Here is a 57,671-nt window from a genome sequence, read left to right as displayed (position 1 = left end):
TATTTAAACGGTATATTAGATAACTTTATTATTGCTAATAAAGATGCTATTACTAATAAGTATGGCCAAAATTTATTAATTATAAATAGTGATAGCATAAATATAAATGTACCTACAAGCTTTACTCTTGAATCTAATTTATGTATAAGAGACTGTGTAGGGTAATGCTGACCAATAGTTATATCCTTTAACATTTTCCTCGTCCTCTCATAACTCTCAATATTTCTTGTTTAGCTTCTTCTATCGTCAGTATATCTTGACGTATATCAAATCCTTTTTCTCTAAGCTTAATAGCTAATTCTATAGTTTGAGGTATATCTAATCCTATCTCTTTTAATCTATTAGCATGAGAATTAAATACTTCTCTCGGAGTTCCCATAAACTCTATTTTCCCACCATTCATAACTATTATAGTTTTTGCTAACTTAGCCATATCATCCATGCTATGTGATGATAGTATTATAGTCATATTATGATCTTTATGAAGAGTTCTGATAAGTTCAAAAATTTCATCTCTTCCTCCGGGATCAAGACCAGCTGTAGGTTCATCTAAAATTAAAACTTCTGGATTCATAGCTATTACTCCAGCTATTGCAACTCTGCGCTTTTGCCCTCCTGATAACTCAAAAGGTGATTTATCTTTATACTCTTCATAATTAAGCCCTACAGATTTCATTGATAGTTTTACCCTATTATTTATTTCCTCGCTATCTAAACCTAAATTAGAAGGTCCAAAAGCTATATCTTTTTCAACAGTTTCTTCAAAAAGTTGATATTCCGGATATTGGAATACTACCCCTACCCTTTTCCTAATTTCAGTTAAATTTAAGTCCGGATCAGTTATATTAAAATCATTTATATATATTTCTCCATAGGAAGGTTTTAAAATCCCATTTAAATGTTGTATTAACGTAGATTTACCAGAGCCAGTATGACCTATAATTCCTACAAAGTCTTTATCTTCTATTTCAAAACTAATATTATCTAACGCTTTACTTGCGAATGGCATATCCTCGTTATATACATAAGTTAAATTTTTTACTACAATTGACATAATTTCATCACCATCTCATCCACTGTTAATATATCAGAGTCTATATTAAGTCCCTCTTTACTTAACTCCATAGATAACTCTGTCATATAAGGTACATCTAATCCTATACATTTTAGCATATCCACCTTTGAAAAAACGTCTCTAGGAGTACCTTCTAAAACTTTTCTACCTTTTTCCATAACTATAACTCTATCAGCATCAACTGCCTCTTCCATAAAGTGGGTTATATGTATAATACTTATATTTTCTTCTTTATTTAATCTCTTTATCGTATTCATAACTTCTTTTCTACCAGAAGGATCAAGCATAGCGGTTGCTTCATCGAAAATTATACACTTAGGCTTCATAGCTATTATTCCAGCTATTGCAACTCTTTGTTTTTGACCTCCTGATAATAAATGTGGCTGTCTATCTCTTAATTCATATATACCTACACTTTTAAGAGATTCATCAACTCTTTTTCTTATTTCTTTAGGCTCTATTCCTAAGTTTTCTGGACCAAAAGCCACGTCTTCTTCTACCACCGTTGCAACTATTTGATTATCTGGATTTTGAAATACCATCCCGGCAGTTTGCCTTATATCCCAAAGATTTTCTTCTGCTCTAGTATCCATACCATCAATAAGTATACTTCCCTCAGTAGGCATTAAAATAGCATTTAAATTTTTAGATAATGTAGATTTTCCAGATCCATTATGTCCTATAACAACTAAAAATTCACCTTCTTTTATATCTAAACTTAAATTATCTATCGCTTTAAATCTATCATCTTCTGCTATATATTCAAATGAAATATTGTTTACTTCTACTATATTATTCATTTAATCTACTCCTCTTCATTAAGTAGTTGTATAAAAAACCAATTTAAGTAGTATTATATCATAACCATAAAAAAAAAGATAATTCTTATATATACAAAATTAAATTCATTTAATATCTGTATATACATCCTTATCATTTAAATATTTATGTATATTAAAAAAAGTATAAAAAAAGATTAAGCAAAAGCTTAATCTTTTTTTATACTATACTAATTCTATAAAAGCCATTTCAGCAGCGTCGCCTCTTCTTGGTCCTTTTTTGATTATTCTAGTGTATCCACCATTTCTCTCAGCATACTTTGGAGCTATATCAGTGAATAAGTTGTTAACTACAGTTTCATCCATAACGTAAGCTAAAACTTGTCTTCTAGCGTGAAGATCTCCTCTTTTAGCAAGAGTTATCATCTTTTCAGCCATTCTACGAGTTTCTTTTGCTCTTGTTACTGTAGTTTCTATTCTACCACATCTTAGTAAATCAGTTACTAAGTTTCTTAACATAAGGTTTCTGTGTGAAGTCACACGTCCTAATTTACGGTAATTAGCCATGCCAATCCCTCCTTTGCTCACTATTCTTCGCTTGGTTTAAGACCTAGTCCAAGTTCTTCTAATTTTTGGATAACTTCCTCAAGTGACTTCTTACCAAGGTTTCTTACCTTCATCATATCGTCCTCAGACTTATTAGCTAATTCTTCAACTGTATTTATTCCCGCTCTCTTTAAACAGTTATAAGATCTAACTGATAAATCTAATTCTTCTATAGTCATTTCAAGAACTTTTTCTTTTTGATCTTCTTCTTTTTCTACCATTATTTCAACATTGCTTACATGCTCTGTTAAATCAATGAATAGATTTAAATGTTCAACTAGTACTTTAGCAGCTAAAGATATTCCTTCTTGAGGATTTATGCTACCGTTAGTTTGAACTTCAAGTACTAATTTATCATAATCTGTTTTTTGACCTACTCTTGTATTTTCTACATGGTAGCTCACTTTTTCAACAGGAGTATATATTGAATCTACAGGTAAAACACCTATAGGCATATTCTCTGTTTTATTTTCTTCAGCAGAAACATATCCTCTACCTTTATCTATAGATATTTCCATATTAAATTTAGCATTATCATCTAGCGTAGCTATTAATAAGTCTTTACTTAATATTTCAACATCAGGAGGACATATTATATCTGATCCTTTGATAGAGCATGGTCCTTGTGCTTCTATTTTAAGAGTTCTACTTCCTTCTCCATCAATAGTAGCTGAAAGCTCTTTAAGAGATAATATTATTTCTGTAACATCTTCCTTAACACCTGGTATTGTTGAGAATTCGTGAAGAACTCCATCTATTTTTATAGAATTTACAGCAACACCTGGTAAAGATGATAATAATACTCTTCTTAAAGCATTTCCTATAGTTATACCATATCCTCTTTCTAGAGGCTCTATAACGAATTTACCATATCTATAGTCTTCGCTAAGTTCTATTATATCTACTTTAGGTTTTTCTATTTCTATCATGGACAAAACCCTCCTTCAAATTTATTAATCCACTGAGGGTAAACAATTTTAAAAATTAATTTTAAAACTTGCTTATTACTTAGAGTAAAGCTCTACTATTAAGTGTTCAGCTATTTCAAGATCTATATCTTCTCTTGATGGCATAGCAACAACTTTAGCAGTCATTCCTTCTAAGTTTGCATCTAACCACTTAGGAGCTACTTTTGATGCATTAGCTTCTACTAAAGCTTTGAACTTAGCAGAAGTTTTAGAGTTTTCTTTAACTGCTATTACATCATCAGCTTTAACAGTTATAGAAGGTATATCTACCTTGTTTCCATTTAAAGTGAAGTGACCGTGAGTTACTAATTGTCTAGCTTCTTTTCTAGAAGATGCTAATCCCATTCTGTAAACTACGTTGTCTAATCTTCTTTCTAATAAACTTAATAAGTTTTCCCCTGTTATACCAGGCATTTTATCAGCACGTTCGTATAAGTTTCTGAATTGAGTTTCTAAAACTCCGTATATTCTCTTAACTTTTTGTTTTTCTCTTAATTGTAAACCATAGTTAGAAACTTTCTTTCTTCCTTGTCCATGTTGACCAGGAGCGTAGTTTCTTTTTTCTATAGCACACTTATCTGTATGACATCTTTCGCCTTTAAGGAATAATTTCATTCCTTCTCTACGACATTGTCTACAAGATGCACCTGTATATCTTGCCATATCTTTACACCTCCTAATTTATTCTGTATAAAATTACACTCTTCTTCTTTTTGGTGGTCTACATCCGTTGTGTGGGATTGGAGTAACGTCTTTTATCATAGTTACTTCTAGTCCAGTAGCTTGTAAAGCTCTTATAGCAGCTTCTCTTCCTGAACCAGGACCTTTTACGAATACTTCAACAGTTTTTAAACCGTGTTCCATTGCAGCTTTAGCAGCAGTTTCTGCAGCCATTTGAGATGCGAAAGGAGTAGATTTTCTTGATCCTTTGAATCCTAATTGTCCTGAAGATGCCCAAGATATAGCATTTCCATGAACATCAGTTAAAGTTATTATAGTATTGTTAAAAGTAGATTGTATATGAGCATGTCCACGTTCTATGTTTTTACGCTCTCTTCTTCTAACACGTGTAGCTTTCTTTTTTGGTTTAGCCATTTTTCATTTCCCTCCTATCTAATTATTATTTTTTCTTCTTACGAGATACAGTTTTTCTAGGACCTTTTCTAGTTCTAGCATTAGTCTTAGTTCTTTGTCCTCTTAGTGGAAGACCTTTAGCATGTCTTAAACCTCTGTAACATTTGATATCTCTTAATCTCTTTATGTTTAAAGCGATTTCTCTTCTTAAGTCACCTTCAACTAAGAAATCAGCGTCTATTATTTTTCTTAATTCATTAACTTGATCATCTGATAAATCCTTTATTCTAGTGTCAGGATTTATATCAGCTTTAGCTAATATTTCATTAGCAGTAGCTTTTCCTATACCATATATATAAGTTAAGCCTATCTCTGCTCTTTTTTCTCTAGGTAAATCTACCCCAGCTATTCTTGCCATAGTTCGCACCTCCTACACATTGTTTTTTAATCATTTTTAACGCCAAAGCGCTCTGTTTGTTGATATCACAGTTTACTATTATACTATAAAAATCAACAAATTACTAGTAATAATTTCTTATCCTTGCTTTTGCTTGTGCTTAGGATTTTCGCAGATAACCATTACTTTACCTTTTCTTTTTATAACCTTGCATTTTTCACACATTGGTTTTACTGATGGTCTTACTTTCATTATTAATCCCTCCTTAGACTATTAAATAAGATAGCCTACTTCTTACGCCAAGTGATTCTTCCTCTTGTAAGGTCATATGGAGAAAGTTCAACATTTACCTTATCACCTTCAAGAATTCTTATGAAGTTCATTCTTAGCTTTCCAGATAAATGGCATAATACTTCATGTCCATTTTCTAATCTTACTTTGAACATAGCATTAGGTAAGTTTTCAATAACTGTACCTTCTAATTCTATTACATCTTTTTTGGCCATTAAATAACCAGACCTCCATTCAACTAATCAAAAAGTATTGTTTTTGATTTAGTAAGTTCAGCTCTTAAAAAAGCATCTGTTATTTCTTCAGACGCTATTTTCTTTTCAACTCTATTATTATAAAGATTATATAACTTTAAGTGCTTAACTTTTTTTAGCTTAGGTCTGTCAAGTTTTCTTTTATTTCCGTCAGATATAAGAACATATTGATTATCTATCACCTTTACGATGAAAAATATTTTATTCTTCTCTCTTCCCGACAAACCTTCAACAACTTGACCTACTCTTTTGTTGTATGATAGCACTTTTATCACCTTCAAACTAAAGCTTAGTTAATATAAGCGGTTCATCTTCAGTAATTGCTATCGTATGCTCATAATGAGCAGAATTTTTACCGTCTATTGTGACGATTGTCCATCCATCAGATAGAGTTTTTACATGATAATGACCAGCATTAATCATAGGCTCTATTGCAATTACCATTCCTTCTTTAAGTCTTGGACCCTTGCCAGGAGGACCATAATTAGGAACTTGAGGATCTTCATGAAGTTCTGTGCCGACTCCATGACCTACCAGATCTCTAACAACTGAGAAACCATGTTTCTCTACGTGTGCTTGTATTGAGTGTGAGATATCCGAAAGTCTATATCCTAGTTTAGCAAATTTTATGCCTTCATAGAAGCTTTCTTTTGTTACTTCTATTAATTTCCTATTTTCTTCAGATATAATGCCTACACCATGAGTTTTCGCAGCATCTGCATGATATCCTTTATAATAGGCTCCTATATCTATACTAATAATGTCACCCTCTTTAACTATCTGCTTACCTGGTATACCATGCACAACTTGATTATTTATAGATGCGCATATACTTGCAGGAAAACCACCATAGCCTTTAAAAGATGGGCTGGCATTATATTTTCTTATATTCTCTTCAGCTATTTTATCTAACTCTAAAGTAGATATTCCCGGAGTAATAGCTTCCTTTAATAGCTCATGAGTTTCAGCAACTATTTTACCGGCCTCTTTCATGAATTCTATTTCTTTTTTTGATTTAATAATAATCATTATTTTTCACTTCCTAGAGCAGCAACTATATCTGCAAATACTTCATCTATAGATTGTTGACCATTTATGTTTGATAATATACCTTCTTTAGCATAATAATCAGCTAATGGCTTAGTTTCATCTAGATACACTTGTATTCTTTTTGATACAGTTTCTTCATTATCATCTGCTCTTTGGTATAACTCCCCTTGGCATACATTACATACACCTTCATTTTTAGGAGGATTAAACTCAACGTGATACGTAGCACCGCAAGATTTACATATTCTTCTTCCAACTGCTCTTGAAACTAATATATTCTTATCAACCTCTATATTTATAACGTTGCTAAGCGCTATATTATTTTCTTTTAAAAACGCATCTAATTGTTCAGCTTGAGAAACATTTCTTGGGAATCCATCTAACATGAATCCATTTTCACAGTCGTCTTGAGTTATTCTGTCTGTAACAAGACCTACAGTTAGCTCATCTGGAACTAGTAATCCTTGATCCATGTACTCTTTAGCTTTCTTTCCAAGATCAGTACCTTCTTTTATATTCTTTCTGAATATATCTCCTGTTGATATATGAGGTATGTTATATTTTTCTACTATACCAGCCGCCTGAGTACCTTTACCAGCACCAGGAGGTCCAAGTAATATTATTCTCATATTATCATCTCCTTATTTTAAGAAACCTTGATAGCTTCTCATAACTAAGTTTGATTCTAATTGTCTCTTAAGTTCTAATGCAACACCAACTACTATTAATAGTGATGTACCTGCTAAGTTCATACTTACACTCATATAATGCGTAACGAACGCAGGTATTAAAGATATTACAGCAAGGAATATAGCTCCTGCTAGAGTTAATCTTGATAATATTCTGTTTAAATAATCTATTGTAGGCTTTCCTGGTCTTATACCTGGTATAAATCCACCATTATTTTTCATATTATTTGCTATATCTTCTGTATTAAATGATACAGTTGTATAGAAATAAGCAAAGAATACTATTAATAGAACTTCAAGTGATCTATATATCCAAAACCCTATTTCTCCATTAGGAGATAAGTATGTTTGAACAAAGTTTTGAGCATCTGATCCCATGAACATTGCTATAGTTTGAGGGAAAGCTAAAAGTGAACTAGCAAAAATTACTGGTATAACTCCTGATTGGTTAACTTTCATTGGTATATGAGAACTTTGTCCTCCATACGTTTTTCTTCCAACAACTCTTTTAGCGTATTGTACTGGAATCTTTCTTGTAGCTTCTTGTATATATGTAACTGCCATTATTGTAAGAAGTATTACTACAACTAACAGTGCTGCAGCCCATATAGCCAAATTTCCATTTTGCACCATATTTATAGCATTCATAATATCAATCGGTACTCTAGAGACAATACCTACAAATATTATTACCGAACTACCATTACCTAAACCTTTTTCTGTAATCTTATCACCTATCCACATTAATAACATACTCGCTGCTACTAGTGTTAGTATAACTGTACATATAAAGAATACATTATTATTTTTTAGGGCACTTCTTACTACACCAAGTGTAATACCTATAGCTTGTACAAGTGCTAGTGCTAATGCTGTGTATTTAGTATACTTATTTATCTTTTTCTTACCTTCTTCACCTGATTTTTGGAGTTCATCCAGGCTCTCAAAACCAATAGTTAAAAGTTGTAAGATAATAGATGCTGTTATATATGGTCCTATTCCCAATGCAAATAATGTAAAGTTACTGAATGCACCCCCTGTGAACATATTATACAGGGAAAGTAGGCTATTGTTACCTACCATCTCCTTTATAATACTTGTGTTCACTCCAGGAACAGGTATCGTTGCGCCTATCCTAAATACAACAATCATCATTAAAGTGTATAATATTTTTTTTCTTACGTCTTTAATTTTCCAAGCTTGTTTTAACTGTGATAGCACGTTAACTCACCCCGCCTGTAGTGGTTGAGAATTTGCAGTTTTAGATTAAACTAATTCTGCTTTCCCACCAGCTTTTTCTATTTTTTCTTGAGCAGAAGCAGTGAACTTAGCAGCTTTAACAGTTACAGCCTTTTCTAAGTTTCCGTTTCCTAAAACTTTTATTCCATCTTTAGCTATTTTGCTTATAGCTCCAGTAGATTTTAAAACTTCAGCAGTTATTTCTGTTCCGTTTTCAAATCTGTTTAATAACTCAACATTAACTTCAGTGTATTCTTTTCTGAATGGATTCTTGAAACCTCTCTTAGGAAGTCTTCTAGCAAGTGGCATTTGTCCACCTTCGAATCCAACTCTTACTCCACCACCTGAACGAGACTTTTGTCCTTTTTGTCCACGTCCCGCAGTCTTACCTTGTCCAGTAGCAGTACCTCTACCTAATCTTTTCTTAGATTGAACTGCACCTTCAGCAGGTCTTAATTCATGTAGTTTCATAGTTAGCACCTCCTTTTATTTCTAGTCAATAATTATTCAGCTATTTCAGTTACTTCAACTAAATGCTTAACTTTGTTTATCATCCCTCTTGTTTGGGCATTATCTTCTTTAACAACTACTTGTTCTCTTTTTCTTAATCCTAACGCTTCTACGTTTTTTCTTTGGTTAGGAGTAGTTCCTATTGTACTTCTAACTAACTTTATTTGTAATTTAGCCATCTTACACTACCTCCTTACCCTAGAAGATCTTCAACTTTTTTACCTCTTAATTTAGCTATTGATTCAGCTGTCTTAAGAGAGTTAAGTCCTTCTATTGTAGCATTTACCATATTTCTTGGGTTGTTAGATCCTAAAGATTTAGCTCTAACGTCTTTTAATCCAGCTAATTCAAGTACAGCTCTAGCAGGTCCCCCAGCTATAACTCCTGTACCTTCTTGAGCAGGCATTATTAATATTTTTCCAGCACCAAAGTGTCCGTTTACTTGATGAGGAATAGTTGTACCAACCATTGGTACTTCTATAAGATTCTTCTTAGCATCTTCTACTGCTTTTTTTATAGCATCTGGAACTTCCATAGCTTTTCCAGTACCTACACCAACGTGTCCGTTTTCGTCTCCTACAACAACTAAAGCTGCGAATCTAAAGTTTCTACCACCTTTAACAACTTTAGTAACACGTCTAACTTCAACAACTCTTTCTTGTAAATCAAGTTGTCTTGCATCTATCGGCTTACGACGTAGCATGTGTTTTCCCTCCTTTATTTCTAATGTAATTAGAACTTAAGACCAGCTTCTCTAGCACCTTCAGCTAACTCTTGTATTCTTCCGTGATATAAGTATCCACCTCTGTCAAATACAACCTCAGTGATACCTTTTTCTACTGCTTTCTTAGCGATCATTTGACCAACCATTTTAGCTGCAGCTTTATTTCCAGTGTGACTTACAGCACCCTTAACTTCTGCTTCTAAAGAAGATGCAGAAACAAGAGTTACTCTGTTTGTGTCATCTATTATTTGAGCATATATATTGTTTGAACTTCTAAATACACATAATCTTGGTCTTTGAGTAGTTCCAGATATTTTCTTACGAACTCTCTTATGTCTTTGAAGTCTTTTTGCGTTTTTATCAGCTTTCTTTAACATGAGATCACTCCTTTCTTAACGTTTAGGTTTGGTATTATTTTTTACCAGTTTTACCTTCTTTACGTCTTACAACTTCACCAGCGTATCTTATACCTTTACCTTTGTATGGCTCTGGCTTTCTCCAGTCTCTTATCTTAGCAGCGTAGTTTCCTACTAATTGCTTATCTATACCTTTAACTATTAACTCAGTTTGGTTAGGAGCTTCAACAGTTATTCCTTCTGGATCTTCCATTTCTACTGGATGAGAGAATCCTAAGTTCATAACTAATTTCTTTCCTTGTTTTTGAGCTCTGTATCCAACCCCAACTAATTCTAATTTCTTTTCGAATCCGTTAGTAACACCAACTACCATGTTATCTATTAACGTTCTAGTTAACCCGTGTAATGATCTGTGGTTTTTGTTGTTAGTAGGTCTTTCAACAGTTATAGTATTTTCTTCTTGCTTTATTATCATAGCACCATCGAATTGCTTAGATAAAGTTCCTTTAGGTCCTTTAACTGTAACTAAGTTTCCTTCTGCTATAGTTACTTCAACACCAGCTGGTACAGTTATTGGCTTAACACCTATTCTTGACATAGTCGCACCTCCTTACATTGTTCGTTTATATTACCAAACGTAGCAGATTACTTCTCCACCAACATTTTCTTTTCTTGCTTGCTTGTCAGTTAATATACCTTTTGAAGTAGATATAACTGATATTCCTAATCCATTTAATACCTTTGGTATTTCATGGTTAGCAGCGTAAACTCTCATACCTGGCTTAGATATTCTCTTAAGTCCTGATATAACTCTTTCGCCTGATTGTCCGTACTTTAATTGTATTCTTATTATTCCTTGCTTTCCATCTTCTATAACATCGTAACCTCTAACGAAACCTTCTTCTAATAAGATTCTAGCTAATTCTTTCTTCATATTAGAAGCAGGAACGTCAACAGTTTCATGCTTAACAACGTTAGCGTTTCTTATACGTGTAAGCATATCTGCAATTGGATCTGTCATTGTCATATTGAAACCCTCCTTCCATTTGTTAACTGGTTTCTACCAGCTTGCTTTTCTAACACCAGGTATTTGACCTTTATAAGCTAATTCTCTAAAGCATATACGGCATATACCGAATTTTCTTAATACTGAATGTGGTCTTCCACATATGCTACATCTTGTATACTCTCTAGTAGCGTATTTTTGCTTTCTTTGTTGTTTAACAACCATTGCTTTTCTTGCCACTGGAATTCCCTCCTTTGATTTCGCTTAGAAAATGACATTTTCTAAGCTTACTTAGAAAACGGCATTCCTAATAATTTTAATAATTCACGAGCTTCTTCGTCTGTTTTAGCAGTTGTAACGAATATTATATCCATTCCTCTTACTTTATCTACTTTATCGTACTCTATTTCAGGGAATATTAATTGCTCTTTAACACCTAAAGCGTAGTTACCTCTTCCATCGAATGCATTAGCATTAACACCTCTGAAGTCTCTAACTCTTGGTAAAGATACAGATACTAATTTGTCCATGAAGTAGAACATTTTGTCTGCTCTTAAAGTTACTTTAGCACCTATTGGCATACCTTCTCTTAATTTGAAGTTTGCAACAGATTTTCTTGCTCTAGTAACAACTGGCTTTTGACCAGATATTATTTCCATTTCTTCAACAGCTTTTTCTAAGCCTTTTGGATTTTCTCTAGCGTCACCTATACCCATGTTTATAACTATTTTGTCTAACTTAGGTATTTCCATAACGTTTTTGTATCCAAATTTCTCCATTAAAGCAGGAGCAACTTCTTTCATATATTTTTCTTGTAATCTAGAAGCCATTTAAGGTCCCTCCTTTCAAGCTATATTATATTTCTTTTCCGCTCTTTACTGATACTCTTACTTTTTTCCCATCTTTAATTTCAAATCTAACTCTTGTCCCTTTTCCTGTTTCAGGATCTAATGGCATAACGTTAGATATATGAATTGGGGCTTCTTTATTTATTATTCCACCTTGTGGATTCATAGCACTTGGCTTTTGGTGTTTTGTTATTACGTTAACACCTTCAACTAATACTCTATTAGCTTTTGGCATAACCTTAACAACTGTACCTTTTTTACCTTTATCTTTTCCTGCTATTACTACAACAGTGTCGCCTTTTTTAACACGCATCATGTCCTATTGCACCTCCTTATTATAGTACTTCTGGAGCAAGAGAAACTATCTTCATGAAATCATTATCTCTTAACTCTCTAGCAACAGGCCCGAATATACGAGTTCCTACTGGAGTCTTATCATCTTTGATTATAACTGCAGCATTCTCGTCGAAAGCTATATAACTTCCGTCATTACGTCTTATGCCTTTTTTACTTCTTACTATAACAGCTTTAACAACTTTACCTTTTTTTACAACTCCACCTGGTGTTGCACTTTTAACAGTAGCAACTATTACGTCGCCTATATTACCATATCTTCTTTTACTTCCACCTAGTACACGAATACAAAGTAATTCTTTTGCACCAGAGTTATCCGCAACTTTTAAACGTGTCTCTTGTTGTACCATATCGTAATCCCTCCTTTTCCAAAAAACTACTTAACTTTTTCAACAACTTCAACTAGTCTGAATCTCTTATCTTTAGATAAAGGTCTAGTTTCCATTATTTTAACTCTATCTCCGATTCTGCATACGTTGTTTTCATCATGAGCCTTGAACTTCTTAGTTCTCTTAACTGGCTTATTATATAATGGATGACGTACGAAATCTTCAACAGCAACTACTATAGTTTTGTCCATTTTGTCACTTACAACACGGCCTACTCTTACTTTTCTTCTTCCTCTTTCCATGTTAAAAAGCCTCCTTTCCAATTAAGCTCTAGTTTCGTTTAACTTTCTTTCAGCAAGGATAGTTTTTACTCTAGCTATATCCTTTTTCACAAACTTGATTCTTGCTGTGTTTTCTAATTGACCAGTAGCTAATTGGAATCTTAAGCTAAATAATTCACTTTTGAAGTCATTTAATTTATTCATTAGCTCTTCGCTTGTTAAATCTCTTAATTCTTTAGCTTTCATCCTATTCACCACCCTTTACTTCTAAATCTTCTTTCTTTACAAACTTACATTTAACAGGAAGTTTGTGCATTGCAAGTCTCATAGCTTCTCTTGCTTTAGCTTCATCTACACCAGCTAATTCGAACATTACTCTACCTGGCTTAACTACTGCTACCCAGTATTCTGGTGAACCTTTACCAGCACCCATACGAGTTTCAGCAGGTTTTCTTGTTACAGGCTTATGAGGGAATATTTTTATCCAAACCTTTCCGCCTCTTTTTATATATCTAGTCATCGCGATTCTGGCAGCTTCTATTTGGTTAGAAGTTATCCAAGAAGCTTCCATAGCCATTAATCCGAATTCACCATAAGTAACTTTGTTACCTTTTTGAGCTTTACCAGCCATACTTCCTCTGTGAACTCTACGACGTTTTACTCTCTTTGGCATTAACATGAGAATTTCCTCCTTCCTTGAACCTTACTAATTTTAGTTTTCTTTGTTTTCAGTTCTTTGAGGTCTTTGAGGTCTTTGTCCTTGAGGTCTTTGTCCTCTGTTGTTTCCTCTGTCGTTTCCTCTAGAATTGTTTCTTCTATTATCGTTTCTTCTATCGTTTCTCTTATTATTTCTTCTATCGTTTCTTCTTTCTTCTCTTGGGTTTACTCCGTTTTTAGTTGGTAAAACTTCTCCGTTGCATACCCAAACTTTGATACCTATTTTTCCGTAAGTAGTATCAGCTTCAGCAAATCCGTAATCGATATCAGATCTTAATGTTTGTAAAGGTACATTTCCTTCGCTGTATCCTTCAGTTCTAGCCATTTCAGCTCCACCTAATCTTCCAGATGCAGAAACTTTTATACCTTTAGCTCCTGATTTTAAAGCTCTTTGTATAGCTTGTTTCATAGCTCTTCTGAAAGCTACCCTTCTTTCGATAGCTAATGCTATGTTTTCAGCTACTAATTGAGCGTTTTTATCGATGCTTCTTACTTCAACGATATTAACTATAACATTTTTCTTTGTCATTTTTTCTAATTCTGCTTTTAAAGCTTCTATACCAGCACCAGCTTTTCCTATAACTACACCTGGCTTAGCAACGTGTAAGTCTAATTTTAACTTGTTTGCTGATCTTTCTATTTCTATCTTAGCAACTCCAGCAGAGTATAATTTATTCTTTAAGAATTTACGTACATTGTGGTCTTCTAATATTAAGTTTCCGAACTCTTTTTTATCAGTTGTAAACCATCTTGAATCCCAATCTTTTATAACACCGACTCTCAGTCCGTGTGGGTTAACCTTTTGTCCCATTGTTTTCCCTCCTATCTATTTATTATTTTTTTCTTTAACAACAACTTCTATGTGAGAAGTTCTTTTTCTTATCATAGTAGCTCTACCCATAGCTCTAGGCATAAATCTCTTTATTGTAGGTCCTTGGTTAGCAACTATTGAATCTATATATAATTTTTCAACGTCCATCTCGTGATTATTTTCAGCGTTAGCTTTAGCAGATTTAACAACCTTAGCTATTATTGAAGCCGCTCCTCTTGGAGTGTACTTTAATATTGCTAATGCTTCATCAACATTTTTTCCTCTTACAAGGTCACATACTTGACCTGCTTTTCTTGGAGATACACGTACAAATTTTGCAGTAGCTTTTGCTTCCATTGTGTTCTTCCTCCTTCCCTAGTCAAAATATATAATTATTTTCTTTTGTTAGATTTTTCGTCGTCTTTGTGTCCTTTGAAAGTTCTTGTAGAAACGAATTCACCTAATTTATGTCCAACCATATCTTCTGTTATATAAACAGGAACATGTCTTCTTCCGTCATGTACAGCAATAGTATGCTCTACCATTTGAGGGAATATTGTTGAACTTCTTGACCAAGTCTTTATTACTTCTCTGTTTCCGCTTTCATTCATAGCTTCAACTTTCTTTAAAAGTCTAGCATGTATAAAAGGTCCTTTTTTAGTTGATCTTGACATTTTAATATCCTCCTTTCCCGGGCAAATAAATTAAAATTTATTATTTAGTTCTTCTTGATACTATTAACTTATCAGAAGCTTTGTTTTTCTTTCTAGTTTTGTATCCAAGAGCTGGTTTACCCCATGGAGTAACAGGTGATGGTCTACCTATTGGAGATCTACCTTCACCACCACCGTGTGGATGGTCATTAGGGTTCATTACAGAACCTCTTACAGTAGGTCTTATACCCATATGTCTTTTTCTACCTGCTTTACCGATAACTACGTTACCGTGCTCTATATTACCAACTTGTCCTATAGTAGCTTTACAGTTTATGCTTACATATCTCATTTCACCTGATGGTAATCTAAGTAAAGCATATTTACCTTCTTTAGCCATTAATTGAGCAGAAACACCAGCAGATCTAACTAACTGAGCTCCTTTTCCTGGCTTTAATTCTATGTTGTGTACAACTGTACCAACTGGCATATCTTTTAATGCCATAGCATTTCCTGGTTTTATGTCAGCAGTTGGTCCTGATAATACAGTATCTCCAACTTTTAATCCTACAGGAGCTAATATATATCTCTTTTCACCATCTGCATAGTTTAATAAAGCTATGTTAGCAGTTCTGTTTGGATCATATTCTATTGTAGCAACCTTTGCAGGTATACCATCTTTATTTCTCTTGAAATCTATTATTCTATATTTTCTTCTGTTTCCTCCACCTCTGTGACGAACAGTTATTTTCCCGTGTGCATTTCTACCAGAGTTTTTCTTTAATGAAACTAAAAGAGATTTTTCTGGTTCGTTGCAAGTTATTTCATCAGAAACTAAAACTGTCATTTGTCTTAAGGCAGGAGAAGTTGGTTTAAACTTTTTTATAGCCATCTGTTTTCCCTCCTTTGTTAATTAGGGGTATTACATACCTTGGAAGAATTCTATTTCTTTGCTATCAGCAGCTAATTTAACCACTGCTTTTTTGAAGCTTGCAGTTCTTCCTTCAGATCTACCCATTCTTTTAACTTTTCCATCGTAGTTCATTGTGTTTACTTTTTCAACGTTAACTCCGAAAACTTTTTCTACAGCTTTCTTTATTTCAGTTTTGTTAGCAGACTTTGCTACTACAAAAGTATATTTTTTCTCAACCATGTCAGCCATACTTTGCTCAGTTACAACTGGCTTTATTATTATATCATGTGGATTAGTCATTATGCGTACACCTCCTCCACTTTTTTAACAGCGTCTGTTGTTATTATGAATGAATCATATTTTAATATATCGTAAACGTTTATAGTGTTAACTGTAGCAGTTGCAACACCTTCTACGTTTGCAGCTGATTTTATAACGTTAGTGTTATTTTCAGCAGTTACTACTAAAGCTTTCTTAGCAGCATTTACATTTTTTAATATTTGAACGAATTCTTTAGTCTTAGGAGCTTCCATGTTGAAAGAATCTAATACTATTATTTCGTTGTTTTGTACTTTAGAAGTTAAAGCACTCTTCATAGCTAATCTTCTAACTTTTCTTGGTAAAGTGTAGCTGTAGTTTCTTGGTTTTGGTGCGAAAGCAACTCCTCCACCAACCCATTGTACGGCTCTTATAGAACCTTGTCTAGCTCTACCAGTTCCTTTTTGTTTCCAAGGTTTTCTTCCGCCACCTCTAACTTCTGCTCTAGTTTTAGCAGATTGAGTACCTTGTCTCTTGTTTGCTAATTGGTTTTTAACAACTTCGTATAAAACGTGTTCATTAACTTCTACGTTGAATATAGAATCAGCTAATTCTATTTCTCCAACATTTTGTCCATTAATATTTAATACATTTAATTTTGGCATTATGCTTCCTCCTTTCTTAGGTTAGTTATTATTTAGAAGCTTTAACTGCTTCTTTTATAGTTACTACTGAACCTTTAGCTCCTGGTATAGCACCTTTTACTAATATAAGGTTCTTTTCAGCATCTATTCTAACTACTTCTAAGTTTTGAACAGTAACTTTAACGCTACCCATGTGTCCAGCTAATTTTTTGTTTTTGAATACTCTACCAGGGAATGAACAAGCACCCATTGAACCTGGTCTTCTGTGGTATCTAGAACCGTGAGATTCTGGTCCTCTAGATTGTCCATGTCTCTTTATTGGACCTTGGAATCCTTTACCTTTAGATATTCCAGTTACATCTATCATTTCTCCTGCAGCGAATAAGTCAGCTTTTATTTCTTGTCCAACAGTATATCCTTCTACAGAATCAACTCTGAATTCTTTTAAATGTTTCTTTAAAGTATTAGCAGCAGCTAAATGTCCTTTTTGAGGTTTGTTTAAAGATTTCTCTTTAACATCTCCAAAACCAACTTGAACTGCATTATATCCGTCTTTTTCAACAGTTTTTATTTGAGTTACAACAACAGGTCCTGCTTCAACAACTGTTACTGGTACTACTGCACCAACTTCAGTGAATATTTGAGTCATACCTATTTTTTTACCTAATATTCCTTTCATATTAGCACCTCCTATAATCTTACAGCGGATTACCAACTAAGGTAATCATTCTAAGATAGTTACCTTATAGGATAAGTATCTTAGGTGTTTGTTCTTATAATTTTATTTCTATATCAACACCAGCTGGTAAATCTAATCTCATTAAAGAGTCAACTGTTTTAGGTGTTGGGTTAGCTATGTCTATTAATCTCTTGTGAGTTCTTATTTCGAATTGTTCTCTAGAGTCTTTGTACTTATGCACAGCTCTTAATATTGTCACTATTTGCTTTTCAGTTGGTAGTGGCACAGGTCCTGAAACTTGTGATCCAGCTTTTTTAGCAGTTTCTACTATTTTTCCAGCTGAAAAATCTAATAATTTGTGATCATATGACTTTAATCTTATTCTTATCTTTTCTTTAGCCATTTTATTTCCCTCCTTTTATAGAACTTTTTAAATCTTTAAGTTTCAAACTCGTTTATACCGATACACACCTCCGGGTGTGTTGCGTTTTAAAAAACTAATATCGACTAATTTTCAACCAAGATTCTTTGTAAGTTTTTCGTATCTCTCAAGCACACTATTATATTTTATATTATTATTTACATTTTTTCAAGTTTTTTTTATCATTTTACAAATATTATTTCATCTTATAAAATTTTTTTACAAACTCGATTTATTTTCTCTAACAAAGCACTTATCTAGTATATATCTTTTAAGTAATATTGTCAACAAAATATGTATACTATATACTTCCTTTTATTTCATAAGCAAAAAAGAGGAGGTAATCCCCCTCTTAATCTATGAATAATTCTTTAATAAGAGATTATTCCATTATAGAAGCAACAACACCTGATGCTACTGTTCTTCCACCTTCTCTTATTGCGAATCTTAATCCTTCTTCAACACATATAGAGTTTATTAAGTCAACTTCTATAGTTACGTTATCTCCTGGCATTACCATTTCTATTCCTTCTGGTAACTTACAAGCTCCTGTTACGTCAGTTGTTCTGAAGTAGAATTGTGGTCTGTATCCATCGAAGAATGGAGTATGTCTTCCACCTTCTTCTTTTTTAAGAACGTATATCTCAGCCATGAATTTAGTGTGAGCTTTAACTGTTCCTGGCTTAGCTAATACTTGTCCTCTTTCTATTTCAGTTCTTTGAACACCTCTTAATAATGCTCCTATGTTATCTCCAGCTTCTGCTTGATCTAGTAATTTTCTGAACATTTCTACTCCAGTAACTACTATCTTTCTTGGTTCTTCTGAAAGTCCTACTACTTCTACTTCGTCTTGAACTTTTAATATACCTCTTTCAACTCTACCTGTAGCAACTGTTCCTCTACCTGTTATAGAGAATACGTCTTCTACTGGCATTAAGAAATCTTTATCAACATCTCTTTCTGGAGCTGGTATATATTCGTCTATTATTTCGAATAATTCTACTATCTTATCTCCCCAAGCTGAAGTTGGATCTTCTAAAGCCATTAAAGCTGATCCTCTTATTATTGGAGTGTCATCTCCTGGGAATTCGTACTCGTTTAATAAGTCTCTTATTTCCATTTCAACTAACTCTAATAATTCTTCATCGTCTACCATATCACATTTGTTTAAGAATACTACTATGTATGGTACACCAACTTGTCTTGATAATAATATATGCTCTCTTGTTTGAGGCATTGGTCCATCAGTTGCTGAACAAACTAATATAGCACCGTCCATTTGAGCAGCACCTGTTATCATGTTCTTAACGTAGTCAGCATGTCCTGGGCAGTCAACGTGAGCGTAGTGTCTGTTTGGAGTTTCGTACTCAACGTGAGCAGTTGATATTGTGATACCTCTTTCTCTTTCTTCTGGAGCTTTATCTATGTTAGCAAAGTCTACAGCTTCTCCTAATTGGTATCTTTCGTGTAAAGTTTTTGTTATAGCAGCTGTTAATGTAGTTTTACCGTGGTCAACGTGACCTATTGTTCCTATATTAACGTGTGGTTTACTTCTTTCAAATTTAGCTTTAGCCATTTTGAAATACCTCCCTGAATATATTTTTATGTAAGGCGAGGCAAACCTCACCTTACTTTTTTTAAATTTATATATAATTAACTTAATTAAAAGTTATTATTAATTATTTTCCTTCAGCTATTTTCTTAGCAACTGAAGCTGGAACTTGCTCATAGTGGTCGAATATCATAGTGTATGTTGCACGACCTTGAGTAGTTGATCTTAACTCTGTAGAGTATCCGAACATTTCTGAAAGTGGAACGAATGCATTTATAACTTGTGCACCATTTCTAGCTTCCATACCTTGGATTAGTCCTCTCTTAGAGTTTAATCCACCCATAACGTCTCCCATGTATTCTTCTGGAGTAACTACTTCTACTTTGAAGAATGGCTCTAGTAATACAGAGTTACCTTTCTTAAGAGCGTCCTTCATAGCCATAGATCCTGCCATTTTGAATGCCATTTCTGATGAATCGACTTCATGGTAAGAACCATCGTATAATTCAACAGCAACGTCAACAACTGGGTATCCAGCAACTATACCAGCAGCCATAGCTCCTTGTATACCTGCATCTGTTGGTCCAACGTATTCTTTTGGAACAGATCCACCAACAGTTTTGTTTTCGAATTTGTATCCAGAACCTGGTTCTTGAGGATTAACTCTGATCTTAACGTGACCATATTGTCCTCTACCACCTGATTGCTTAGAGTACTTGTATTCAACATCAACTGGTTGAGTTATAGTTTCTCTGTAAGCAACTTGTGGAGCACCAACGTTAGCTTCAACTTTGAATTCTCTTAATAATCTATCAACGATTATTTCTAAGTGTAATTCACCCATACCTGATATTATAGTTTGTCCTGTTTCTTCATCAGTCTTAACTACGAAAGTTGGATCTTCCTCAGCTAATTTTTGAAGAGCTATACCCATTTTTTCTTGAGCAGCTTTAGATTTAGGCTCTATAGCAACAGATATAACTGGTTCAGGGAATTCCATAGATTCAAGTATTATTGGATGAGCTGGATCACATAAAGTATCTCCAGTAGTAGTATCTTTTAATCCTACTGCTGCAGCTATATCACCAGCGTATACTTCAGTTATTTCTTCTCTTGTATTAGCATGCATTTGAAGGATACGACCTATTCTTTCTCTCTTACCTTTAGTAGAGTTAAGAACGTAAGATCCACCTTGCATTATTCCAGAGTAAACTCTGAAGAATGCTAACTTCCCAACGAATGGGTCAGTCATTATTTTGAATGCTAAAGCTGAGAATGGTTCTTCATCAGATGAATGTCTTTCTGATTCTTCTCCATCTTCTAATACACCTTTTATAGCTGGTATATCAGTTGGAGCTGGTAAGTAATCAACAACACCATCTAATAATAACTGAACACCTTTGTTTCTGTATGCAGAACCACAGAATACTGGGTTCATTTCACATGCTATAGTAGCTTTTCTTATAGCAGTTTTTATTTCTTCTACAGAGAACTCTTCACCTTCAAGATATTTCATCATTAACTCTTCATCAGTTTCAGCTACAGCTTCGATTAATTTTTCTCTCCACTCAGCAGCTAATTCTTTCATATCTTCTGGTATTTCTGTTTTTTCTATTTCTTTTCCTAAGTCGTCTTTGTATATGTGAGCACACATTTCTACTAAGTCAACTTCACCTTGTAACCAATCTTCTTTACCTATTGGTAATTGAACTGGTACAGCATTTGCATTTAATCTGTCTTTCATCATTTGTACAACATTGTAGAAGTCTGCACCCATGATATCCATCTTATTTACGAATGCCATTCTTGGTACTCCGTAGTTGTCAGCTTGTCTCCATACATTCTCAGATTGAGGTTCAACCCCACCTTTAGCACAGAAAACTGCAACAGATCCGTCAAGAACTCTTAGAGATCTTTCAACCTCAACTGTGAAATCGACGTGTCCTGGAGTATCTATTATATTTATTCTGTGACCTTTCCATTGAGCAGTAGTAGCAGCAGAAGTTATTGTTATACCTCTTTCTTTCTCTTGCTCCATCCAGTCCATTTGAGAAGCTCCTTCGTGAGTTTCTCCTATTTTATGAGTTTGCCCAGTATAGAAAAGGATTCTTTCTGTTGTAGTAGTTTTCCCTGCATCTATATGAGCCATGATTCCTATATTTCTAGTTTTCTCTAAAGGAAACTTTCTAGTCATGGTTATCCTCCTTATGATATCCTATTTCTCTTAAGGTTATCAGTCTATTCTATTTATTAGAATCTGTAGTGAGCAAATGCTTTATTAGCTTCTGCCATCTTATGAGTATCTTCTTTCTTCTTAACAGAAGCTCCTGTATTGTTAGCAGCATCCATTATTTCTTTAGCAAGCTTTTCAACCATACCTTTTTCTCCACGAGCTCTAGTATAGTTTACTAACCATCTTAAACCTAAAGTTTGTCTTCTTTCAGGTCTAACTTCAACTGGTACTTGGTAGTTAGCTCCACCAACTCTTCTTGCTTTAACTTCTAAAACAGGCATTATGTTTTCCATAGCAGTATTGAATACTTCTAAAGCATCTTCTCCTGTTTTTTCAGCTATCATAGCGAAAGCATCGTAAACTATTGTTTGAGCTTTCCCTTTTTTCCCATCTATCATTAAGTTGTTTATTAACTTAGTTACTACCTTACTTCCATACATTGGATCTGGTAAAACTTCTCTTTTTGGAACATTACCTTTTCTTGGCATTTTGCTTCCCTCCTTAATTATTTAATCTTAAATCATAGGTACTCGACATTTTATAATGCCGTGATGCCATAAATATGTCTATATATTTAAAGCACCGCACTATAATCAATTGTTAATTTTTATTATTTCTTTGCAGCTTTAGGTCTCTTAGCACCGTACTTAGATCTAGCTTGCATTCTCTTATCAACACCTGCAGTATCTAAAGTACCTCTTAGTATGTGGTATCTAACCCCTGGAAGGTCTTTTACTCTTCCTCCTCTTATAAGAACAACACTATGTTCTTGTAAGTTGTGTCCTTCTCCTGGTATATAAGCAGAAACTTCTATACCGTTAGTTAATCTAACTCTGGCAACTTTTCTTAAAGCTGAGTTAGGTTTCTTAGGAGTAACTGTTTTTACTGAAGTACAAACTCCTCTTTTTTGTGGAGCACTTGCATCAGTAGTTTTTTTGTTTAAAGAATTGTATCCTTTTTGTAATGCTGGAGCAGTAGATTTCTTCTCTATTGCCTTTCTACTTTTACGAACTAATTGGTTAATTGTTGGCATTCATCCGCACCTCCTCTTTTAATAATTTTCGATCTTAATGACCGCCAACTTGCAAGTAATACGTTCAATATTACTCATAATACACAATTAAATGTCTATTAACACACATAAAATGTGGTTTTAGCACTTCTTAGCTTGGTGCTGCTAGTTCTTTGTATATTTAAAAGTCCATTTAAAAGTTACTAAGGATAAAAAATCCTTAGTAATCTTTTAAATTTCATACTTTTACATTTTATCACCAGACACAATTACTGTCAAGATTTCTTTATCTTTATCAGTTCTTAGTCTTGTATTTTTTCAACAGCTATGTTTTTATATCTCTTCATACCTGTTCCTGCTGGTATTAATTTACCTAATATTACATTTTCTTTTAAACCTATAAGTCTATCTTCTTTACCTTTTATTGCAGCTTCCGTTAAAACTCTTGTAGTTTCTTGGAATGATGCAGCAGATAAGAATGATTCTGTAGCAAGAGATGCTTTAGTTATACCTAATAAAGTTCTCTTTGCAGTTGCCGGTCTTAATCCATTAGCTATAGCTTCTTCATTACATTTATTGAATGTCAATACATCTTCATATCCACCTGGCAATAAATCTGTATCTCCTGGATCTTCAACTTTAACTTTAGATAGCATTTGTCTTACTATAACTTCTATATGCTTATCGTTAACGTCAACCCCTTGCATTCTATAAACTCTTTGAACTTCTTTAACTATATACTCTTGAACTCCACCTATACCTTTAACTCTTACGATATCATGTGGATTTATAGAACCTTGAGTTAATGGGTCCCCAGCTTCTACCATTTGTCCTTGTTTTACTCTTACTCTTGAACCATATGGTATTGCATAAACTTCATTTTCACCTGATTCTGGAACTATAACTACTTCTTTTCTCTTACCAGTTTCATCTATTTCAACTCTACCTGATATTTCAGTTATTATAGCTAAACCTTTTGGCTTTCTAGCTTCGAATAATTCCTCAACCCTTGGAAGACCTTGAGTTATATCTCCACCGGCAACCCCACCTGTATGGAATGTACGCATTGTAAGCTGTGTACCTGGTTCACCGATAGACTGAGCAGCTATTATACCAACAGCTTCACCTATGTTAACTTCTTTACCTGTAGCTAAGTTTCTTCCGTAACACTTAGAACATACTCCATGAGTAGTCTTACAATTAAGAACAGTTCTTATTTGAACCTTTTCTATTCCCGATGCTATTATTTTTTCAGCGTCATCTTCTGTTATCATAGCATCCTCTTCAACTAAAACTTCTCCAGTTTGAGGATTTACTATAGCTTCTATAGTATATCTACCAACTATTCTGTCATATAATTCTTCTATTACTTCATTTCCATCTTTTATTGCAACTATTTCTGTAGTATCTGTTGTACCACAATCAACTTCTCTAACTATAACATCTTGACTGACATCAACAAGTCTTCTTGTTAAGTAACCTGAATCGGCAGTACGTAGTGCAGTATCGGCAAGACCTTTTCTAGCACCATGTGATGATGTGAAGTATTCCATTACTGATAAACCTTCACGGAAGTTAGATTTAACTGGAACCTCAACTGTTTTACCAGATGCATTGGCCATCAGACCACGCATACCAGCTAACTGTCTTATCTGGTTCTTAGAACCTCTGGCACCAGAGTGAGCCATTATATAGATGTTGTTTAATCTTTCAAGACCTTCCATAAGAGCGTCTGTTACTTTATCAGTAGTTTCTGACCAAGTTTCTATAACTCTCTCATATCTTTCTTCATTAGATATTAATCCTCTTCTATATGCTCTTTCATACTTATCAACTTTTTCTTCAGCTTCTGCTAAGTATGCTTTTTTAGCTTCTGGAACTTTCATATCTGCAACTGCAACAGTTATACCACCTCTAGTTGAAAATTTGAATCCTAAAGCTTTTATATGATCTAGTAATATAGCTGTTTCTGTATTTCCATGTCTTCTAAAGCATTTATCTATTATTGTTCCTAAAGATTTTTTAGTAACTAAAAAATCTACTTCTAATCCGAATGGATCTACACTTCTATCTACAAATCCTAAATCTTGAGGTATATTTTCATTGAATATAAATCTACCTACTGTACTTTCAACAAGAGATTTTCTACCGTCTGGTAATACTACTCTCATTTTAACTAATGCATGTAGTTCTACTGCACCAGTTTGGTAAGCAAGTAACATTTCATTATAATCTTTAAATATTATTCCTGTTCCTTTTTCTCCACCTTGAGCTTCGATTGTTAAATAGTAACATCCTAAAACCATATCCTGAGAAGGAGTAGTTATTGGTGTACCATCTTTAGGAGCAAGTATATTATTTACAGAAAGCATTAAGAATCTTGCTTCTGCTTGTGCTTCAACTGATAAAGGTACGTGTACCGCCATTTGGTCACCATCGAAGTCGGCATTGTATGCTGTACATACAAGTGGGTGAAGCTTTATAGCTTTACCTTCAACTAAAACAGGTTCAAATGCTTGGATACCTAGTCTATGAAGAGTAGGAGCACGGTTTAATAGAACTGGATGGCTCTTTATAACGTCTTCTAAAACGTCCCATACTTCTGGTTTAACTTTTTCTACTATAGACTTAGCACTCTTTATATTGTGTGCATATCCTTCTTTAACTAATTTATCCATTACAAATGGCTTGAATAATTCAAGAGCCATCTTCTTTGGAAGACCACATTGATAGAATTTAAGTTCCGGTCCAACAACTATAACAGAACGTCCTGAATAGTCAACACGTTTACCAAGTAAGTTTTGACGGAAACGTCCTTGCTTACCTTTTAACATATCTGATAAAGATTTAAGTGGTCTATTACCAGGTCCTGTTACAGGTCTACCTCTTCTACCATTGTCGATTAAAGCATCTACTGCTTCTTGAAGCATTCTCTTTTCATTTCTTACGATAATGTCAGGTGCTCCAAGTTCTAATAATCTCTTTAATCTGTTATTTCTATTTATAACTCTTCTATATAAATCATTTAAGTCAGAAGTTGCAAATCTTCCACCATCTAATTGAACCATTGGTCTTAAATCTGGTGGTATTACAGGTATTGCATCTAATATCATCCATTCTGGTTTATTTCCAGACTTTTTAAACGCTTCTACAACTTCTAATCTTCTTATAGTTCTAACTCTTTTTTGACCAGTACTGTCTTTTAAGTCAGCTCTTAATTCTTTACTTTCTCTTTCTAAATCTATGTTCTTAAGTAGTTCTTTAACTGCTTCAGCACCCATTCCTACTTCGAAAGAGTTGTATCCATATTTTTCAACTGCACTTCTATATTCTTTTTCAGTTAATAGTTGCTTTGCATTTAATCCAGTTTCACCTGGGTTAATTACAACATATGAAGCAAAGTATAATATTTTCTCTAAAGATCTTGGAGACATATCAAGTAAAAGACCCATTCTACTTGGTATACCTTTGAAGTACCAGATATGAGACATAGGAGCTGCTAGCTCTATATGTCCCATTCTTTCTCTTCTTACTTTAGCTTTAGTAACTTCTACTCCACATCTATCACAAACTACACCTTTGTATCTAACTCTTCTATACTTACCACAGTGACATTCCCAGTCCTTTTGTGGTCCAAATATTCTTTCACAGAATAAACCGTCTTTTTCAGGCTTTAAAGTACGGTAGTTTATAGTTTCAGGTTTTTTTACCTCTCCTCTTGACCATTCTCTAATTTTTTCTGGAGAAGCTAACGCTATTTTTATCGACTCAAAATTGTTTAATTCAAACAAGGAGTTCTCTCCCTTCTATTTGATATTTGCACTAATTAAAAACTATATATCAAAATCTTCATTTTCATAATCTAAATCGTCATAATCCATATCTTCCTCAAGATCTAGATTATCCATATCTGCATCTGTTTCATCAACTAATTCATCATCTATTTCTTCGATTATGTGAGTATCTTCTACTTCTTGCATATCGTCTATAAGACTTATTTCGAAGTTTCCATCTGTTTCATCTATATCAACAGATTCTCTTACTTCTATTTCTTTATCTTCATCAGTTAATACCTTAACATCTAAACATAAACTTTGAAGTTCTTTTATAAGAACTTTGAACGATTCAGGGATTCCTGGTTCTGGAATATTTTCTCCCTTAACTATTGCTTCGTAAGTTCTAACACGTCCTACAACATCATCAGACTTAACTGTAAGTATTTCTTGAAGGATGTGAGCTGCACCATATGCTTCTAATGCCCAAACCTCCATCTCACCAAATCTTTGTCCACCAAATTGAGCTTTACCTCCAAGTGGTTGTTGAGTTACTAATGAGTATGGTCCAGTACTTCTTGCATGTAACTTATCATCAACTAAGTGATGTAGTTTAAGCATGTACATGTATCCTACAGTTATTCTATTGTCAAACGTATCACCAGTTCTACCATCGTACAGTGTTAACTTACCATCTTCTGGATATCCAGCTTCTTTAAGAGCTTCTCTTATATCGCCTTCTTTTGCTCCATCAAATACAGATGTTGCAACATGCCATCCTAAAGCCTTAGCAGCAAGTCCTAAATGAACTTCAAGTACCTGACCGATGTTCATACGAGATGGTACCCCTTGTGGGTTAAGAACTATGTCAAGTGGAGTTCCATCAGCCATGAATGGCATATCTTCTTCAGGTAATACTCTAGATATAACCCCTTTGTTACCATGACGTCCGGCCATTTTATCTCCGACTTTTATTTTTCTCTTCTTAGCTATATAACATCTAACTAATTCGTTAACTCCTGGAGATAAATCATCTCCATTTTCTCTAGTAAATACTTTTACATCAACGATTATACCAGACTCTCCATGAGGAACCTTAAGTGAAGTATCTCTAACTTCTCTTGCTTTTTCTCCGAAGATTGCACGAAGTAATCTTTCTTCAGCAGTAAGTTCAGTTTCTCCTTTTGGAGTTACTTTACCAACTAATATATCTCCTGAATCTACTTCAGCACCTATTCTTATTATACCTCTATCATCTAAGTTCTTTATAGCACTTTCAGATACATTTGGTATATCTCTAGTTATTTCTTCTGGTCCTAATTTAGTGTCTCTAGCCTCACATTCATATTCTTCTATATGAATTGTTGATAATCTATCTTCTTTAACTAATCTTTCGTTTATTAAGATGGCATCCTCATAGTTATAACCTTCCCAAGTCATGAATGCTATAAAGCAGTTTCTTCCTAATGCTACTTCACCTAAATCTGTAGCCGGTCCATCTGCTATAACATCTCCTGCTTTTATCTCATCATTTTTATTGATGATTGGAGTTTGGTTTATACAAGTACCAGAGTTTGAACGTTTAAATTTAAGTAATTTATATCTGTCCTTACTTCCATCTTCTTTTCTTATTATTATTTCATCTGCAGTAACTCTTTCTGCTATACCTGAGTTTTTAGCAACTACAACTGCTCCAGAGTCTTTCGCTGCTCTATATTCTACTCCTGTACCTATAATTGGTGCTTCTCTTCTTACTAGAGGCACGGCTTGACGCTGCATGTTCGATCCCATTAGGGCACGGTTGGCATCGTCATTCTCTAAGAATGGTATCATAGCTGTAGCTATAGAAACAACTTGTTTAGGAGATATATCCATATAATCCACTCTACTTGCTGGAACTAATTCAACTGCACCATTTACTGTTCTACAAACAACTCTGCTGTTTATGAACTCGCCATTTTCAGTTAAAGGTTCATTTGCTTGAGCTCTTACGAATAAATCTTCTTCATCAGCAGTTAAATAATGTATTTCATTTGTTATTCTTCCTGCTTCCTTATCATATTTTCTATAAGGAGACTCGATGAATCCATATTCATTTATCTTAGCATAAGTTCCTAATGAGTTTATAAGACCGATGTTTGGTCCTTCTGGAGTCTCTATTGGACACATTCTTCCGTAGTGAGAATGATGAACGTCACGAACTTCGAATCCAGCTCTTTCTCTTGAAAGCCCTCCAGGCCCTAATGCAGATAATCTTCTTTTATGTGTTAACTCAGATAATGGGTTTGTTTGGTCCATGAACTGAGATAACTGAGAACTACCAAAGAATTCTTTTATAGCTGCAGAAACAGGTCTTATGTTTACTAAAGCTTGTGGAGTTATAGATTCCATGTCTTGAACAGTCATTCTTTCTCTTATAACTCTTTCCATTCTAGATAAACCAATTCTTACTTGGTTTTGTAGTAATTCTCCTACTGATCTTATTCTTCTATTTCCTAGGTGGTCTATATCATCTATATTACCTATTTCATAGAATAAGTTAAATTCATAACTTATTGAAGCGATTATATCATCTAGTAAAATGTGCTTTGGTACAAGCTCTTTCATTCTTATTTTTATCGCTTCTTTTATTTCTTCTTCGTCACTATACTCATCTAATATTTCTTTTAATGTTGGATAGTGAACTTTTTCTTTTATATTTAATTCATCTATATCAAAATTAATGTGAGACTTAATGTCTACAAAGTTATTTCCTATAACTTTAACTGTAGTGTCTTCATCAACAAGTATGTTTACTACATTTATACCTGCATTTTGTATATCTTTAGCTGTCTCATAAGATATCTTTTCTCCAGCTTTAACGAATACTTCTCCTGTTTCAGGATTTATTATATCATCAGCTGAAACTTTATTCATTATTCTATAACATAAAGCTAATTTTTTGTTGAATTTATATCTACCAACTTTAGCTAAGTCATATCTCTTCGGATCAAAGAATAATGCATTTAATAATGATGAAGCACTTTCAACTGTAGGTGGCTCACCTGGTCTTAACTTTTTGTATATTTCTACTAATCCTTCTTCAACAGTCTTAGTATTATCTTTTTCTAAAGTAGCACTTAATCTTTCATCTTCTCCTAAAAGTTCGATGATTTCAGCATCAGTACCTATACCTAATGCTCTTAATAAAACAGTAACTGGTTGTTTTCTAGTTCTGTCTACTCTTACAGATATAACATCATTAGAATCTGTTTCATATTCTAACCATGCCCCTCTGTTAGGTATAACAGTAGAAGATATAAGTCTCTTACCAGTTTTATCTCTCTCTTCAGCATAATAAACCCCCGGAGATCTAACTAATTGACTTACTATAACTCTTTCCGCTCCATTTATAACGAAAGTTCCTCTTTCAGTCATAAGTGGGAAATCGCCCATAAATACTTCTTGTTCTTTTATTTCCCCAGTTTCCTTATTTATAAGTCTTACTTTAACTTTTAGAGGTGCACAGTATGTAGCATCTCTTTCTTTACATTCTTCTATATCGTATTTCGGCTTATCATCTAAAGAGTAATCAACAAATTCTAATATAAGATTACCTGTATAATCTTCTATTGGAGAAATATCTTCAAATACTTCTTTTAACCCTTCTTCTAAAAACCACTTATAAGAATCAACTTGTAATTCTATAAGATTTGGTAAATCAGCTATTTCTTTTATCTTAGAAAAGCTCATTCTAGTTCTCTTACCTATCGTGACAGGATGTGGCATTCACTTTTCACCTCTCAATAATTAAAAATAAAACCATAGTCATTCTAACGCATCTAATAATTTTACCATAAGAATTATTATTTTTCAATATGTATATTAACAACTATTACACAATCTGTGCATAATTATTCAACCTCATAAAATATGCATTATTTATTATGCACAAAATGCCAATCTATAATTCTATTTTTCTTGCATATTTTTTATTTTTTAATAAAGTAAAAAAAAAGATGCCAAAAGGCATCTTTTCCGTTTCATTTATAAAAACTACTTAACTTCTACAGTAGCTCCAGCAGCTTCTAACTTAGCTTTCATTTCTTCAGCTTCCTCTTTAGAAACTCCTTCTTTAACAGTCTTAGGAGCGTTGTCAACTACTTCTTTAGCTTCTTTTAATCCTAATCCAGTTATTTCTCTAACAGCTTTTATAACTCCAACTTTTGAAGATCCAGCTCCTGCTAATACTACATCGAATTCAGTTTTTTCTTCAGCAGCTCCACCAGCAACTGCACCAGCCATCATAACTGGAGCTGAAGCAGATACACCGAATTTTTCTTCAGCAGCTTTAACTAATTCATTTAATTCTAAAACTTTCATGTTTTCTATAGCTTCTAATATTTGTTCTATTGTCATTTTTAGCACCTCCGAATATTTTTCTTAAATTATTTTTATTATGATAACGTCACTATGCAACCTTATCTATTTTTTCAAAATTGACAATTAAGCTTCTTGTCCTTCTGCTTTCTTTATCATTGCATCTATTAAGTATGCAAAGTTTGACATTGGAGCCTTTAAGCTTCCAAGTAACTTAGCAAGAAGAACTTCTCTTGATGGTATGTTAGCGAACTCAACTATTTGAGACTCGTTGTAGAATTCTCCTTCTACTACACCCATTTTTAATTGCATTTTTGGATGAGCATCCATAAATTCTTTTAATATTCTAGCTGGAGCAACAGGATCTTCGTATCCGAATGCTATTGCGTTAGTTCCAACTAATAACTCGTCATTGAATTGTTCTATACCAACTTCTTTAGCAGCTCTTCTTACTAAAGTGTTTTTGTATACCTTATATTCAACACCAGCTTCTCTCATTTTCTTTCTTAATTCAGTTACTTCTTCAACTGTTAATCCTTTGTAGTCAACTACAACTGCAGAAGAAGATTTTTGTAACTTCTCAACTATTTCACTTACAACTTGTGATTTAAGTTCTATAGCTTGTCTCATCTAAACGTGCACCTCCTTCACCTGATAGGTTTGTTTACGCCGTATATCTCATTAAAAAAAGCTTTCGTATCATTTTATAGACACACAAAGCTTTAGTAATTCAATCCATCTAAAACCTCGGTAGGATATTTAAGCTTTACGCCCCTACTGTCTACGGCAAAACTATTATTTTTTATATCAACAAATGTTATATTAACATTTTTGTTTATCTGTGTCAACAGGATAATTATTCTGCTATTTTAGCTGGATTTATTTTTACTCCAGGTCCCATAGTAGAAGCTACTGATATACTTCTTAAGTATTGTCCTTTAGCAGCAGCTGGCTTAGCCTTAACTATAGCATCCATTAATGCAGCAAAGTTTTCAGCTAATTTTTCTCCACCGAAAGATACTTTACCTACAGTAACGTGTATTATGTTAGTCTTGTCTAATCTGTACTCAACTTTACCTGCTTTTATTTCTTCTATAGCTTTAGCTACATCAAATGTAACTGTTCCTGATTTTGGGTTTGGCATTAAACCTTTTGGTCCTAATACTCTACCTAATCTACCAACTACACCCATCATATCTGGAGTAGCAACAACTATATCGAAATCGAACCAGTTTTCACCTTGTATTTTTTGTACTAATTCTTCAGCACCTACAAAGTCTGCTCCTGCAGCTTTAGCTTCTTCAGCTTTTGGTCCTTTAGCAAAAACTAAAACTTTTTTAGTTTTACCAGTTCCGTGTGGTAATACAACCGCACCTCTAACTTGTTGATCAGCGTGTCTAGAGTCAACACCTAATTTTATATGAGCTTCAACAGTCTCATCGAATTTAGCATTAGCTATTTCAGAAACTAAGTTTAATGCTTCTTTAGCATCGTACATTCTAGTTCTATCAACTTTGCTTAATGCTTCTACATACTTTTTGCTTTTTTTAGCCATTTTATTTTCCTCCTCGTGGTTATTTTCGGTTTTAAAACCTCCCACTTCTATGCGAAGTGTCTAATTTAAAATTAGTCTTCTATAACGATACCCATACTTCTAGCAGTACCAGCTATCATGCTCATAGCAGCTTCTACTGATGCAGCGTTTAAGTCAGGCATTTTTAATTCAGCTATTTTTCTAACTTCATCAGATGATAAAGTAGCAACCTTCTTCTTGTTTGGTTCTCCTGAAGCTGAATCTAAACCAGCAGCTTTCTTTAATAATACTGCAGCTGGCGGAGTTTTTGTTATGAAACTGAATGATCTATCTTGATATACAGTTATAACAACTGGTATTATCATCCCAGCTTGATCTGCAGTTTTAGCATTGAATTCTTTAGTGAATCCCATTATGTTAACACCGTGTTGTCCTAATGCTGGACCAACTGGTGGTGCTGGAGTAGCCTTTCCTGCAGGTATTTGTAATTTTATTTGACCTATAACTTTTTTAGCCATTTTAATCGCACCTCCTCAGATTATTTACATATAAAAAATTATATTCTTTCTATACTATCAATGTCCATTTCAAATGGAGTCTTTTTATTAAAAGCATCCAAGAAAACAGTAACAGTTCTATTTTCCATATTGATTTTTTCTATAGTCCCTATTTTACCGCTGAATGGACCATTTTTGATTTCAACGTTGTCTCCAACCTCTAAATCAGTATCTCCATTAACAATTTTAGTAGACTCTAAATCAATACCCATAGCAATAACTTCGTCATCACTTAATGGTACCGGCTTTGAACCTGGTCCAACGAACCCTGTAACGCCCTTAGTATTTCTTACAATATACCAAGATTCGTCTGTTATAACCATTTTGATTAGCACATAACTTGGGTATACTTTTCTTTGTCTTGTTTTTTCCTTACCTGTTTTAGTAGTTTCTACTACATCTTCAGTAGGAACAACGACTTGAGTTATGCAATCTTCCATACCTCTAGTCTTTACAGCTTTTTCTATAGTAGCTTTAACCTTGTTTTCATGTCCTGAATAGGTATGAACTACATACCATTTTGCTTCTTGTAATTCTGACATTATTTTTCTCCTTTTTATCTACTTAGTATAAATGCTAGCGCACCAGATAAAGCAGTGTCTAATAGCCATACTAATATAGTGAACGAAATAACTACAGTTAAAACTATTCCTGTATTTTTCAGTAATTCCTTTTTTGTCGGCCACGTAACTCTTTTTAGTTCTTGCTTAGTGTCTTTTATGTAAGATACTAAACTAAATCTTTTTTTCTTGGCCATAACGCCATTATTTACCTGAGTAGCCATACTACACTCACATCCTTAATTAAAACTATTTTGTTTCTTTATGAGCAGTGTGTTTCTTACAGAATCTACAATATTTTTGTAATTCTATTCTGTCTGGATTATTCTTCTTGTTTTTAGTAGTGTTATAGTTTCTTTGCTTACATTCTGAGCATGCTAAAGTTACTTTTACTCTCATCTGTTACACCTCCAACTTTTATAAGTAAATATATTAAATAATATAATACTTTAATTTATTTAATTGAAGTATTATTACCTTCCAAATCATTACCTTGTATAAGTTATCACAAATTAATATGACTGTCAATGTTTTTGTACCTTCAATCTTTAAAAAAAGAGGAGGTTTCCCCCCTCTTAATCTATGAATAATTCTTTAATAAGAGATTATTCCATTATAGAAGCAACAACACCTGATGCTACTGTTCTTCCACCTTCTCTTATTGCGAATCTTAATCCTTCTTCAACACATATAGAGTTTATTAAGTCAACTTCTATAGTTACGTTATCTCCTGGCATTACCATTTCTATTCCTTCTGGTAACTTACAAGCTCCTGTTACGTCAGTTGTTCTGAAGTAGAATTGTGGTCTGTATCCATCGAAGAATGGAGTATGTCTTCCACCTTCTTCTTTTTTAAGAACGTATATCTCAGCCATGAATTTAGTGTGAGCTTTAACTGTTCCTGGCTTAGCTAATACTTGTCCTCTTTCTATTTCAGTTCTTTGAACACCTCTTAATAATGCTCCTATGTTATCTCCAGCTTCTGCTTGATCTAGTAATTTTCTGAACATTTCTACTCCAGTAACTACTATCTTTCTTGGTTCTTCTGAAAGTCCTACTACTTCTACTTCGTCTTGAACTTTTAATATACCTCTTTCAACTCTACCTGTAGCAACTGTTCCTCTACCTGTTATAGAGAATACGTCTTCTACTGGCATTAAGAAATCTTTATCAACATCTCTTTCTGGAGCTGGTATATATTCGTCTATTATTTCGAATAATTCTACTATCTTATCTCCCCAAGCTGAAGTTGGATCTTCTAAAGCCATTAAAGCTGATCCTCTTATTATTGGAGTGTCATCTCCTGGGAATTCGTACTCGTTTAATAAGTCTCTTATTTCCATTTCAACTAACTCTAATAATTCTTCATCGTCTACCATATCACATTTGTTTAAGAATACTACTATGTATGGTACACCAACTTGTCTTGATAATAATATATGCTCTCTTGTTTGAGGCATTGGTCCATCAGTTGCTGAACAAACTAATATAGCACCGTCCATTTGAGCAGCACCTGTTATCATGTTCTTAACGTAGTCAGCATGTCCTGGGCAGTCAACGTGAGCGTAGTGTCTGTTTGGAGTTTCGTACTCAACGTGAGCAGTTGATATTGTGATACCTCTTTCTCTTTCTTCTGGAGCTTTATCTATGTTAGCAAAGTCTACAGCTTCTCCTAATTGATATCTTTCGTGTAAAGTTTTTGTTATAGCAGCTGTTAATGTAGTTTTACCGTGGTCAACGTGACCTATTGTTCCTATATTAACATGTGGTTTACTTCTTTCAAATTTAGCTTTAGCCATTTTGAAATACCTCCTATTGTTATCTTATATAATTTTGCTTGTAATAAGCTTATGGTAAGTATTTTACTATTAATCATTTCTGTTTTCAAGATGTTTTTCCAATTTTCTCTTAACCCTTTGAAGAGCGTTATCTATTGACTTTACATCTCTATTTAATCTATCAGCTATGTACTGATATGACTTGCCATTTAGATATAATTCTAATACTTCTAATTCTAAATCACTTAACAGCTCGTCCATCTTTGATTGAATTCGCTTTAACTCTTCTTTGCTTATTATAAGTTCTTCCGGATCTGTTACTATACTAGTAGCTATAATATCTAAAAGAGTTCTATCTGATTCTTCATCATATATTGGTTTATTTAATGATATATACGAATTCAGCGGTATATGTTTTTGTCTCGTTGCTGTTTTTATAGCTGTTATTATTTGTCTTGTTATGCATATTTCCGCAAAACATTTAAAGGAATTTGTTTTACTTCCATCAAAATCCCTTACAGCTTTATAAAGACCTATCATTCCTTCTTGTATTATATCTTCTTTATCTGCACCTACCAAAAAATATGATTTTGCTTTCGCTTTTACAAAGTTTCTATACTTTATAATAATATACTCTAATGCTAGTTTATCCCCATTACTAGCTTTTAATACTATATTATACTCATCTTGTTGACTATTATCTAAAAATTCATATCCCTTTTCTTCTGCTATTGCCATTAAAATTTCTCCCCCTGTAAACAATCTCATAGATATATTATAGTCTAATAAACTTTGCTACTTCAACGCTTTCTACGAATGTTCTCAAGTTTCGACAATGTTTCCTTATCTAACCTATCTTCCAAGAAATTTCTTTGTATTTTTTTCTGTTGGCTATTAGCTCTCTCTTTTATCCTTTCCTTTGCAACATCTAAATCTAGTTTTAGTTCTCTTGCAGAAACTCTGCTAGCCCCTTTACCTAAAACAATTTGTTGCTCAGCATAGTCATTTGTAACTACCTTTACCTCATCATACTTAGATAGTGTACTTATAAATTTTTCTATATAACTATCTGCTGTCTGAAGTTCTTTTGTATAAACAATTGTTATATGCTTTCTATTTTCCACTTTTTCTTTAGAGTTTTTTATATTATAAGCATCAAACACTATTATTGCTTTTTTACCTGTAAACTCTGCATAATCAATTATATAATGTATAAGCTTTTCTCTCGAATCCTCTAAACTATATTTAGATATTTCTTTTAAATCATCCCATGCATTTATAATATTGTAACCATCTATTATTAAATAAGAATTTGTCTTTTTTCTCATTATGTTATTTTTTACCTGTTCTTTGTCTGAATATCTCGTATAAAAGAATTCCTCCAGCTACAGAAGCATTTAAAGATGTAACATTCCCTACCATAGGCATCTTAACTGTGAAATCACAGTTTTGTTTTACAAGCCTTGATATTCCAAATCCTTCACTTCCTATAACTAAACCTATTGGACCTGTAAGATTTTGTTCATAGAATGGTTGTCCATCCATATCTGCTGCAGCAATCCACAGACCTTCTTCTTTTAACTTCTTTATAGTATTTACTATATTGGTTACTTTACATACTGGCACATACTCTACTGCACCAGCTGATGCTTTTGCTACTGTTGGTGTTATGTGTACACTTCTTCTCTTTGGTATTATTACTCCATGAGCACCAACTGCATCTGCTGTTCTTATTATTGTCCCAAGATTATGCGGGTCTGTTATCTCATCTAATATTATAAAAAATGGATGTTCTGATTTTTCTTTAGCTGATTGGATTAACTCATCTAAATCATAGTATTTATATTCACTAACCTGTGCTATTACGCCTTGATGGGTGTGACTTGTACTTATTTCATCTAATTTATTTTTATCTACATATTGTATTACGATATTTTTTTCTTTTGCCATACCTATAATTTTCTTTATAGATCCTTCTTTTGCAGAGTTAGATATCATTATTTTATCTATCTCTCTATTACTTTTTATTGCCTCTATAACTGGATTTCTTCCTTCTATATTTGCCAATTCTTTCACCGCCTATTTTGTTCTTTATAATTACCTATATATTATAATGTTTTATTTATAACTACTATTATACATCATTTACAAAAAAAAGCATTGTCATTTAATTAAGACAATACTTTTTAACTAATTTTATTTCATATTATTTTCTACAATTTCTAAACCTTTAGATATTATATACTTTAGCCTACTTATCTCCTCATTTAAATATAAATACCCTATTAATGCCTCAAATCCAGTAGCATGCTTATAATCTATAATATCTGCATTTTTAGGAGATGTATGAGATTTTTGATTTCTTCCTCTTTTATAAATTCTCATTTCATCTTCACTTAATTCATTCTCTATTTCATGTATAATAGTTGCTTGCGCTTTTGCATTAACATATTTTATAGCACTTTTATGAAGGTCATTAACTTTTTTATTTATATTTTTTCTTATTAAGTACTCTCTTACATAAGATTCATATACAGTGTCTCCTAAATAAGCTAATACTAGTGGTGATATAGTAATTAATTCTGATCTATCCATGATTATATCCTTTTCCACTTAACACCTTGTCTTGTATCTTCTAAGACAATACCTTTATCTAATAATTCTTGTCTTATTTCATCCGCTAATTGATAATTTTTATTTTTCTTAGCTTCTGTTCTTTTTTGTATTAAGCTTTCTATCTCTTCATCTAGTATATCATCTTTTTTCTTATTTACTATATTTAATACAGAAGTTAATTCATTAAATTCATCTAAACATTTATTAGCAAATTCTAATGATGAATTTTCATTAACATTTGAATTTATAAACTTGGCTAATTCAAATATAACACTTATAGCATCTGCTGTATTTACATCATCATCCATAGAGTTTATAAATTTACTTCTAAATCCATCTAATTCTGTTGCTAGTTTTAATTCACCTTGTGTCATATTAGATTCTTTTAAATTACTTATAGTAAATTCTAATTTTTCTTTAGTATTATACAATCTATCTAAACCTGCTTTTGCTTGATTTAACATCTCATCACTAAAGTTAACTGGATTTCTATAATGAGCTGATAACATAAAGAACCTTACAATTTCTAAATCATATAATTTAGATATATCTCTTACTGTAAAGAAGTTTCCTTTTGATTTACTCATTTTTTCATTATTTATATTTATATATCCATTATGTATCCAGTAATTAGCAAAAGTTTTTCCACTTCTAGCTTCACTCTGAGCTATCTCATTTTCATGATGTGGGAAAGTTAAATCTTGGCCTCCTGCATGTATATCTATCGTTTCTCCTAAGTATCTATTAGACATAACAGAACATTCTATGTGCCATCCTGGTCTACCTTCACCCCAAGGACTTTGCCATCCTGGTTCTCCTTCTTTTTTTGCCTTCCAAAGTACAAAATCCATAGGATGTCTTTTTTGATCGTTTACTTCTATTCTAGCACCCGCTTCTAATTCATCTTGTTTTTGTCCTGAAAGCTTTCCATAACCTTCAAACTTTTTAGTATCAAAGTATACATCTCCGTTCACTTCATATGCATACCCTTTATCTTCTAGTTCTTTAACAAAATCTATTATTTGTTGTATATTATCTGTAACTTGTGGGTGTACAGATGCTCTCTTTATTCCTAATCCATCAGAATCTACAAAATATTCATTTATATATTTCTTCGCAACTTCTTCTGGAGATATTCCCTCTTCATGACCCCTTTTTATAATTTTATCATCTACATCTGTAAAGTTTTGCACATAAGTTACATCATAGCCTCTATATTCTAAATATCTTCTTAATGTATCAAATATAATAAAAGGTCTTGCATTTCCTATATGTATATAATTATAAACCGTAGGTCCACATACATACATCTTTACCTTTCCTTCCTCAATAGGAACAAACTCTTCTTTCTGCCTAGTCATTGTATTATATAATTTCACACTCATCACCTCACTATATTGTTATAAATTCCCATAACACAATAATTATATACTATATTATAATTGAAAACACTTACAATTAATAGTATTACTATTATATCCAGCTATTCTATAAAAAATATTCAGTATTACCTATCTAAGAATAAAACTTTATTGCTTACACATTCTTCGAAAGTATCATTACTTACTATATTTTTATTTTTTAACAGTTCTAATGCTTCTATGTAATCCTCACAAAGTTGTTCTAACTCTTTTTTAACATCTTCTATATTATTATACATAGTACCCCCTTGTTTTTAAACAAACCAATTTATTTAATATTTTTAAATTATTAAAACCTATTTATTATTAATTTTCTTAATTAACATATAATTTATATATTAAATTTTAATAATAAAACTCCTCTACTATCATATGTAAATATTTCCTCCAAATAATTACATATAAAAAAGCCCTATGCAGTGGACTTTTTTTAACTATAATATATTATTTTTTACATAAGTTAATCTATTTAAGCAAATTTCTTTTCCTAAAACTTCCATAGTTTTTGGTAAATCCGGTCCATGCATTTGACCAGTTAAACTTATTCTTGACCCCATAAATAAATTTTTACCTTTTATTCCATGCTCTTTTTGTATTTCTTTGAACATAGCTTTTACAAATGCCTCATCTAATACTTCTGCATTAGATATTTTTTCTTCTAATGCATTTACTAACGTCGGTATATGCTCTAACTTTAAGAAATCTTCACATTCCTCAGTTTCTAACTCTACCTTATCTCCAAAGAATATTGAAGCGTGGTCAGTTACTTCTTTTACATATTGTAATTTTTCTTTTAGCACTGATACCATACCTTTTAAGAAGTCATATTTTTCTTTGGCTTCTTCTTCTGTAACAAATCCAGCTTCAACTAAGAATGGTATAGCTAAGTCTGTTAAGTAAGCATCATCCGCTTCTTTTATATAATGTTGGTTAACCCAATTTAATTTTTCAGTGTCAAATACTCCACCACTCTTAGATACTCTCTCTACCGAGAATGCTTTCTCTAATTCTTCCATAGTGAATAATTCTTGATTATCTTCTGGAGACCATCCAACTAATGCAACATAGTTTATTAGTCCTTCTGGTAAGTATCCCTTTTTCTTGAAATCTTCAACTGCAACATCACCATGTCTTTTACTTAATTTTTTCTTTTCTTTGTTAAGTATATTTGGTAAATGTACAAATGTTGGAGCTTCCCATCCAAATGCTTCATATAAATAAACATGCTTTGGAGTTGAAGAAACCCATTCTTCTCCTCTTATTACATGAGTTATTTTCATTAAATGGTCATCAACTACAACTGCAAAATGGTAAGTTGGGAAACCATCAGTTTTTATTAAAACTTGATCATCTAAATCATTAGTATTAAATTCAGTTTCTCCTCTAACTAAGTCAGTGAATTTTATTACATGATTTTCTGGCAATCTTAGTCTTATTACATAAGGTATACCAGCTGCTATCTTTTCTTCGATTTCTTCTTTTGATAAATCTCTACAGTGACCATCATATTTTGGAGTTTCTCCAGCTTCTTTTTGTTTTTCTCTTACTTCATCTAACCTTTCTTTTGAACAGAAGCAGTAGTAAGCTTTTCCGCTATCTAATAACTCTTGTATGTATTCTATATATATATCTAATCTTTCTGATTGTATATATGGACCATATTCACCTTTTTGAACTATGTTTCCATTTTCATCTAACATAACACCTTCACTGTGGTTAACTCCACCCCAGCTCATTGCATTTAACATGTTTTCTATAGCACCTTCAACTAATCTAGTTTGATCAGTATCTTCAACTCTTAATATGTATTCTCCGCCCATTTTTTTTGCAAATAAGTAGTTATATAAAGCAGTTCTTAAACTACCTATATGTACAAATCCAGTTGGACTTGGAGCAAATCTTACTCTTACGCTCATCTCTTTACCTCCTGATTATTTTCATACATCTTTTATAATATCAAAAAACGTCTATATATTGTATTTTTATTTTATCCAAATGACTAAAAAGGAATCCTTTTGTGGATAATTAGATTTTAAATCAATTTAAGATAGTATATATATCCACATATACATAGAATTATTAACATATACAGTGGATTATATATACTATCTTATTATTATCCTAATTTAACATTATTTTTTATAAATTCAGCTTCTACTTTAGATTTTATTTCATCTAATCCTATAACTTCTTTATCTTGGCTATTTCTTAACTTAAATTCAACTTTTCCATCTACTATATCTTTACCTACAGTAATTCTCATTGGTATACCTATTAATTCAGAATCCTTGAACTTAACTCCAGCTCTTTCATCTCTATCATCTAATAGCACTTCTACGCCCATAGCTTTTAACTCTTCATATATTTTTTCAGCATTTTCTCTATGTTCATCTTTTTTAATGTTTACAGGAACTACTACTACATGATATGGAGCTATAGCTAAAGGCCAAATTATACCATTTTCATCATGATGTTGTTCTATTACAGCAGCTGCAGTTCTTTCTACACCAATTCCGTAACATCCCATTACTATTGGTTGAGATTTACCATTGTTATCTAAGAACGTAGCTCCCATAGATTCTGAGTATTTAGTTCCTAATTTGAATATGTGTCCAACTTCAACACCTCTAGCAACTTCTAAAGCGCTACCACACTTTGTACACTTGTCACCTTCATTAACGTTTCTAAAGTCTCCAACTGTACCTTCAAAGTCTCTTCCATAGTTAGCATTTTCTATGTGGTATTCAGTCTTATTAGCACCTATTACTACATTTTTTTGATCTACTACTTCTTGGTCTATTAATAAGTAATCAGTCTTTATTCCTATTGGTCCAGCAAATCCAACTTCAGCGCCTGTTACTTCTCTTATAGTTGTTTCGCTAGCAAGCTCAAACTCTACAGCTCCACCTATAGCATTAGCAACCTTAGTTTCATTAACATCTCTGTCTCCTCTTACTACTACTGCTACAGATTTTCCATCAGCATAGTATATTAAAGTTTTTGCAAACTTACCTGCATCTTCTTTGAAGAATTCTACTAATTCATCTATTGTATGAACTCCTGGAGTATGAACTTCCTTCATTTCTTTCATTTCTTCATTTGAAGCTTCATGATTTACTGAAGTTGCTTTTTCTATATTAGCAGCATAGTCACATCCTGAACAGAATACTATCTCATCTTCTCCAACTTCTGATTTAACCATAAACTCAGCTGAAGCTGATCCACCCATTGCTCCTGAATCAGCTTGAACTGGGCTGTTTTCTAATTCACATCTAGCAAATATATTTGTATATGCTTCAAACATATCTTGATATGACTTATCTAATCCTTCTTGATCTACATCGAAACTATATGCATCTTTCATTGTGAAAGTTTTAGTTCTCATAACACCAAATCTAGGTCTTCTTTCATCTCTATATTTTACTTGTATTTGATATAAATTTAATGGAAGTTGCTTATAAGATGTAACTTCTTGTCTTACTAAATCAGTAAAAACTTCTTCATGAGTTGGACCCATACAGTAACTTCTTTCGTTTCTATCTTTTAATCTAAACATTTCTGGTCCCATTACATCCCATCTACCAGACTCTTTCCATAACTCAGATGGTATAAGACCTGAACATAGTATTTCTTGAGCACCTTTAGCATTCATTTCTTCTCTTATTATATTTTGTATCTTATTAAAAACTCTTATACCCATAGGTAATTGGTTATACACTCCTGAAGCCATCTTTCTTATCATCCCTGCTCTTAACATTAACTGATGACTTGTTATTTCTGCATCAGATGGAACTTCTTTTAATGTTGGCATTAACATCTTTGACATTCTCATTTTACATTTCCTCCTTGGTTAAATATTCATTCTTAAAATTTAAATACAAAAAAACCTTCCGTCTCTATAATAAATATAGAGACGGAAGGTTAGCTTTCCGCGGTACCACTCTAATTAGCCATAAGGCTCCCTTAAGTAGGATATAACGCTCCAAAACGTAAGAACTTGTTACTGTTCTTAAGCTAGAAGACTGGTTCAAAAACTTCCTCTTAGAAACTCTCAGCCACGTTTCCTCTCTGTAAAGATTTCATCTTTTACTATTTCTTCATAATTGCATTTTATATTATTAACTATGGTATTTACTTTTATCAAATAATCTATTCATAATAATATATTATTTAATATTACTTGTCAACTTTTACAATAGTACATACACTTTGTGCTGCTATACCTTCTTTAGCTCCAGTAAATCCTAAACCTTCTTCTGTTGTTGCTTTTACATTTATGTTATCTATATCTGTATCTAACGCTTTAGCGAAATTTTCTCTCATTTTTTGAATATGAGGTGCCATTTTAGGACTTTGAGCTATTATTGTGCAATCTACATTATTTATTTTATAACCTTTATTCTTTATTAAATTATTTACAAACTCTAACAATTTTATACTATCAGCACCTTTATATTTTTCATCATTATCCGGGAAATGCTTACCAATATCCCCTAAAGCAAGTGCTCCTAATATCGAATCCATAACTGCATGAGTTAAAACATCAGCATCTGAGTGACCTAATAATCCTTTTTCATGTGGAACATTCACTCCACCTATAATTAACTTTCTATTTTCTACTAATTTATGAACATCATATCCTATTCCTATTCTCATATTATACCTCCTATATAATTATACATGTTTTTGTAAGTTTAAAATTTGTTCTCCAATTCCTATATCTTCTGGACTAGTAATTTTTATATTATCATATGAACCCATTATCATTGTAACTTGTTGTCCAATTTTCTCAACAAGCATAGAATCATCCGTACCGTAATAATCATGCTTATAAGCTTCTTCATATGCTCTCATAATAAGTTTATATTCAAAACTTTGTGGTGTTTGAGCTGACCATAAATTTTCTCTGTTAGGTGTATCTTTTATACTTCCATCATCAACGAATTTAATCGTATCTTTTACAGGCATTCCCACTACAACAGCTTTCTTCTCCCTTGCAACTTTAATAGAATTATTTATTATTCTCTCACTTACAAAAGGCCTTGCTCCATCATGTATTAAGACTATTTCACACCTACTATCTATAAGCTTTAGACCATTATATATTGAATCTTGTCTTTCTTTGCCTCCATAGGCTATTTTTATATTTTTAAAACTATATCTATCTATAATTTTATCCTTAAAAAATTCTTCTTCTTCTTTTTTTATACATACAATAATTTCATCTATATTTTCATTTTTATAAAAAGTTTCTATAGTGTGAGCTATTATTTCCTTTTCATTTAACTTTATAAATTGCTTATTAATACCCATATTCATTCTTTTGCCGCTTCCAGCAGCTACAATTATAACGCTATTCATTATTCCACCTCTTAAATTCTTACTATTCAAGCATTCTTCTCTGATTCATTATATCCTAAATGACCTTTTCTTTAAAATATAATCTTTATTAGTTTTATCATTTATTTTCTTATTAAAAAAAGAGTTATACTAAGAATTTCTCCAATAACTCTTAATATAACTCCTTTTTAATATAATTAATTTTTAGGTTTTCCAAATATCATTCTTCCTGCTGGTGTTTGAAGTACAGATGTAACTAAAACTCTTATAGTTTCACCCATATGCTTTCTACCACCATCTACAACTATCATGGTACCATCATCTAAGTATGCTATACCTTGATTAGCTTCTTTACCTTCTTTTACAACCTGAGCTACCATTTCTTCTCCAGGTATTGCAACTGGTTTTATTGCATTTGCTAACTCATTTATATTTAATACTTCAACGCCTTGAAATTGAGCCACTTTGTTTAGATTATAATCATTTGTAACTACCTTACCACCTAAAACTTGAGCTAATTTTAATAATTTACTATCAACTTCAGGAATATCATCAAAGTCTGTTTCACTTATTTCAACTTCTATATCCAACTCTTTTTGAATAATATTTAATATATCAAGTCCTCTTCTTCCTCTAACTCTTTTTAAGTCATCTGAAGAGTCTGCTATATGTTGTAATTCATTTAAAACAAACTTAGGTATAATTAATTTACCTTCTATAAATCCAGTTTTACAGATATCAGCTATTCTTCCATCTATAATTACACTAGTATCTAATACTTTTACAGGTATACCTTTATTAACTTCTTTTTTGCCACTTTTATCTTTTATGCTATTTGATAATCTAGCAAGCTTATTTATATTAAATAAATCATCTCTACTTTTAAGAGATATTCTTATTCCTAAATATCCCATGAATATGTACGTTATTAATGCTAAAACTCCATTTATTAATGGTATTCTTACTATTGTATTTATTAATCCAACTATTAAGTATGCAATAACTAAACCAATTATAAGACCTATAGCTCCTAATAATATGTCTGTTTGAGGATACTTTGACATTTCAGTATCCAATATTTTTACTAATTCTTTAGTTTTATTTACAACCCAAGGTTCTAACTTATAAAACACAAATCCTAATATTGCTCCTACACCAATCGATGCTATATATCCATATACTATATTTCCAAATTTTAAAAATTCGATATTTTCCATTAACGCTAAGTATGTAGCAAATCCTAATACAAAACCGGCAATTCCTATGAGTGCCCTTATTATTCTTCGTATCAAAATTTCACCCCCTAGTTATCTATTTAATATCTTCATTATATTCTAACTTATTTCTTTTATTCAATAACAAAGTTGTAACATCTTTTATATATGCCTATCTAATAATACTAACTGCTGCATTTTTATAAGTCCATTTTTTATATAAGTCGCTCTTATTTCTCCTATACCTTCTACCTCATCAAGCTCTTCAATTGAAGCTCTTACAATTTCCTGGAAATTATCAAAATAATTAACTAAATTTTCAATTATTGTTGCAGGTAATCTGTGTATCTTATTAAGTATTCTGTATCCTCTAGGTCTTATTGCCATATCCATACTTTCAGAGAATCCACTGTATCCTAATATCCTAGCCATATTTGCTAAGTCTATAAGTTCTTCATCGCTTAAGCTTCTCATTTTTTTATTAAAGTCTGTAATTCCTAAATCTTCTCTCTTGTAATCCTTGAATATAAGCTTCTGATCTATTCTAGCTGTACCCATTAACTCTTCTAATTGCATGCTCACTAAGTTACCTTCTACACCTAATTCTATCACATAATTCTCTATTATGTTAGTAATTCTCATAACCATTTCCATCTTTTGTATAACTAAAGCAACATCATAAATAGTAACTAAATCCTTAAATTCTAATGCATTAAGACTTATTACAGCCTGATCTAAAACAGCCTTATACTTTTCTAAAGTTTGTATTGCTTGATTAGCTTTTGTAAATATTTTAGATATTTCTTCCACTACATATTTGTATTCACCTTGATAAACAGTTATTATATTTCGTCTTTGTGAAATTGCTATAACAATAGCCCCTGTTTGCTTAGCCACTCTTTCCGCTGTTCTATGTCTAGTTCCTGTTTCCGATGTAGGAATTGAGTAATCTGGTATAAGTTGCGCATTCGCATATAATATCTTTTTAGTATCTCCACTAATAACTATAGCACCATCCATTTTTGCTAACTCATAAACATATGCTGGAGAGTATTCTGCATTTATGGCAAATCCACCATCTACAACATCCATTATTTCTTCATTTGTAGCAATTACTATAAGACCACCAGTTTTAGCCTTTAAAACATTGTCCAGTCCTTGTCTCAGTTGTGTTCCTGGAGATATCATTTTTAATGCTTGTAATATTTCTTTATTGCTTAGGAAATTATCCATTACTATCTATTCCCCCCTAGCACTATATTAATAGCTTGTCTTAAATTATCTACAGGAATAATATCTATCCCTGTTACTTCTTTAACTGCATCATAATTATTTCTAGGAATAATTATCTTTTTAAAACCTAGCTTTTTACACTCTGCAATTCTTTTTTCTATAAAGCTAACTGCTCTTACCTCTCCTGTTAACCCAACTTCTCCCGTTACCACTACGTCTTCTGATACTGGTATATTCCTAAAGCTAGATGCTACCGCAAGTATTATTCCCATATCTATAGAAGGTTCATTAATCTTTATTCCTCCTACAACATTTATATACACATCTTGATTTTGTATTTGTAGACCTACACGCTTTTCAAGTACTGCTAACAACAAGGCTACTCTATTAAAATCAACTCCTGTAGCTGTTCTTTTGGCTATTCCAAAACTAGTTGGAGATACTAATGCTTGTAATTCCAATAACATTGGTCTTGTACCTTCTACAGTAGATATAATTACTGATCCTGCAACGTCTTTTGGTTTTTCAGATATTAATACTTTTGATGGATTATCAAGCTCTACTAATCCTAAATCTCTCATCTCAAATACTCCTAGCTCATTAGTAGATCCAAATCTATTTTTTACAGCCCTAACTAATCTATAAGTATTGTATCTTTCCCCTTCAAAATATATTACAGTATCAACCATATGCTCTAATAACTTAGGACCTGCTAAAGATCCTTCTTTTGTTACATGTCCAACTACAAAAGTAGATATACCCATTTTTTTAGAAATTTTCATAAACTTAGCAGTACCTTCTTTAATCTGACTAACAGTCCCTGGCGCTGAAGCAATTTCTGGGCTATATACTGTTTGTATTGAGTCTACTATGATTAAATCCGGACTTATTGTATCTAGGTTTGCTTCTATTATACTTAAGTTATTTTCTGCAAATATATATAAATTATCGGAATTAATTCCTAATCTTTTTGCTCTCATCTTAATTTGAGACTCAGATTCTTCTCCTGATATATATAAAACTTTTCTTCCTGCATTTGCTACATTACTTGATACTTGAATTAAAAGAGTTGATTTACCTATTCCAGGGTCTCCTCCTACAAGTACCAATGATCCTTTTACAATTCCTCCACCAAGAACTCTATCTAATTCTGCTATCTCTGTAGAAAATCTTTCTTCTTCTTTAGTTTCTATAGCATTTATATTCACAGGCTTTGATGAAGATTTATCTATAATAAAAACTTCTTTTCTTGAATTCTTTTGTTCTATTTCTTCTACAAATGTATTCCATTTTGTGCATTCTGGACATTTTCCCAACCATTTACTAGTTTCATATCCACACTCTTGACATACATATTTTGTTCTAATTTTTGCCATTTTTTAAATCACCCTTAATTTACTATTGTACTATATAATTTTAACATTTGCATGGAATAATATGTAAATGTATTTAAATTTTTTTACAAAAATAGAGGAGTTTTACTCCTCTTATTATATTACTACTATTTTGTGACAAAAACCACTTTATTATTTTTAATTGTTGCTATTACAGAGTTTCCTTTTTTTATCTCACCTTTCAATATTGCTTCAGATAACTGATCCTCCAATTCTTTTTGTATTGCTCTTTTTAGTGGTCTTGCACCATACTCTAAATCTATACCTGCTTTAGCTATTAAACTTATTGCATCTTCTTTCATTTCTAAATTAATTTCCATATTTTTTAATCTTTTAATTACTTTATCTGCCATTAATACTACGATTTTAGCTATATGTTCTTCACTTAATGCGTGGAATACAATTATATCATCTATTCTATTTAAAAATTCAGGTCTAAATTGTTTCTTTAACTCAACCATTATGCATTCTTTCATTTTCTCATACTCATCTTTTGATTTTTCATTATCGCTTATTGTACTAAATCCTAGAGTTTTTTGATGCTTAATTTTAGTTGCCCCAACATTAGATGTCATTATTATAATTGTGTTTTTAAAATCAACAGATCTACCTTTAGAGTCTGTAAGTCTTCCTTCATCTAATATTTGTAATAATATATTAAAAACATCTGGATGGGCTTTTTCTATTTCATCAAATAACACTACAGAGTATGGTTGCTTTCTTACCTTTTCAGTTAATTGACCACCATCATCATGACCTATATATCCAGGAGGAGAACCTATCATCCTTGATACTGAATGTTTTTCCATATATTCTGACATATCAATTCTTATAATTTGATTTTCATCTCCAAAATGGGCTTCTGCTAAAGCTTTACTTAATTCGGTTTTACCAACCCCTGTTGGGCCTAAGAATAAAAATGAGCCAATTGGTCTGTTTGGATCCTTTAAACCTGCTCTTGATCGTCTTATCGCCTTAGAAATTGAATTTACAGCTTCATTTTGTCCAACAACTCTTTTGTGCAATATTTCATCTAGGTGTAATAATTTTTCAGCTTCTTCTTCTACTATTTTATTTACAGGTATTCCAGTCCATAAACCAACAACTTCGGCTACTACATCTGCATCTACTAAGTCATAATTCTTAGAAGATGCGTTTCTCCAATCTCTTTTTACATTTTCTAGTTTTCGTTTTAGTTTACCTTCTTCATCTCTAATTTTAGCTGCTTCTTCAAAATCTTGGCCTCTTATAGCTTCTTCTTTTTCTTTATCTATATTTTTTATTTTATCTTCTAATTCTTTTATACTTATTGGCGGTGTATTTTCTTTTAGTCTAACCTTAGATGCTGCCTCATCAATTAAATCTATTGCTTTGTCTGGTAAAAATCTATCTGTAATATATCTGATTGATAAATCTACAGCTGCCTCTATTGCTTCATCACTTATCTTTACTTTATGGTGTGCTTCATATTTATCTCTTAATCCTTTTAAAATATCTATACTATCTTCTTTACTTGGTTCATTTATTAATATCGGTTGAAATCTTCTTTCTAAGGCCGCATCTTTTTCTACATGCTTTCTATATTCGTCAATCGTAGTTGCTCCTACAATTTGTATATCTCCTCTTGATAAAGTTGGTTTTAATATATTTGATGCATCTATTGAGCCTTCACCTGTGGCTCCAGCCCCTATCATTGTATGCATCTCATCTATAAATAGTATTATACTACCATTCTTAATTACTTCATCTACAACTTGCTTTACTCTCTCTTCAAATTCACCTCTATATTTGGCTCCTGCTAGTAATGATCCCATATCTAGTGTATATAATAACTTATTTCTTAAATTTTCAGGAACATTTCCATGTGCAATGTTTAATGCTAAACCTTCTACCACTGCTGTTTTACCTACACCGGGGTCTCCTATAAGAACAGGATTATTTTTTGTCCTTCTGCTTAATATTTGAATTATTCTTTGTATTTCCTTTTCTCTACCTATGACAGGATCTAACTTATTCTGTTTAGCGAATAAAGTTAAATTTTTTCCATACTTATCTAATAACTTAGATGATGGAACCTCCTCATTATTTGTATAACTAACTTCATTGCTAACTTGGACTGAGTATGATTCTATTCCCATCATCTCTATTATTAATTGAACTATGTCTCTCTGACTTATTCCAGAATAATTTAATATTTTTATACCTATACCTTCACCTTCTTGAGCAATTGCTAATAATATATGTTCTGTACCTATATAGTTTGTTTTTAATTTATTAGCAAACATACCTGAAAGCTCTAGTATTTGCTTAGTTCGTGGACTTAGTGTTACTTCTTCCGTTACTGCATCATTTTTACCTTCTAATTCAATAATCTTTGCTTCTAAGTATTCTTCAGTCACACCTAATTTTGTAAGTACTTTAGCCGCTATACCTTCCTGTTCTTTTAGAAGGCCCAAAAGTATATGCTCACTTCCTACTACTTTATTCCCTAACTTTTTAGCTGAATCTATTCCTAAATCAATTGCAGCTTTAGCTCGTTGAGTAAATCGATTGAAGTACATATATCTTTACCTCCTTCTATATTAGATTTAGATATACTTATACTATATGCATCTACTATTAATTATCTGTCTGTACCAAAAAAATAATTTGAAATATTCTAGTCATTAGCAAAAATATTTATGCTAATGACTAGAATATTTATATATTTACTTTCTTATTACTTCATATAAATATATCTAAATAAATAGTATTAGTGTACTTTAGCATTTGCACTTGATATTATCTTCTCAGCAATAGAGTCTGGAACTTCTTCATACTTTTCTAGCTCCATTTCAAAATATCCCCTACCTTGAGTCATTGATCTTAGATCTATCGCATATTTAAATGTTTCTGCCTGTGGAGCTTCTGCATATATGATTTGTTTGCCTCTATTATCAGGCTCCATTCCTAATATCTTACCTCTTCTTTTACTTATATCTCCCATCACATCTCCCATATATTCTTCTGGAATAGTAATTTTTAATTTCATTATTGGTTCTAGTAAAATAGGTTCTGCTTCTTCCATTCCTTTTTTGAACGCTATATTAGCTGCCATTTTAAATGCCATTTCTGAAGAGTCTACATCATGATAAGATCCATCATAAAGGGTTGCTTTTATATTAGTAACAGGGAATCCAGCTAAAATACCTTTCATCATAGAGTCTCTTAAACCCTTTTCAACTGCTGGTATATATTGTTTTGGAACAGATCCACCAAAAATTTCTTCTCCAAATTCAAAGTCTTTATTTCCTCTTTCAAATTTAATCTTTACATCACCATACTGTCCATGACCTCCAGATTGTTTTTTATGTTTACCTTGAACATCCGCAGATCCTTTAATTGTTTCTCTATATGCTACTTTAAGGTCATCTAATTCAACATCTACTCCAAACTTTTCTCTCATTCTATTCTTCACAGTATTTATGTGAAGCTCTCCTTGCCCTCCTATAAGGGCTTGTTTAGTTTCTGAATTTCTATACCAACTTATAGTAGGATCTTCTTCGACTATTTTATTTAATGCTGCACTTATTTTTTCCTCATCACCTTTATTTTTAGGTACTATAGCATAATATATTTGAGGTTTTGGTAAATTAATTTTTTCTAGTGGTTCACCTTCCTTGTTAATAGATAAAGTATCCCCAGTTTGTAATGAGTTTAGTTTAGTTAAAACTACTATATCTCCACATTCTGCCTTATCAATTTCTTCTAAATCTCCATTTTTTATAATATATAACGTGTCTATTTTTTCTTTTATTGATTTATTTACATTATATACATCTATACCTGATACTATTTCTCCACGAGTTACTTTTAAATATGATATCTTACCTTTAAATGGGTCTGCTATTGTTTTAAATATGATCCCTTCAAATCCACCAGCATTACTTTTATACTTAGGATTTAAGTAAGAAGATACTGTTTCTAAAATTTCTTTAGTTCCTATATTGTGTATAGTTGAACCACAAATTACAGGTATTATATCTCCTCTTTGCATCCCAATTGTAATTCCTTTTTGAATCTCTAATGATGTTAATTCTTCTCCACTAAAGTATTTGTCTAGAATTTCGTCATCTGTTTCAGCGATTAATTCCATTAATGCATCTTTTACAGTTAGTGCTTCTGTTTTAAATTCATTCTCTAAATCATCCATACTCTCAAAAATATTATGTAGTCTAATAAATTTTTTGTCTTTGTATATAGGTATTATCATAGGTATTACTTTATTTCCATACTTATCTCTTAACATTGCTATTGCATCTTTATATCTTGCTTTTTCATTATCTATCTTATTTATAAACATTATCTTAGGAATATTTTCTGTTAGTTCTAATGACTTTTCTGTTCCAACCTGAATAGGAGTGGTAGCATCTATCACTATAACAGCTGCATCACTTGCTCTAAGAGATGATATAACTTCTCCAGTAAAATCAAAATATCCCGGAGTGTCTAATAGATTAAACTTATAATCGCCATACTCAACAGGTACTAAATTCATTCTATAAGTCATATTAGTTTTATCGGTTAAATTAGGTATTTTTTTTGTTAAATTTGATGTATATGATATTGCTTCAATTAAGTTTGTTTTTCCACATCCACTATGTCCCAATATTGCTATATTTCTTAACATGTTACTATCATATATTTTCATATAGGCACCTACCTTTTTTAATTTATACAAAATCTTATTTAAAATATTTTATTAAATAATTTAAAATTTTTGTATTTGCAGGTGGTGAATTTATTTAAATGATATAACATTCCCGCTATACGCCTTAACCTTAATTAAAATATATTTATTAGTATCCTCATAAAGAATTATTCACTTTATAGTATATATTTATCCTGTTTTTATTTAGTTATTTAACGTAAAGCTCTATATTTCCTGAGAAATAAGTAGAATTAAAATATTAATAATTAGTTATTTATATTAAATACTATTCTACTAATTATATAAAAATCATTTTTTTATAGTAAAAACTCTATATAGAATCCAATGCTTAATCTATATAGAGTTTTTAATTGCTACTCCATTTCAATCAATAACTGAGAATCCCCTACTATGTCATTTTCACTTACCTTAATTGATTTTATCTTTCCATTTGCTCTAGATACTATATTAGTTTCCATCTTCATAGCTTCTATAATTATCAGTGGTTCATGTTCTTTTACTTCATCTCCTTCTTCAACTAATATTTTTATAACCTTACCAGGAATACTTGCTCCTATTTGTAATGGATTATCAATATCTGCCTTTATAACTTGGTTTATTTCTCCAGAGAAATTGTTATCTTTAATTTCTATCTTTCTAGACATTCCATTTAACTCAAATAATACTGTTCTGTACCCATTCTCTTTTACTTTACCTATTCCCATTAATTTAATACTTAGGACTTTACCTTCTTCTATTTCAACATCACATTCTTCACCTCTATTTAAGCCATGAAAAAACACTTCACTATCTAATTTAGAAATATCACTATATTCTTGAAAATGCTTTAAGTAATCTTCATATACTCTAGGATATAACGAATAGCTTAGCGCGTTTCTTATATTGGATTTTATATTAAATTTTTTATCTAAATATCTTTTTTTATTTATAAAGTCAAATTTTGGTATTAATAAACCAGGTCTAACATTTATAGATTCTTCTCCTTTTAAAACCACTTTTTGTAATTCTTTAGGTATACCACCCTCTGGTTGACCTATCATTCCTTTACAGAAATCCACTACTGAATCTGGAAATGATAGCTTTTTACCTTCTTCTATTATGTTATCTTTTGTTAAATTATTTTTAGTCATAAATATTGCTAAATCACCAACTACTTTTGATGATGGGGTTACCTTTATTATGTCACCAACTACTTCATTAGCCTCTTTATATTTTTCTTTAACTTCTTCAAATCTACCCACTAATCCTAGGCTATCAGCTTGAGGTTTTAAATTAGAATATTGACCACCAGGTATTTCATATTCATATATTTCTGAACAAGAATTTGACAACCCGCTTTCAAATCGTTTGTATAATTTTCTTAAATCAGCATAATAGTTTCCAATTTCTCTATACCCATATAAATCAATATTTGTATCCCTCTCTGTAAATTTAAGTGCTTCTACTATAGCATTTAATGATGGCTGACTTGTAAGACCCGACATAGTTTCTAATGCTCCATCAACTATATCTACACCTGCTTGTGATGCCATTAAACATGTTGCCACACCATTTCCACTTGTATCGTGTGTATGAAGGTGTATAGGTGCTTTAACATTTTCTTTTAAAGCCTTTATTAGTATATACGCAGCTTGTGGTTTAAGTAGTCCTGCCATATCTTTAATACAGATTATATCTGATCCTAATGCTTCTAGTTCTTTAGCCATTTTTATATAATACTCTAAATCATATTTAGTTTTTTCTAGATTTAGAACATCGCCGGTATAACATATACTTGCCTCAACAATTTTTCCAGTATTTAAAGCTGTATCTATTGACAACTTCATATTCTCTACCCAGTTTAGTGAATCAAATATTCTAAACACATCTATACCTTGCCTTGCTGACTCTTTTAAGAATTCTTTTATTACATTATCTGGATAATTAGTATATCCAACTCCATTAGAAGCTCTAAATAACATTTGAAACATTATATCAGGTATTTCTTTTCTTAGTTTTTGTAATCTTATCCATGGAGATTCATTTAAAAATCTATAAGCAACATCAAATGTAGCTCCTCCCCACATCTCTAATGAAAATAGATCTTTCATATATTCATTTGTAGGATGTGCTACTTGTAAAAAATCATATGTTCTAAACCTAGTTGCAAGTAATGATTGATGAGCATCTCTCATCGTAGTATCAGTTAATAATAATTTCTTTTCATTCTTTATTTTTTCTATATAATTATCTTTTCCTAGTCTATCAAATAAATTTTTGCTACCTTCTATTTTAGGTATATTATCTTTAATATGAGGTTTATGAATCTGATCAAATACTGGCTTTTCTTTGCATTTATTATCATTTACTACTATATTTCCAATAAATTGTAATAATTTCGTTCCCCTATCTTTTCCCTTCTTTATTTCAAATAACTCTGGATTTTCATCTATAAATTTAGTACTACACTTACCTTCTTTAAATATAGGATTTTTTAATACATTATTTAAAAATCCTATATTTGTTTTAACACCCCTTATTCTTATTTCTTTTATAGATCTAATCGTCTTGTTAATAGCACCTTGAAACGTTCTATCGAAAGATATTGTCTTTACAAGTAAACTATCATAATATGGGCTTATTTCAGCACCTGTAAATCCATTTCCACCATCTAACCTTATCCCGAATCCTGATCCTGTTCTATATACTTGAATTTTACCTGTATCAGGCATAAAGTTATTCTCTGGATCTTCAGTTGTTATTCTTGCTTGTATTGAGTACCCCATTAACTTAACATCATCTTGGGATTTTATATTAATTTTATCGCTATCTAATCTATAACCTTGGGCTATAAGTATTTGGCTTTGTACTATATCTATACCTGTAACCATTTCTGTCACAGTATGTTCAACCTGTATTCTAGGATTCATCTCTATGAAATAGTATTTTCCACTAGAATCTACTAAAAATTCTAATGTTCCAGCATTAATATAGCCTACATGCTTAGCTATCTTCAAAGCATCATTACAAATACTATCTCTAAGCTCTTTTGCTAAGGAAAAAGCTGGTGCATACTCTATTATCTTTTGGTGTCTTCTTTGTACAGAGCAATCTCTTTCATGAAGGTGTACAATATTTCCGTATTTATCTCCTAGTATTTGAACTTCTATATGCTTTGGATCAACAACATATTTTTCTATAAATATAACATCTTCGCCAAAAGCCTTTCTAGATTCGCTACATACAGTTTGATATTCAAACTCTATTTTATCTTCATTATAAACAACCCTCATGCCTCTTCCGCCACCACCATTAGAGGCTTTTAACATAACTGGATATCCAATTTGTGCAGCTACTTCCTTAGCTTCTTTTGCACTTTCTATAGGTTTATTAATTCCAGGTATAGTCGGAACATTTACTTCTTTAGCTATTTTTTTTGAATTTATCTTATCTCCCATCATATTCATTATTTCTGCAGTTGGACCGATAAATGTTATGCCATTTTCTTCACATTTACGTACAAATTCAGGATTTTCAGATAAAAAACCATATCCAGGGTGTATAGCATCAACATTCTTACTTTTAGCAAGCTCTATTATTCCATCCATATCTAAGTAAGCATCAACTGGACCTTTTCCTTCACCTATCATATATGATTCATCTGCTTTTGTTCTAAATAAGCTATATTTATCTTCTTTACTGTATATTCCCACACTTTTTATACCTAACTCAGAACATGCCCTAAATACTCTTATAGCAATCTCTCCTCTATTCGCTACTAATACTTTCTTAAATCCTTTCAGCATAATATTCCCCCTTATTATAATCTTTAATAATATTAAAGATTATAATCTAAATTTACAGAATTTTGAATATAATCATTCAACTTCCTTAATTAATAATATAAATTTGTAAAAGTAAATAACTTTAAGTTTGCATCTTTTTAAAATACCTATATATATTTAAGTATATTTAACGATAATAAAATTTTGATTTTATTTAATAAACTATAAAAGTTTATATTTTTTACTAATTTAAAAATAAGAAGATAGTATATGTATAATTTATATGACATGAAAATAAAAAAAATTAAAAAAGAGAGGTAATTTCCTCTCTTTTTTAATGATTATTTAAATATAATAAAAAAGATTACGTGGCTACGTCTTACTCTCCCGGGAGGTTGCCCTCCGAGTACCATCAGCGCTAAAGAGCTTAACTTCTGTGTTCGGAATGGGAACAGGTGTATCCTCTTTGCTATAATAACCACATAATCTTTCGATTAACTTATATTAAGTTTTAGAGTTAATACTCTAAAAACTGCATATCATTTATTGATTTATCATTTAAATTTATTGGTCAAGTCCTCGACCTATTAGTATCGATAAGCTAAATACATTACTGCACTTACACCTTCGACCTATCAACCAGGTAGTCTTCCTGGGGTCTTACCCTTACGGTGGGAAATCTTATCTTGAAGTC

At 32.1% G+C, this 57,671-nt stretch carries 65 protein-coding genes, 2 rRNA genes and 2 other annotated features (1 of these 69 running past the window's edge); all 67 genes read right to left on the bottom strand.

Annotated features, from left to right (window positions below; genetic code table 11):
- A protein-coding gene (locus tag EIH23_RS14610; protein ID WP_122641162.1) for an energy-coupling factor transporter transmembrane component T family protein crosses the window boundary here: on the bottom strand, window positions 1-194 show its 5' end (the start). Its footprint begins 607 nt before the window's first position; only the first 194 of its 801 coding nucleotides appear in the window; it begins with the start codon at window positions 192-194; its stop codon lies beyond the left edge, outside the window.
- Window positions 188-1,054: an energy-coupling factor transporter ATPase gene (locus tag EIH23_RS14605; RefSeq protein WP_122641161.1), complete on the bottom strand. Its 867-nt coding sequence runs from the start codon at window positions 1,052-1,054 to the stop codon at window positions 188-190. Before EIH23_RS14605 ends, EIH23_RS14610 begins: the two co-directional genes overlap by 7 nt.
- Window positions 1,042-1,875 carry an energy-coupling factor transporter ATPase gene (locus EIH23_RS14600; RefSeq protein ID WP_122641160.1) on the bottom strand — a complete coding sequence of 278 codons (834 nt, stop codon included), beginning with the start codon at window positions 1,873-1,875 and terminating at the stop codon, window positions 1,042-1,044. The genes EIH23_RS14605 and EIH23_RS14600 overlap by 13 nt, the downstream gene beginning before the upstream one ends.
- A 204-nt stretch (window positions 1,876-2,079) precedes the next feature.
- Window positions 2,080-2,421: a 50S ribosomal protein L17 gene (rplQ, locus tag EIH23_RS14595; protein WP_018590396.1), complete on the bottom strand. Its 342-nt coding sequence runs from the start codon at window positions 2,419-2,421 to the stop codon at window positions 2,080-2,082.
- 20 nt (window positions 2,422-2,441) lie between these two features.
- A complete protein-coding gene (locus tag EIH23_RS14590; protein WP_122641159.1) occupies window positions 2,442-3,389 on the bottom strand; it encodes a DNA-directed RNA polymerase subunit alpha in 948 nt (315 codons plus the stop codon).
- Between the two features lie 75 nt (window positions 3,390-3,464).
- Window positions 3,465-4,091 (bottom strand): 30S ribosomal protein S4, encoded by a 627-nt coding sequence (gene rpsD, locus EIH23_RS14585; RefSeq protein WP_122641158.1) that lies wholly within the window; start codon window positions 4,089-4,091, stop codon window positions 3,465-3,467.
- A 33-nt stretch (window positions 4,092-4,124) separates the two neighbouring features.
- The gene (gene rpsK, locus EIH23_RS14580; RefSeq protein ID WP_122641157.1) at window positions 4,125-4,523 is read right to left on the bottom strand and encodes a 30S ribosomal protein S11; all 399 of its coding nucleotides are present in this window, start codon (window positions 4,521-4,523) and stop codon (window positions 4,125-4,127) included.
- A 25-nt stretch (window positions 4,524-4,548) separates the two neighbouring features.
- The gene (rpsM, locus tag EIH23_RS14575) at window positions 4,549-4,920 is read right to left on the bottom strand and encodes a 30S ribosomal protein S13 (protein ID WP_122641156.1); all 372 of its coding nucleotides are present in this window, start codon (window positions 4,918-4,920) and stop codon (window positions 4,549-4,551) included.
- 117 nt (window positions 4,921-5,037) lie between these two features.
- Window positions 5,038-5,151: a 50S ribosomal protein L36 gene (rpmJ, locus tag EIH23_RS14570; protein WP_017753001.1), complete on the bottom strand. Its 114-nt coding sequence runs from the start codon at window positions 5,149-5,151 to the stop codon at window positions 5,038-5,040.
- Between the two features lie 35 nt (window positions 5,152-5,186).
- The gene (gene infA, locus EIH23_RS14565) at window positions 5,187-5,405 is read right to left on the bottom strand and encodes a translation initiation factor IF-1 (RefSeq protein WP_122641155.1); all 219 of its coding nucleotides are present in this window, start codon (window positions 5,403-5,405) and stop codon (window positions 5,187-5,189) included.
- A 23-nt stretch (window positions 5,406-5,428) separates the two neighbouring features.
- Window positions 5,429-5,710 (bottom strand): KOW domain-containing protein, encoded by a 282-nt coding sequence (locus tag EIH23_RS14560; protein WP_122641154.1) that lies wholly within the window; start codon window positions 5,708-5,710, stop codon window positions 5,429-5,431.
- Window positions 5,711-5,726: 16 nt separating this feature from the next.
- Window positions 5,727-6,473 (bottom strand): type I methionyl aminopeptidase, encoded by a 747-nt coding sequence (gene map / locus EIH23_RS14555; RefSeq protein WP_122641153.1) that lies wholly within the window; start codon window positions 6,471-6,473, stop codon window positions 5,727-5,729.
- Window positions 6,473-7,123, bottom strand: coding sequence for an adenylate kinase (locus EIH23_RS14550; protein ID WP_122641152.1), 651 nt, complete (start codon window positions 7,121-7,123; stop codon window positions 6,473-6,475). Before EIH23_RS14550 ends, map begins: the two co-directional genes overlap by 1 nt.
- A gap of 12 nt (window positions 7,124-7,135) precedes the next feature.
- On the bottom strand, window positions 7,136-8,404 hold the full coding sequence (secY, locus tag EIH23_RS14545; protein WP_122641151.1) for a preprotein translocase subunit SecY: 1,269 nt from the start codon (window positions 8,402-8,404) through the stop codon (window positions 7,136-7,138).
- Window positions 8,405-8,449: 45 nt separating this feature from the next.
- On the bottom strand, window positions 8,450-8,893 hold the full coding sequence (rplO, locus tag EIH23_RS14540) for a 50S ribosomal protein L15 (RefSeq protein ID WP_122641150.1): 444 nt from the start codon (window positions 8,891-8,893) through the stop codon (window positions 8,450-8,452).
- Window positions 8,894-8,925: 32 nt separating this feature from the next.
- A complete protein-coding gene (gene rpmD / locus EIH23_RS14535; RefSeq protein ID WP_095406309.1) occupies window positions 8,926-9,111 on the bottom strand; it encodes a 50S ribosomal protein L30 in 186 nt (61 codons plus the stop codon).
- 14 nt (window positions 9,112-9,125) lie between these two features.
- Complete coding sequence (gene rpsE, locus EIH23_RS14530) at window positions 9,126-9,635, bottom strand: 30S ribosomal protein S5 (RefSeq protein ID WP_122641149.1); 510 nt, start codon at window positions 9,633-9,635, stop codon at window positions 9,126-9,128.
- Between the two features lie 29 nt (window positions 9,636-9,664).
- The gene (gene rplR / locus EIH23_RS14525; protein ID WP_122641148.1) at window positions 9,665-10,033 is read right to left on the bottom strand and encodes a 50S ribosomal protein L18; all 369 of its coding nucleotides are present in this window, start codon (window positions 10,031-10,033) and stop codon (window positions 9,665-9,667) included.
- 34 nt (window positions 10,034-10,067) lie between these two features.
- Complete coding sequence (rplF, locus tag EIH23_RS14520) at window positions 10,068-10,610, bottom strand: 50S ribosomal protein L6 (protein ID WP_122641147.1); 543 nt, start codon at window positions 10,608-10,610, stop codon at window positions 10,068-10,070.
- Window positions 10,611-10,640: 30 nt separating this feature from the next.
- Entirely contained in the window at window positions 10,641-11,039 is a 399-nt protein-coding gene (gene rpsH, locus EIH23_RS14515; RefSeq protein ID WP_122641146.1) for a 30S ribosomal protein S8, read from the bottom strand.
- A 33-nt stretch (window positions 11,040-11,072) separates the two neighbouring features.
- Window positions 11,073-11,258, bottom strand: coding sequence for a type Z 30S ribosomal protein S14 (locus EIH23_RS14510; RefSeq protein WP_122641145.1), 186 nt, complete (start codon window positions 11,256-11,258; stop codon window positions 11,073-11,075).
- A gap of 47 nt (window positions 11,259-11,305) precedes the next feature.
- Complete coding sequence (gene rplE, locus EIH23_RS14505; RefSeq protein ID WP_122641144.1) at window positions 11,306-11,848, bottom strand: 50S ribosomal protein L5; 543 nt, start codon at window positions 11,846-11,848, stop codon at window positions 11,306-11,308.
- A gap of 25 nt (window positions 11,849-11,873) precedes the next feature.
- Window positions 11,874-12,179, bottom strand: a complete 306-nt coding sequence (rplX, locus tag EIH23_RS14500; protein WP_122641167.1) for a 50S ribosomal protein L24 — start codon at window positions 12,177-12,179, stop codon at window positions 11,874-11,876.
- 22 nt (window positions 12,180-12,201) lie between these two features.
- Window positions 12,202-12,570, bottom strand: a complete 369-nt coding sequence (gene rplN, locus EIH23_RS14495; protein ID WP_122641143.1) for a 50S ribosomal protein L14 — start codon at window positions 12,568-12,570, stop codon at window positions 12,202-12,204.
- Between the two features lie 26 nt (window positions 12,571-12,596).
- Window positions 12,597-12,851 (bottom strand): 30S ribosomal protein S17, encoded by a 255-nt coding sequence (gene rpsQ, locus EIH23_RS14490; RefSeq protein WP_122641142.1) that lies wholly within the window; start codon window positions 12,849-12,851, stop codon window positions 12,597-12,599.
- A gap of 21 nt (window positions 12,852-12,872) precedes the next feature.
- Window positions 12,873-13,076 (bottom strand): 50S ribosomal protein L29, encoded by a 204-nt coding sequence (gene rpmC / locus EIH23_RS14485; RefSeq protein ID WP_122641141.1) that lies wholly within the window; start codon window positions 13,074-13,076, stop codon window positions 12,873-12,875.
- 1 nt (window position 13,077) lies between these two features.
- A complete protein-coding gene (gene rplP / locus EIH23_RS14480) occupies window positions 13,078-13,509 on the bottom strand; it encodes a 50S ribosomal protein L16 (protein WP_122641140.1) in 432 nt (143 codons plus the stop codon).
- A 33-nt stretch (window positions 13,510-13,542) separates the two neighbouring features.
- Window positions 13,543-14,358, bottom strand: coding sequence for a 30S ribosomal protein S3 (rpsC, locus tag EIH23_RS14475; protein ID WP_122641139.1), 816 nt, complete (start codon window positions 14,356-14,358; stop codon window positions 13,543-13,545).
- 15 nt (window positions 14,359-14,373) lie between these two features.
- Window positions 14,374-14,715, bottom strand: coding sequence for a 50S ribosomal protein L22 (rplV, locus tag EIH23_RS14470; RefSeq protein ID WP_122641138.1), 342 nt, complete (start codon window positions 14,713-14,715; stop codon window positions 14,374-14,376).
- 35 nt (window positions 14,716-14,750) lie between these two features.
- Complete coding sequence (rpsS, locus tag EIH23_RS14465) at window positions 14,751-15,032, bottom strand: 30S ribosomal protein S19 (protein ID WP_122641137.1); 282 nt, start codon at window positions 15,030-15,032, stop codon at window positions 14,751-14,753.
- Between the two features lie 40 nt (window positions 15,033-15,072).
- On the bottom strand, window positions 15,073-15,903 hold the full coding sequence (gene rplB / locus EIH23_RS14460; RefSeq protein WP_122641136.1) for a 50S ribosomal protein L2: 831 nt from the start codon (window positions 15,901-15,903) through the stop codon (window positions 15,073-15,075).
- A 30-nt stretch (window positions 15,904-15,933) separates the two neighbouring features.
- Window positions 15,934-16,224 (bottom strand): 50S ribosomal protein L23, encoded by a 291-nt coding sequence (gene rplW / locus EIH23_RS14455; protein ID WP_122641135.1) that lies wholly within the window; start codon window positions 16,222-16,224, stop codon window positions 15,934-15,936.
- On the bottom strand, window positions 16,224-16,847 hold the full coding sequence (gene rplD, locus EIH23_RS14450) for a 50S ribosomal protein L4 (RefSeq protein WP_122641134.1): 624 nt from the start codon (window positions 16,845-16,847) through the stop codon (window positions 16,224-16,226). Before rplD ends, rplW begins: the two co-directional genes overlap by 1 nt.
- A gap of 28 nt (window positions 16,848-16,875) precedes the next feature.
- Complete coding sequence (rplC, locus tag EIH23_RS14445; protein WP_122641133.1) at window positions 16,876-17,505, bottom strand: 50S ribosomal protein L3; 630 nt, start codon at window positions 17,503-17,505, stop codon at window positions 16,876-16,878.
- Between the two features lie 94 nt (window positions 17,506-17,599).
- Window positions 17,600-17,908, bottom strand: coding sequence for a 30S ribosomal protein S10 (gene rpsJ, locus EIH23_RS14440; RefSeq protein ID WP_122641132.1), 309 nt, complete (start codon window positions 17,906-17,908; stop codon window positions 17,600-17,602).
- Window positions 17,909-18,308: 400 nt separating this feature from the next.
- Window positions 18,309-19,502, bottom strand: a complete 1,194-nt coding sequence (gene tuf / locus EIH23_RS14435; RefSeq protein WP_122641119.1) for an elongation factor Tu — start codon at window positions 19,500-19,502, stop codon at window positions 18,309-18,311.
- Between the two features lie 103 nt (window positions 19,503-19,605).
- Window positions 19,606-21,672, bottom strand: coding sequence for an elongation factor G (fusA, locus tag EIH23_RS14430; RefSeq protein ID WP_122641131.1), 2,067 nt, complete (start codon window positions 21,670-21,672; stop codon window positions 19,606-19,608).
- A gap of 56 nt (window positions 21,673-21,728) precedes the next feature.
- Entirely contained in the window at window positions 21,729-22,199 is a 471-nt protein-coding gene (gene rpsG / locus EIH23_RS14425; protein ID WP_122641130.1) for a 30S ribosomal protein S7, read from the bottom strand.
- 122 nt (window positions 22,200-22,321) lie between these two features.
- The gene (rpsL, locus tag EIH23_RS14420) at window positions 22,322-22,744 is read right to left on the bottom strand and encodes a 30S ribosomal protein S12 (RefSeq protein ID WP_122641129.1); all 423 of its coding nucleotides are present in this window, start codon (window positions 22,742-22,744) and stop codon (window positions 22,322-22,324) included.
- A 281-nt stretch (window positions 22,745-23,025) separates the two neighbouring features.
- On the bottom strand, window positions 23,026-26,514 hold the full coding sequence (gene rpoC / locus EIH23_RS14415) for a DNA-directed RNA polymerase subunit beta' (RefSeq protein ID WP_122641128.1): 3,489 nt from the start codon (window positions 26,512-26,514) through the stop codon (window positions 23,026-23,028).
- Between the two features lie 42 nt (window positions 26,515-26,556).
- Window positions 26,557-30,264: a DNA-directed RNA polymerase subunit beta gene (rpoB, locus tag EIH23_RS14410; RefSeq protein WP_122641127.1), complete on the bottom strand. Its 3,708-nt coding sequence runs from the start codon at window positions 30,262-30,264 to the stop codon at window positions 26,557-26,559.
- 267 nt (window positions 30,265-30,531) lie between these two features.
- Entirely contained in the window at window positions 30,532-30,894 is a 363-nt protein-coding gene (gene rplL, locus EIH23_RS14405; protein ID WP_122641126.1) for a 50S ribosomal protein L7/L12, read from the bottom strand.
- 87 nt (window positions 30,895-30,981) lie between these two features.
- Window positions 30,982-31,485, bottom strand: coding sequence for a 50S ribosomal protein L10 (gene rplJ / locus EIH23_RS14400; RefSeq protein ID WP_122641125.1), 504 nt, complete (start codon window positions 31,483-31,485; stop codon window positions 30,982-30,984).
- Between the two features lie 45 nt (window positions 31,486-31,530).
- Window positions 31,531-31,660 (bottom strand) — a sequence feature (ribosomal protein L10 leader region).
- A gap of 51 nt (window positions 31,661-31,711) precedes the next feature.
- Window positions 31,712-32,410 carry a 50S ribosomal protein L1 gene (rplA, locus tag EIH23_RS14395; protein WP_122641124.1) on the bottom strand — a complete coding sequence of 233 codons (699 nt, stop codon included), beginning with the start codon at window positions 32,408-32,410 and terminating at the stop codon, window positions 31,712-31,714.
- A gap of 71 nt (window positions 32,411-32,481) precedes the next feature.
- Window positions 32,482-32,907 carry a 50S ribosomal protein L11 gene (rplK, locus tag EIH23_RS14390; protein ID WP_122641123.1) on the bottom strand — a complete coding sequence of 142 codons (426 nt, stop codon included), beginning with the start codon at window positions 32,905-32,907 and terminating at the stop codon, window positions 32,482-32,484.
- A 38-nt stretch (window positions 32,908-32,945) separates the two neighbouring features.
- Window positions 32,946-33,488 carry a transcription termination/antitermination protein NusG gene (gene nusG / locus EIH23_RS14385; RefSeq protein WP_122641122.1) on the bottom strand — a complete coding sequence of 181 codons (543 nt, stop codon included), beginning with the start codon at window positions 33,486-33,488 and terminating at the stop codon, window positions 32,946-32,948.
- Window positions 33,489-33,502: 14 nt separating this feature from the next.
- The gene (gene secE / locus EIH23_RS14380) at window positions 33,503-33,730 is read right to left on the bottom strand and encodes a preprotein translocase subunit SecE (RefSeq protein WP_122641121.1); all 228 of its coding nucleotides are present in this window, start codon (window positions 33,728-33,730) and stop codon (window positions 33,503-33,505) included.
- A gap of 25 nt (window positions 33,731-33,755) precedes the next feature.
- On the bottom strand, window positions 33,756-33,905 hold the full coding sequence (gene rpmG / locus EIH23_RS14375; protein ID WP_122641120.1) for a 50S ribosomal protein L33: 150 nt from the start codon (window positions 33,903-33,905) through the stop codon (window positions 33,756-33,758).
- A gap of 206 nt (window positions 33,906-34,111) precedes the next feature.
- Window positions 34,112-35,305, bottom strand: coding sequence for an elongation factor Tu (gene tuf / locus EIH23_RS14370; RefSeq protein ID WP_122641119.1), 1,194 nt, complete (start codon window positions 35,303-35,305; stop codon window positions 34,112-34,114).
- Between the two features lie 69 nt (window positions 35,306-35,374).
- The gene (gene sigH, locus EIH23_RS14365) at window positions 35,375-36,022 is read right to left on the bottom strand and encodes an RNA polymerase sporulation sigma factor SigH (protein WP_122641118.1); all 648 of its coding nucleotides are present in this window, start codon (window positions 36,020-36,022) and stop codon (window positions 35,375-35,377) included.
- Between the two features lie 62 nt (window positions 36,023-36,084).
- The gene (locus tag EIH23_RS14360; protein ID WP_122641117.1) at window positions 36,085-36,612 is read right to left on the bottom strand and encodes an NYN domain-containing protein; all 528 of its coding nucleotides are present in this window, start codon (window positions 36,610-36,612) and stop codon (window positions 36,085-36,087) included.
- A gap of 4 nt (window positions 36,613-36,616) precedes the next feature.
- Window positions 36,617-37,351: a 23S rRNA (guanosine(2251)-2'-O)-methyltransferase RlmB gene (rlmB, locus tag EIH23_RS14355; protein WP_164489096.1), complete on the bottom strand. Its 735-nt coding sequence runs from the start codon at window positions 37,349-37,351 to the stop codon at window positions 36,617-36,619.
- Window positions 37,352-37,480: 129 nt separating this feature from the next.
- Complete coding sequence (locus EIH23_RS14350; RefSeq protein ID WP_122641115.1) at window positions 37,481-37,879, bottom strand: Mini-ribonuclease 3; 399 nt, start codon at window positions 37,877-37,879, stop codon at window positions 37,481-37,483.
- A 2-nt stretch (window positions 37,880-37,881) separates the two neighbouring features.
- The gene (gene cysS / locus EIH23_RS14345) at window positions 37,882-39,279 is read right to left on the bottom strand and encodes a cysteine--tRNA ligase (RefSeq protein ID WP_122641114.1); all 1,398 of its coding nucleotides are present in this window, start codon (window positions 39,277-39,279) and stop codon (window positions 37,882-37,884) included.
- 128 nt (window positions 39,280-39,407) lie between these two features.
- Window positions 39,408-39,560: a hypothetical protein gene (locus EIH23_RS16405; protein WP_164489094.1), complete on the bottom strand. Its 153-nt coding sequence runs from the start codon at window positions 39,558-39,560 to the stop codon at window positions 39,408-39,410.
- 195 nt (window positions 39,561-39,755) lie between these two features.
- Complete coding sequence (gene gltX / locus EIH23_RS14340) at window positions 39,756-41,237, bottom strand: glutamate--tRNA ligase (RefSeq protein WP_122641113.1); 1,482 nt, start codon at window positions 41,235-41,237, stop codon at window positions 39,756-39,758.
- A gap of 200 nt (window positions 41,238-41,437) precedes the next feature.
- Window positions 41,438-43,153: a proline--tRNA ligase gene (locus tag EIH23_RS14335; RefSeq protein WP_122641112.1), complete on the bottom strand. Its 1,716-nt coding sequence runs from the start codon at window positions 43,151-43,153 to the stop codon at window positions 41,438-41,440.
- 74 nt (window positions 43,154-43,227) lie between these two features.
- Window positions 43,228-43,434 (bottom strand) — a binding site (T-box leader).
- A gap of 63 nt (window positions 43,435-43,497) precedes the next feature.
- On the bottom strand, window positions 43,498-43,977 hold the full coding sequence (ispF, locus tag EIH23_RS14330; RefSeq protein WP_122641111.1) for a 2-C-methyl-D-erythritol 2,4-cyclodiphosphate synthase: 480 nt from the start codon (window positions 43,975-43,977) through the stop codon (window positions 43,498-43,500).
- An 18-nt stretch (window positions 43,978-43,995) separates the two neighbouring features.
- Window positions 43,996-44,682 carry a 2-C-methyl-D-erythritol 4-phosphate cytidylyltransferase gene (gene ispD, locus EIH23_RS14325; RefSeq protein WP_122641110.1) on the bottom strand — a complete coding sequence of 229 codons (687 nt, stop codon included), beginning with the start codon at window positions 44,680-44,682 and terminating at the stop codon, window positions 43,996-43,998.
- A 176-nt stretch (window positions 44,683-44,858) separates the two neighbouring features.
- Entirely contained in the window at window positions 44,859-45,953 is a 1,095-nt protein-coding gene (locus EIH23_RS14320; protein ID WP_122641109.1) for a PIN/TRAM domain-containing protein, read from the bottom strand.
- Window positions 45,954-46,037: 84 nt separating this feature from the next.
- Window positions 46,038-47,108, bottom strand: a complete 1,071-nt coding sequence (disA, locus tag EIH23_RS14315; RefSeq protein WP_122641108.1) for a DNA integrity scanning diadenylate cyclase DisA — start codon at window positions 47,106-47,108, stop codon at window positions 46,038-46,040.
- Window positions 47,109-47,110: 2 nt separating this feature from the next.
- Entirely contained in the window at window positions 47,111-48,484 is a 1,374-nt protein-coding gene (radA, locus tag EIH23_RS14310; RefSeq protein ID WP_122641107.1) for a DNA repair protein RadA, read from the bottom strand.
- A 125-nt stretch (window positions 48,485-48,609) separates the two neighbouring features.
- Window positions 48,610-51,063 (bottom strand): ATP-dependent Clp protease ATP-binding subunit, encoded by a 2,454-nt coding sequence (locus EIH23_RS14305; protein WP_122641106.1) that lies wholly within the window; start codon window positions 51,061-51,063, stop codon window positions 48,610-48,612.
- Between the two features lie 191 nt (window positions 51,064-51,254).
- Window positions 51,255-53,192, bottom strand: coding sequence for an elongation factor G (locus EIH23_RS14300; protein WP_122641105.1), 1,938 nt, complete (start codon window positions 53,190-53,192; stop codon window positions 51,255-51,257).
- Between the two features lie 374 nt (window positions 53,193-53,566).
- Window positions 53,567-56,998, bottom strand: a complete 3,432-nt coding sequence (locus EIH23_RS14295; RefSeq protein WP_122641104.1) for a pyruvate carboxylase — start codon at window positions 56,996-56,998, stop codon at window positions 53,567-53,569.
- Between the two features lie 345 nt (window positions 56,999-57,343).
- A 5S ribosomal RNA gene (gene rrf, locus EIH23_RS14290) occupies window positions 57,344-57,460 on the bottom strand.
- Window positions 57,461-57,544: 84 nt separating this feature from the next.
- Window positions 57,545-57,671: ribosomal RNA gene (locus EIH23_RS14285) — 23S ribosomal RNA — on the bottom strand; the annotation flags it as partial.

The sequence above is a fragment of the Romboutsia sp. Marseille-P6047 genome (assembly GCF_900604535.1).
GTDB lineage: Bacteria > Bacillota > Clostridia > Peptostreptococcales > Peptostreptococcaceae > Romboutsia_E.
This window is presented reverse-complemented; position numbering and strand designations above follow the sequence as displayed.

Bases quoted from the DNA above. Each gene is read 5' to 3' on its own strand.
- rplQ (WP_018590396.1), bottom strand. From the start codon at position 2,421: ATGGCTAATTACCGTAAATTAGGACGTGTGACTTCACACAGAAACCTT.
- EIH23_RS14295 (WP_122641104.1), bottom strand. From the start codon at position 56,998: ATGCTGAAAGGATTTAAGAAAGTATTAGTAGCGAATAGAGGAGAGATT.
- rpmC (WP_122641141.1), bottom strand. From the start codon at position 13,076: ATGAAAGCTAAAGAATTAAGAGATTTAACAAGCGAAGAGCTAATGAAT.
- rplR (WP_122641148.1), bottom strand. From the start codon at position 10,033: ATGTTAAAGAAAGCTGATAAAAACGCAAAAAGACTTCAAAGACATAAG.
- rpoB (WP_122641127.1), bottom strand. From the start codon at position 30,264: ATGCCACATCCTGTCACGATAGGTAAGAGAACTAGAATGAGCTTTTCT.
- rplN (WP_122641143.1), bottom strand. From the start codon at position 12,570: ATGGTACAACAAGAGACACGTTTAAAAGTTGCGGATAACTCTGGTGCA.
- rplP (WP_122641140.1), bottom strand. From the start codon at position 13,509: ATGTTAATGCCAAAGAGAGTAAAACGTCGTAGAGTTCACAGAGGAAGT.
- tuf (WP_122641119.1), bottom strand. From the start codon at position 35,305: ATGGCTAAAGCTAAATTTGAAAGAAGTAAACCACATGTTAATATAGGA.
- nusG (WP_122641122.1), bottom strand. From the start codon at position 33,488: ATGTCAGAATTACAAGAAGCAAAATGGTATGTAGTTCATACCTATTCA.
- fusA (WP_122641131.1), bottom strand. From the start codon at position 21,672: ATGACTAGAAAGTTTCCTTTAGAGAAAACTAGAAATATAGGAATCATG.
- rplA (WP_122641124.1), bottom strand. From the start codon at position 32,410: ATGGCTAAAAAAAGCAAAAAGTATGTAGAAGCATTAAGCAAAGTTGAT.
- EIH23_RS14350 (WP_122641115.1), bottom strand. From the start codon at position 37,879: ATGGATAGATCAGAATTAATTACTATATCACCACTAGTATTAGCTTAT.
- EIH23_RS14605 (WP_122641161.1), bottom strand. From the start codon at position 1,054: ATGTCAATTGTAGTAAAAAATTTAACTTATGTATATAACGAGGATATG.
- rpsH (WP_122641146.1), bottom strand. From the start codon at position 11,039: ATGACAATGACAGATCCAATTGCAGATATGCTTACACGTATAAGAAAC.
- radA (WP_122641107.1), bottom strand. From the start codon at position 48,484: ATGGCAAAAATTAGAACAAAATATGTATGTCAAGAGTGTGGATATGAA.
- rpsL (WP_122641129.1), bottom strand. From the start codon at position 22,744: ATGCCAACAATTAACCAATTAGTTCGTAAAAGTAGAAAGGCAATAGAG.
- rplE (WP_122641144.1), bottom strand. From the start codon at position 11,848: ATGGCTTCTAGATTACAAGAAAAATATATGAAAGAAGTTGCTCCTGCT.
- rpsD (WP_122641158.1), bottom strand. From the start codon at position 4,091: ATGGCAAGATATACAGGTGCATCTTGTAGACAATGTCGTAGAGAAGGA.
- rpmG (WP_122641120.1), bottom strand. From the start codon at position 33,905: ATGAGAGTAAAAGTAACTTTAGCATGCTCAGAATGTAAGCAAAGAAAC.
- rplW (WP_122641135.1), bottom strand. From the start codon at position 16,224: ATGACTAATCCACATGATATAATAATAAAGCCAGTTGTAACTGAGCAA.
- EIH23_RS14335 (WP_122641112.1), bottom strand. From the start codon at position 43,153: ATGAGAATGTCAAAGATGTTAATGCCAACATTAAAAGAAGTTCCATCT.
- rplB (WP_122641136.1), bottom strand. From the start codon at position 15,903: ATGGCTATAAAAAAGTTTAAACCAACTTCTCCTGCCTTAAGACAAATG.
- rpsE (WP_122641149.1), bottom strand. From the start codon at position 9,635: ATGCTACGTCGTAAGCCGATAGATGCAAGACAACTTGATTTACAAGAA.
- EIH23_RS16405 (WP_164489094.1), bottom strand. From the start codon at position 39,560: ATGTATAATAATATAGAAGATGTTAAAAAAGAGTTAGAACAACTTTGT.
- rplJ (WP_122641125.1), bottom strand. From the start codon at position 31,485: ATGAGACAAGCTATAGAACTTAAATCACAAGTTGTAAGTGAAATAGTT.
- rplL (WP_122641126.1), bottom strand. From the start codon at position 30,894: ATGACAATAGAACAAATATTAGAAGCTATAGAAAACATGAAAGTTTTA.
- rplK (WP_122641123.1), bottom strand. From the start codon at position 32,907: ATGGCTAAAAAAGTTATAGGTCAAATAAAATTACAAATACCTGCAGGA.
- rpsK (WP_122641157.1), bottom strand. From the start codon at position 4,523: ATGGCTAAACCAAAAAAGAAAGCTACACGTGTTAGAAGAAGAGAGCGT.
- EIH23_RS14590 (WP_122641159.1), bottom strand. From the start codon at position 3,389: ATGATAGAAATAGAAAAACCTAAAGTAGATATAATAGAACTTAGCGAA.
- infA (WP_122641155.1), bottom strand. From the start codon at position 5,405: ATGGCCAAAAAAGATGTAATAGAATTAGAAGGTACAGTTATTGAAAAC.
- rpmJ (WP_017753001.1), bottom strand. From the start codon at position 5,151: ATGAAAGTAAGACCATCAGTAAAACCAATGTGTGAAAAATGCAAGGTT.
- rpsQ (WP_122641142.1), bottom strand. From the start codon at position 12,851: ATGGAAAGAGGAAGAAGAAAAGTAAGAGTAGGCCGTGTTGTAAGTGAC.
- rpsS (WP_122641137.1), bottom strand. From the start codon at position 15,032: ATGTCAAGATCAACTAAAAAAGGACCTTTTATACATGCTAGACTTTTA.
- map (WP_122641153.1), bottom strand. From the start codon at position 6,473: ATGATTATTATTAAATCAAAAAAAGAAATAGAATTCATGAAAGAGGCC.
- EIH23_RS14550 (WP_122641152.1), bottom strand. From the start codon at position 7,123: ATGAGAATAATATTACTTGGACCTCCTGGTGCTGGTAAAGGTACTCAG.
- rpsG (WP_122641130.1), bottom strand. From the start codon at position 22,199: ATGCCAAGAAAAGGTAATGTTCCAAAAAGAGAAGTTTTACCAGATCCA.
- EIH23_RS14300 (WP_122641105.1), bottom strand. From the start codon at position 53,192: ATGAAAATATATGATAGTAACATGTTAAGAAATATAGCAATATTGGGA.
- disA (WP_122641108.1), bottom strand. From the start codon at position 47,108: ATGGATAATTTCCTAAGCAATAAAGAAATATTACAAGCATTAAAAATG.
- secE (WP_122641121.1), bottom strand. From the start codon at position 33,730: ATGGCTACTCAGGTAAATAATGGCGTTATGGCCAAGAAAAAAAGATTT.
- tuf (WP_122641119.1), bottom strand. From the start codon at position 19,502: ATGGCTAAAGCTAAATTTGAAAGAAGTAAACCACACGTTAATATAGGA.
- rplO (WP_122641150.1), bottom strand. From the start codon at position 8,893: ATGAAACTACATGAATTAAGACCTGCTGAAGGTGCAGTTCAATCTAAG.
- ispF (WP_122641111.1), bottom strand. From the start codon at position 43,977: ATGAGAATAGGAATAGGATATGATGTTCATAAATTAGTAGAAAATAGA.
- rpmD (WP_095406309.1), bottom strand. From the start codon at position 9,111: ATGGCTAAATTACAAATAAAGTTAGTTAGAAGTACAATAGGAACTACT.
- rplC (WP_122641133.1), bottom strand. From the start codon at position 17,505: ATGAAAGGAATATTAGGTAAAAAAATAGGTATGACTCAAATATTCACT.
- rpsM (WP_122641156.1), bottom strand. From the start codon at position 4,920: ATGGCAAGAATAGCTGGGGTAGATTTACCTAGAGAAAAAAGAGCAGAG.
- EIH23_RS14360 (WP_122641117.1), bottom strand. From the start codon at position 36,612: ATGAGAAAAAAGACAAATTCTTATTTAATAATAGATGGTTACAATATT.
- rplD (WP_122641134.1), bottom strand. From the start codon at position 16,847: ATGCCAAAATTAAATGTATTAAATATTAATGGACAAAATGTTGGAGAA.
- EIH23_RS14305 (WP_122641106.1), bottom strand. From the start codon at position 51,063: ATGTACTTCAATCGATTTACTCAACGAGCTAAAGCTGCAATTGATTTA.
- rplF (WP_122641147.1), bottom strand. From the start codon at position 10,610: ATGTCAAGAATAGGTGTTAAGCCAATAACTGTACCAGCTGGTGTTGAA.
- rpsC (WP_122641139.1), bottom strand. From the start codon at position 14,358: ATGGGACAAAAGGTTAACCCACACGGACTGAGAGTCGGTGTTATAAAA.
- gltX (WP_122641113.1), bottom strand. From the start codon at position 41,237: ATGAGCGTAAGAGTAAGATTTGCTCCAAGTCCAACTGGATTTGTACAT.
- EIH23_RS14600 (WP_122641160.1), bottom strand. From the start codon at position 1,875: ATGAATAATATAGTAGAAGTAAACAATATTTCATTTGAATATATAGCA.
- rpsJ (WP_122641132.1), bottom strand. From the start codon at position 17,908: ATGGCTAAAGAAAAGATAAGAATAAGATTAAAGTCATATGATCACAAA.
- rplV (WP_122641138.1), bottom strand. From the start codon at position 14,715: ATGGAAGCAAAAGCTACTGCAAAATTTGTACGTGTATCTCCAAGAAAA.
- ispD (WP_122641110.1), bottom strand. From the start codon at position 44,682: ATGAATAGCGTTATAATTGTAGCTGCTGGAAGCGGCAAAAGAATGAAT.
- sigH (WP_122641118.1), bottom strand. From the start codon at position 36,022: ATGGCAATAGCAGAAGAAAAGGGATATGAATTTTTAGATAATAGTCAA.
- rplX (WP_122641167.1), bottom strand. From the start codon at position 12,179: ATGCGTGTTAAAAAAGGCGACACTGTTGTAGTAATAGCAGGAAAAGAT.